Genomic DNA, 56672 nt, shown 5'->3' with positions numbered 1-56672 from the left:
AAGGACAAGGCGTACGCGTACGGCGTCCGGATGGTCGACAAGCTGCGCAAGCTCATCCCGCGGCAGAACTTCGAGATCCCGATCCAGGCCGCGGTCGGCAGCCGCGTCATCGCCCGTGAGACGGTGCGCGCGATCCGCAAGGACGTGCTCGCCAAGTGCTACGGCGGCGACATCTCCCGTAAGCGCAAGCTGCTGGAGAAGCAGAAGGAAGGCAAGAAGCGGATGAAGATGGTCGGCAGCGTGGAGGTCCCGCAGGAGGCCTTCATCGCGGTGCTGTCCACGGACTCCGACGGCGGCGGCAGCGAGAGCAAGGGCAAGAAGTAGTTCTTCGCGTCACACTCCGCGCCCAGGGCGCCCCACCGGAAACGGAGGGGCGCCCTCCGTACATCCGGCCCGGTTCGCGGGCGCAACCCCCACCTGCGACGCGTCCGAAGCATGTACCTGGCACCTACTCGATTGGTTACGGTTGCAACGAGCGGCCCTGAGCCCCTTACGCGCCGGGCGATGGGCCTCTACTCTGATCGCGACGCAGAGGTTACTGGTGAGTTAACAGAGCAGGCGCGGGCCCGGAGGATGTCGTGACAGAGACACAGACGCTGATCGAGACCCGACCGCCATCCGTGGCGACACTCTTCCTCGAACGGGTGGAGTCGACTCCCGACGCGGAGGCATACCGCTACCCCGTGATCGACGCGGCCGGGGGCCCGGACAGCTGGCGTTCGCTGACCTGGGGCCAGGCCTCGGGACGGGTGTTCGCCATCGCGGCCGGTCTGATGGACCTCGGGATCAGTTCCGAGGAGCGGGTGGCCATCGCCTCCGCGACACGGGTCGAGTGGATCCTCGCCGACCTGGGAGTGCTGTGCGCGGGTGCGGCCACCACGACGATCTACCCCAGCACCAACGCCGACGAGACGGCCTTCATCCTCGCGGACTCCGGCAGCCGGGTGCTGATCGCGGAGGACGCCGTACAGGTCGGCAAGGCCCGCGAGCGGCGCGCCGAGCTTCCGGAGCTGGCCCATGTGGTCGTGATCGACGCCACCGGTGTCGAGGACGCCGACGGCTCCGGTGACGGCTGGGTGCTCTCGCTCGACGAGCTGGAGCGGCGCGGCGCGGCGTTCCTGGAGAAGCACCCCGAGGCGGTCAAGGACGCCGTCGGCGCGATCACCCGCGACCAGCTCGCGACGCTGATCTACACCTCCGGCACCACCGGCCGCCCCAAGGGCGTGCGGCTGCCGCACGACTGCTGGGCCTACATGGCCCGCGCGATCCAGTCGGTCGGCCTGCTCGACGAGAACGACGTCCAGTACCTGTGGCTGCCGCTGGCGCACGTCTTCGGCAAGGTGCTCACCGCCGGCCACATCACCATCGGCCACGTCACCGCCGTGGACGGCCGGGTCGACAAGATCATCACCAATCTGCCGCTGATCCAGCCGACCTACATGGCGGCAGTGCCCAGGATCTTCGAGAAGGTCTACAACGGTGTGGCGGCCAAGGCCCGCGCGGGCGGCGGCGCCAAGTACAAGATCTTCAAGTGGGCGTCGGAAGTGGCCCGCGAGTACGCCAAGGTCACCCAGAACAACCTGCGCCTCACCGGCAAGGCCAGCGCCCCCTTCGGGCTCTCCGCGAAGCACGCCGTGGCCGACAAGCTCGTCTACGCCAAGATCCGCGAGGCGTTCGGCGGCAAGCTGCGCGCCTGCGTCTCCGGCTCCGCCGCGCTGTCGCCCGAGATCGGCTACTTCTTCTCCGGCGTCGGCATCCACATCCTGGAGGGCTACGGGCTCACCGAGTCCAGCGCCGCCAGCTTCGTCAACCCCGGCGAGTCGTACCGCACCGGCACCGTCGGCAAGCCGCTGCCCGGCCTCGAGGTCCGGATCGCGGAGGACGGCGAGATCATGCTGCGCGGCCCCGGCATCATGCAGGGCTACCACGGGCTGCCGGAGAAGACCGCCGAGGTCCTGGAGCCCGACGGCTGGTTCCACACCGGTGACATCGGGGAGCTGTCCGCCGACGGCTTCCTGACGATCACCGACCGCAAGAAGGACATCATCAAGAACTCGAACGGCAAGTACATCGCGCCCGCCGCGGTGGAAGGCCAGTTCAAGGCGGTCTGTCCGTTCGTCAGCAACGTCCTGGTGATCGGCGCGGACCGCAACTTCTGCACCGCGCTGCTCGCCCTGGACGAGCCGACGATCCTCGGCTGGGCCACCGAGAACGGGCTCGAAGGCCGGAGCTACGCCGAGGTCGTCGCCTCCCCGCAGGCCCGCGAGCTGATCGAGGGCTATGTGGCGCGGGTCAACGAGGACCTGCAGCGCTGGCAGCAGATCAAGCAGTTCCGGCTGCTGCCCCGCGACCTCGACGTCGAGCACGGCGACCTGACCCCGAGCCTCAAGCTCAAGCGGCCGGTCGTCGAGCGCGAGTTCCAGTCGCTGATCGACGACATGTACGCGGGATCGCGCGAGGCGTAGCAGGAGCGATGGCGCTCGTCCCCGAGTGAGTGGGACGAGCGCCGCCGCCGGGGGCGGACAATGGGGTCATGCCTTCCGTACTGCCTGATGGTGAGCCGATGCCCGAGGACGGGGCGCTGCCCGCGAGCGCGCTCGCAGGGGCGGGCGCCCGGCCGCTGGGGTTCTATCTGCACGTCCCGTACTGCGCCACCCGCTGCGGCTACTGCGATTTCAACACCTACACCGCGAGCGAGCTGCGCGGCTCCGGCGGGGTGCTCGCCTCGCGCGAGAACTACGCGGACTACCTGATCGACGAGGTCCGGCTCGCCCGCAAGGTGCTCGGCGACGACCCGCGCCAGGTCGAGACCGTCTTCGTCGGCGGCGGCACCCCGACGCTGCTGCCGGCCGCCGACCTGGTCCGGATGCTGGCCGCGATCCGCGCCGAGTTCGGCTTCGCGCCGGGCGCGGAGATCTCCACGGAGGCCAACCCCGAGTCCGTCGACCCGGCCTATCTGGCGGAGCTGCGGGCGGGCGGCTTCAACCGGATCTCGTTCGGTATGCAGAGCGCCAAGCAGCACGTCCTGAAGATCCTGGACCGCAAACACACCCCGGGCCGGCCGGAGGCCTGCGTCGCGGAGGCGCGCGCCGCCGGCTTCGAGCACGTCAACCTGGACCTGATCTACGGCACACCGGGCGAGTCGGACGACGACTGGCGGGCCTCGCTGGACGCGGCGATCGGCGCCGGACCCGACCACGTCTCCGCCTACGCCCTGATCGTCGAGGAGGGCACCCAGCTGGCGCGGCGGATCCGCCGCGGCGAGGTGCCGATGACCGACGACGACGTGCACGCCGACCGGTACCTGACCGCCGTCGCGCGGCTCGCCGCGGCCGGATTCCACGGGTACGAGGTGTCGCACTGGGCGACCACCGAAGCGGGCCGCTGCCGGCACAACGAGCTGTACTGGACCGGCGCCGACTGGTGGGGCGCGGGCCCCGGCGCGCACAGCCACGTCGGTGGCGTGCGGTGGTGGAACGTCAAGCATCCGGGCGCGTACGCGCAGGCGCTGGCCGAGGGGCGCAGCCCTGGCGCGGGACGGGAAGTGCTCGCGGACGAGGACCGGCGCGTCGAGCGGATCCTGCTGGAGTTGCGGCTTGCGGCGGGGTGCCCGCTGGGGTTGCTGGCGCCGGCGGGGGCGGCGGCCGCCGCGAAGGCGGTAACGGACGGTCTCCTGGAGGCCGGTCCTTACGCCGACGGGCGGGCCGTTCTGACGCTGCGGGGGCGGCTGCTCGCCGACGCGGTGGTGCGGGACCTGGTCGACTGAGCGGGTGGGGGTGGGCGTGGGGGCCCTGCGGGGCTGTTCCCCGACCCCGCCCCTTCCCGAAACCGGGGGCAAGCCCCCGGGCCCCCTTGTCCTCAAACGCCGGACGGGCTGGACGGGGCCGTGGCGCACGGGCTGGATGGGGTGCCGCGTGGGCAGGCCGGCTCAGGGGGCGGTGACGAAGTCGATCAGTTCTTCCACGCGGCCCAGTAGTGCCGGTTCCACGTCCTTGTACGTGTGGACCGACGCCAGGATCCGCTGCCAGGCCTCGCCCGTGGTCTCACGCCAGCCCAGTGCCTCGCAGACGCCGGTCTTCCAGTCCTGGCCGCGTGGTACCGAGGGCCAGGCGGGGATGCCGACGGAGGACGGCTTCACGGCCTCCCAGACATCGATGTAGGGGTGGCCGACGACGAGTACGTCGTCGATGCCGGAGACCTGGCTCGCGAGCCGGGACTCCTTGGAGCCGGGCACCAGGTGGTCGACGAGGACGCCGAGGCGTGCGTCCGGGCCGGGGGAGAACGCGGCGACGATCGCCGGCAGGTCGTCGATGCCCTCCAGGTACTCGACGACGATGCCCTCGACGCGCAGGTCGTGGCCCCAGACCCGCTCGACCAGCTCCGCGTCGTGCCGGCCCTCCACGTAGATCCGCCCGGCCCGTGCCACCCGCGCGCGGGCGCCCTGCACCGCGATCGAGCCCGACGCGGACAGCAGCGGGCCGCGCTGCGCCCCGGGGCCGCCGGTGCGGGGGCGGACGAGGGTGACGGGTTTGCCGTCGAGCAGGAAGCCGCGCGGCTCCATCGGGAAGACCCGGTGCTTGCCGAAGCGGTCCTCCAGCGTCAAGGTCAGGCCCTCCGCCGTCTTCTCGCAGCGGATCACCGCCCCGCAGAATCCCGTCGAGACCTCCTCCACCACCAGATCCGGCTCCGCCGCCACCTCGGGCGCGGGCACGCTCTTCTTCCAGGGAGGGGTGAGGTCGGGACCGTACTCTCTGCTGCGCATGGGGGCCATTCTGCTCAGGTGCTGGCGCGGACGTGGGCTTGCTGGGGGTACGGGGGTTATCACCCGGGAGATCGCAGCCAGGGAGGGGTGAGGTCGGGACCGTATTCTCTGCTGCGCATGGGCGGATCGTATCGAGGACAGCGTCCTGGGCGGGGACTACGACGCGGTGAACCGGGCCGTCAGGGCGTCGCGTTGGGCGCGGACGAAGCGGGCGTCCACGGCGGCGCCGTGGCCGGGGACGTACACGGCGGTCCCGCCGCCCACCGCCAGCAGCCGGTCGAGGGTGGCGGGCCAGGCGGCCGGGACGGCGTCGGGGCCCGCCTGTGGTTCGCCGGACTCCTCGACGAGGTCGCCGCAGAACACGACGGCGGGCGTTCCGGGCACGTACACGGCCAGGTCGTGGGTGGTGTGGCCGGTGCCGGGGTGGAAGAGCCGGGCGGTGCGGCCGCCGCCGAGGTCGAGTTCGTAGCCGTCGTCGACGAGCCGGTCGGGGCGCACCAGGACGTCCGCCGCCTCGGCTGCCGCCGAGGGGTCGACGCCGTGCGTGACCGCGTCCTCGCGGAGCGCGTCGCGCCCGCGTTCCAGCCGGCCGTCGAGTGCCCGGTGCCCGTACACCCGCACTCCGGAGAAGGCGGCGGTGCCGAAGACATGGTCGAAGTGGCCGTGGGTAAGAGCGATGTGCGTCACAGGGCGGCCGGTCAGTTCCCGCACCTGCAGCCGTAGTCGAGCGCCTTCGGCGAGGGTGGAGCCGGTGTCGATGAGCAGCACGCCCTCGTCACCGACGACCAGGCCGATCGTGACGTCGAGGAAGGGAAGACGGCGGCGGGCGACGCCGGGAGCCAGGTGCTCCCAGCCGTCGGCGCCGGACTCTGCGGTATCCACCCTGTGACGCTATCGCCGGGGGACCCTCCCCGCGCGCTACCGTTGCGACCCTTGCCGGGGCCTTGCTACTCCGCCGTACACTGACTGCGGGTGATGCTGGCACTCGTATCGGATGAGTGCCAGGCCACGGCAGTGCTGGTGCGGGATCTACGGCTGGAGGTGTGCGCGATGCTCAGCGAACGCAGACTCGAAGTACTGCGCGCCATCGTCCAGGACTATGTGGGCACGGAGGAGCCGGTCGGCTCCAAGGCGCTCACCGAGCGCCATGGCCTGGGCGTCTCGCCGGCCACGGTGCGCAATGACATGGCGGCGCTGGAGGACGAGGGCTACATCCACCAGCCCCACACCAGCGCGGGCCGGATCCCGACGGACAAGGGCTACCGGTTGTTCGTCGACAAGCTGGCCGGGGTGAAGCCGCTCACGTCCGCCGAGCGGCGCGCGATCCAGAACTTCCTGGACGGCGCGGTGGACCTCGACGACGTGGTGGGCCGCACCGTACGGCTGCTCGCGCAGCTCACCCGGCAGGTCGCCGTCGTCCAGTACCCGTCGCTCACCCGCTCCTCGGTGCGGCACGTCGAGCTCCTGGCGCTGGCCCCGGCCCGGATCATGCTGGTCCTCATCACCGACACCGGACGCGTCGAGCAGCGGCTCATCGACTGCCCGGCGCCGATGAGCGACACGCTGCTCGCCGATGTGCGGGCCCGGCTGAACGCCCGGGTGGTGGGCCGCCGGTTCGCGGACGTCCCGCCGCTGGTGGCGGATCTGCCGGACGGCTTCGAGTACGACGACCGGCCGTCGGTGTCGATCCTGCTGGCGACGCTGCTGGAGACGCTCGTCGAGGAGACCGAGGAGCGCATCATGCTCGGCGGCGCGGCGAACCTGACGCGCTTCAACCACGACTTCCCGCTGACGATCCGGCCGGTGATGGAAGCCCTTGAGGAGCAGATGGTGCTCCTCAAGCTCCTCGGTGAGGCCAACGACTCGGGCATGACCGTGCGGATCGGGCATGAGAATTTTCACGAGGGCTTGAATTCCACATCCGTTGTGGCGGTCGGCTACGGTTCGGGCGACGAGGCAGTCGCCAAACTCGGTGTGGTCGGACCGACCCGCATGGACTACCCCGGAACGATGGGAGCGGTACGCGCAGTGGCACGTTACGTCGGACAGATCCTGGCGGAGTCGTAGGTGGCCACGGACTATTACGCGGTCCTTGGCGTGCGCCGTGACGCCGGACAGGACGAGATCAAGAAGGCCTTCCGCCGCCTCGCGCGCGAGTTGCATCCGGATGTGAATCCGGATCCGAAGACCCAGGAGCGCTTCAAGGAGATCAACGCCGCGTACGAGGTGCTCTCGGACCCGGCGAAGAAGCAGGTCTACGACCTGGGCGGCGACCCTCTGTCGTCCTCCGGCGGCGGTGGCGCGGGCGGCTTCGGAGCCGGTTTCGGCAACTTCAGCGACATCATGGACGCCTTCTTCGGGCAGTCCCAGCAGCGCGGTCCGCGGTCGCGGACCCGGCGCGGCCAGGACGCCATGATCCGGCTGGAGATCGAGCTGGACGAGGCGGCCTTCGGCACCACCAAGGACCTCCAGGTCGACACGGCGGTGACGTGCGGCACCTGCTCCGGCGAGGGCGCTGCGCCCGGCACGGCGGCGCAGACCTGCGACATGTGCCGCGGCCGCGGTGAGGTCTCGCAGGTCACCCGGTCCTTCCTGGGCCAGGTCATGACCTCGCGGCCGTGCCCGCAGTGCCAGGGCTTCGGCACCGTGGTGCCGACCCCGTGCCCGGAGTGCGCGGGCGACGGCCGGGTCAGGTCCCGCCGTACGCTCACCGTCAAGATCCCGGCGGGCGTCGACAACGGCACCCGCATCCAGCTGGCGGGCGAGGGCGAGGTCGGCCCCGGCGGCGGCCCCGCCGGCGACCTGTACGTGGAGATCCGGGAGCTTCCGCACCCGACCTTCCAGCGGCGCGGCGACGATCTGCACTGCACGGTCACCATCCCGATGACGGCGGCGTCCCTGGGCACGAAGTGCCCGCTGGAGACGCTCGACGGCATGGAGGAGATCGACGTCCGGCCCGGTACCCAGTCCGGCCAGTCGATCCCGCTGCACCAGCGCGGGGTGACCCATCTGCGGGGCGGCGGCCGGGGTGACCTGATCGTGCACGTCGAGGTCATCACGCCCAACAAGCTCGACGCCGCGCAGGAGGACCTGCTGCGGCAACTGGCCAAGTTGCGTGGCGAGGAGCGGCCGACCGGTCACTTCCAGCCCGGCCAGCAGGGGCTGTTCTCCCGGTTGAAGGACGCTTTCAACGGCCGCTGAGACCGCCGCCGGCGTCCAGCGGGGCGCCGGCTCCTCCAGCGGGGCGCCGGCTCCGACCGTCCCCCAGCCTCCGGCCGGGGGTGCCCCCATGGGGCGGGCCTGACCTGTTCGGGCCCGCCCGGCGTGAAACGATGGGCGTATGTCCGCGTTGACCGATCTCTCGTCGTTCTCGGCGTTCCCGATCATCCAGGCGCCGATGGCCGGCGGCGGGTCCACCCCGCGGCTCGCCGCGGCCGTGAGTGATGCCGGCGGCCTGGGATTCCTCGCCGCCGGGTACAAGACGCCGGAAGCGATGTACGAGGAGATCCGGCAGCTGCGCGACCTGACGTCGAACCCCTTCGGCGTGAATCTCTTCACGCCGCAGCCCGACACCGCCGACCGGTCCGCCGTCGAGGTCTACGCCGAGCAGCTCGCGGGCGAGGCCGCCTGGTACTCCACGCCGCTCGGCGACCCCGAATCGGGGCAGGACGACGCCTACGACGCCAAGGTCGCGATACTGCTGGACAATCCGGTCCCCGTCGTCAGCTTCACGTTCGGCTGCCCGGACCGGCCGGTCTTCGACGCGTTCGCGAAGGCCGGGACGTACACCGTGGTCACCGTCACCACACCCGGTGAGGCGCTCGCCGCCCAGTGGGCGGGTGCCGACGCGGTGTGCGTCCAGGGGACGGAGGCGGGCGGCCACCAGGGCACCCACCGGGACGATCCGGAGCTGGACCACGCGGGGTTCGGGCTGCTGTCGCTCGTCCCACAGGTCCGCGACGCCGTCCAGCTGCCCGTCATCGCGACGGGCGGGCTGATGCGCGGCAACCAGATCGCGGCCGTTCTGGCGGTGGGCGCGGACGCCGCGCAGCTGGGCACCGCCTTCCTCGTCTGTCCCGAGTCCGGGGCCAACGCGCTGCACAAGCGCGCCGTCACCGACCCGGTCTACGCGCGCACCGAGGTCACCCGGGCGTTCTCCGGGCGGCCGGCGCGCGGGCTGGTCAACCGCTTCATGCGGGAGCACGGGCCGTACGCGCCCGCGGGCTATCCGCAGATCCACCATCTGACCGCGGGCATCCGCAAGGCCGCAGCGGCGGCCGGAGATCCACAGGCGATGGCGCTGTGGGCGGGGCAGGGACACCGGCTGGCCCGTGACCTGCCGGCGGGCGAACTCGTCGCCGTGCTCATGGAAGAACTCAACGCAGCACGGAAGGCTTTCGGATGACCGCGCCGGTATTCATCGTCGAACCCGGGCAGTTGCGGGACGGGTCGCAGGGCGGCCGGATCGTGCTGTCCGGTGCCGAGGGGCGGCACGCGGTGTCCGTGCGGCGGCTCGCGGTCGGCGAGGAGATCGTCCTGACGGACGGCGAGGGTGTCGGAGCGTACGGCGTGGTCGCCTCCGTCGAGGGCAAGGACCGGCTGGAGGTCGCCGTCTCCGAGCTGCGCACCGAACCGGCGCCGGCGCCGCGGATCACCGTCGTCCAGGCGCTGCCGAAGGGCGACCGCGGTGAGCTGGCCGTCGAGACGATGACGGAGACCGGTGTCGACGCGATCGTGCCGTGGGCGGCGTCCCGGTGCATCACGCAGTGGCGCGGCGACCGGGGTGCCAAGGCGCTCGCGAAGTGGCGTTCCACGGCACGCGAGGCCGCGAAGCAGTCGCGTCGGCTGCGGTTCCCCGAGGTCACCGAATTGATGACGACCCGGCAGCTGGCGGGTCTGCTCGGCGGGGCGGCCTTCGCCGCCGTCCTGCACGAGGAGGGCTCCGCGCCGCTGGCCGACGCCGCGCTGCCGTCCGAGGGCGACATCGTGCTCGTCGTCGGCCCGGAGGGCGGGGTCTCGCCCGACGAGCTCGCCGCCTTCGCCGCCGCCGGGGCCAAGCCGTACCGGCTGGGCGCGACCGTGCTGCGGACCTCCACCGCCGGGGTCGCCGCGACCGCGCTGCTCCTCGGGCGCACCGGCCGCTGGTCCTGACCGGTCCGGTCGACGGGATCGAAGGACGCTCGAAGAACGCCGAAGACTGCCGGATGTGTGGCGAAATCCCGGTCCCGTAAGGGGCGTTCTACGTCGTGTGGGCGATGTGCGCCGCGCAGGACGGCGGGACCCTGCCGGTATGAAGCGTTTACAGCAGTGGGGAGTGGCCGGAGGCCTCGCACTGGCCGCGTTCGGCGGAGTGGTGGCGTGCGATCCGGCGAGTGGGATGACCGCCTCGGCGGTGTCGATCACCACGGACCAGCTGGGCACCCGAGCCCTGAAGGACCACGGGATCAATGTGCAGTGGATGTCGTGCCACGCCTCCGTGGACGGCGCCACGACCGCCTCCGGCACGGCGAGCCCCCGGGCGTCCGGCGCACCGGTCAAGGGCGTCGCGTCCGTGGACTGCCAGGGCGAGACCACCGACAAGCAGAAGATCACCGTCACCGGCCGGGTGACCGAGCAACTCGACGGCCGCTGTGTGCGCGGCAGGCTTACCGCGCAGGTCGGCAAGCGTACGGTCTTCGACGTGAACGGACTGGGCGACTGCTCGGCGACGTCCGGCCCGTCCGGCAAAACCTCCGCCGCATCCGCCAGAAGCTGAAGACAAAGCGCTCGTTCGCGTCCTCGATCATGGTTAATGTGGCGGAGTGACACAGCCTTCGTACCTCCGGTATCCGCATGTAAACGGTGAGTTGGTCGCTTTTGTCGCCGAGGACGACGTCTGGGTGGCGCCGCTCGACGGCGGGCGTGCCTGGCGCGTCAGCGCCGACAACATGCCGGTCGACCATCCGCGCATCTCGCCGGACGGAACGACGGTCGCCTGGACCTCCACCCGCGACGGAGCGCCCGAGGTGCACGTGGCACCCGTCGACGGCGGCCCGTCACGGCGGCTGACGCACTGGGGCAGCGCGAAGACCTCGGTGCGCGGCTGGACGCCGGACGGCGAGGTCGTCGCGATCAGCACGCAGGGCCAGCCCTCGCTGCGCCGCACCTGGGCTCGGGCGCTGCCGCTGGACGGCGGCCCCGCGCGCACGCTGCCGTACGGACCGGTCGGCGATCTGGCCTACGGGCCCGGGGGCGCGGTGCTGCTGCAGTCGGCGACGATGGGCCGCGAGGCCGCGGCCTGGAAGCGCTACCGGGGCGGCACGGCGGGCAAGCTGTGGATCGACCTGACGGGCGGCGGCGACTTCGAGCGGCTGCACGCGGACCTCGACGGCAACCTCGAATCCCCGCTCTGGGTCGGCGAGCGAAGCGAGATGCGGGTACCCCCGGCCGAAGGTCGGGGGCGCGTTGCGTTCCTCTCCGACCACGAAGGCACCGGCGCGCTCTACTCCAGCCTCCCGGACGGCTCGGACCTGCGCCGGCACACCCCCCTCGACGGCTTCTACGCCCGGCAGGCCGCGACCGACGGCACCCGCGTCGTCTACAGCTCCGCCGGTGAACTCCACCTGCTCGACGACCTCGAGTCGGCCACGCCGCGCCCGCTCGCGGTCCGCCTCGGCGGCCAGCGCACCGACCTGCAGCCGCACCCGGTCCGCGCTTCGCACCACCTCGGGGACGCCCGCCCCGACCACACCGGACGCGGCAGCGCCGTCGAGGTCCGCGGCACCACCCACTGGGTCACCCACCGGGGCGGCCCGGCGCGCGCGCTCGCCGCGGAGCCGGGGGTTCGGACGCGGCTGCCGCGCACCTTCGGCGGCGAGGGCGACCAGCAGGTCGTCTGGGTCACCGACGCGGAGGGCGAGGACGCCCTCGAACTCTCCCCTGCGGCCGGTCTGGCGCCCGGCGTCGCGCCCCGCCGGCTGGCGGCCGGCCGCCTCGGCCGCGTCCTGGAGCTCGAGGTGTCGCCGGACGGGCACCGGATCGCCGTCGCCTCGCACGACGGCCGGGTGCTGCTCGTCGAGACGCAGACCGGCGAGGTGCGCGAGGTCGCGGCCAGCGACGCGGGCGATGTGACCGGTCTGGCGTTCTCGCCGGACTCGGCCTGGCTCGCCTGGTCGCACCCGGGCCCCGACCCGCTGCGCCAGCTCAGGATCGCCGCGACGTCGGACCTGTCCGTCGCCGACGCGACCCCGCTGCGCTTCAACGACTACGCGCCCGCGTTCACCCCGGACGGAAAGCACCTCGCGTTCCTGTCCGAGCGGGCCTTCGACCCGGTCTACGACGCCCATGTCTTCGACCTGTCCTTCCCCAACGCCTGCCGCCCGCACCTGATCACGCTGGCCGCCACCACCCCGTCGCCCTTCGGCCCGCAGCGGCACGGCCGCCCGGTCGAGGAGCCGGACGACGAGGCCAAGGACGACAAGTCCGAGGGCGACGGCGACAGCGCGGGCAAGGACGGCCGGGGGACCGACGGCGAGGACCGCCCCCGGGTCCCGGCCACCCGCGTCGACTTCGAGGGCATCGCCGACCGCATCGTCGCGTTCCCCGTCGAAGCCGGCCGCTACACCTCGCTGACCGCCGCCAAGAACGGCCTGCTGTGGCTGCGCCACCCGCTGGTCGGCACCCTCGGCACCGCCCTGGCCACGCCCGAGGCGCAGCCGCCCGGCAGCGTCCTGGAGCGCTACGACCTCAAGCAGCTGCGCGTCGAGGAACTCGCCGACGACGCCGAGGACTTCGCGGTCACCGGTGACGGCACCAAGGTGCTGCTGGCCGCGAACGGCCGGCTGCGCGTCGTACCCGCCGACAGCAAGTCGTCGGACGACGACGACTCGGACGCGAACATCACCGTCGACCTGTCGCGGATCCGGGTGACCGTACGGCCGCAGGACGAGTGGCGGCAGATGTACGCCGAGGCGCACCGGCTGATGCGCGACAACTTCTGGCGTGCCGACATGAGCGGCGTCGACTGGAACGCGGTCGGCGAGCGCTACAAGCCCGTCCTGGAGCGTGCCGCCACCCATGACGACCTCATGGACCTGATGTGGGAGGTGCAGGGGGAACTCGGCACCTCGCACGCCTACGTCACCCCGCCCGGCGGCCACCGGGACGCACTGACCCGGCAGGGCCTGCTCGGCGCGGACATCGCCCGCGCGGAGGACGGCCGCTGGCAGTTCGTCCGGGTGCTGCCCGGCGAGTCCTCGGACCCGCAGGCCCGCTCCCCGCTCGCCGCACCCGGGGTCGCGGTGCGCGCCGGCGACAGCCTGCTGGCGGTCGACGGACACGCCGTCGACCCGGTCGCCGGCCCCGGCCCGCTGCTGACCGGCACGGCGGGCAAGCCCGTCGAGCTGACCGTCGCCCCGGCGGACGGCGGCCCGGTCCGGTACGTCGTGGTCGTACCGCTCGCCGACGAGGAGCCGCTGCGGTACCACGACTGGGTCGCGGGCCGCCGGGCCCACGTCCACGAGCGCTCCGGGGGCCGGCTCGGCTATCTGCACGTCCCGGACATGGTCGGCTTCGGCTGGGCGCAGCTGCACCGCGATCTGCGGGTCGAGGTCGCCCGCGAGGGCCTGGTCGTGGACGTCCGCGAGAACCGCGGCGGGCACACGTCGCAGCTCGTCATCGAGAAGCTCGCGCGCCGCATCGTCGGCTGGGACCTTCCGCGCGGCCTGCGCCCGCAGAGCTACCCGCTGGACGCGCCGCGCGGGCCGGTCGTCGCCGTCGCCAACGAGTTCTCCGGCTCGGACGGGGACATCGTCAACGCCGCCATCAAGGCCCTGAACATCGGCCCGGTCGTCGGCACCCGCACCTGGGGCGGCGTGGTCGGCATCGACAGCCGGTACGACCTGGTGGACGGCACGGCCGTCACCCAGCCCAAGTACGCCTTCTGGCTCGAGGGCTACGGCTGGGACGTCGAGAACCACGGCGTCGACCCGGACGTCGAGGTGCTGCAGCGCCCGCAGGACTGGGCCGCGGGCACCGACCCGCAGCTCGACACCGCCGTCGACCTGGCCCTGGCGTCCCTCGCGGAGCACCCGGCCAAGACACCGCCGCCCATGCCGTAGGGCCCGTCCTGACCGTGCCGGGCGGGGCCCGGCCGATACGATGCGCCTTTCGACGACCAACGTTGCAACGAGCGAAGAGGGAGAAGCACCCGTGGCGGGAGAACCTCAGGCGGACTGCCTGTTCTGCAAGATCGCGGCCGGGGACATCCCGGCGACGATCGTCCGCGAGACCGACACGACGGTGGCGTTCCGCGACATCAATCCGCAGGCCCCCACGCATGTGCTGGTGATCCCCAAGGTGCACTACGCGGACGCCGCCGCGCTCGCGGCCGGCGACCCGCAGGCCGCCGTCGACGTGCTGCGCGAGGCGGGCGAGGTGGCGGCGGCGGAGAAGACCGTCGACCGCGGCTACCGGATCGTCTTCAACACCGGTGCGGGCGCCGGCCAGACCGTGTTCCACGCGCACGCGCATGTCCTCGGTGGGCGCGGCCTTGAGTGGCCCCCCGGATAACCGCCTTGTCCATCCGTGAATTCGTGGTGCTCGGCACCGCCAGCCAGGTCCCCACCCGGCTCCGCAACCACAACGGCTATCTGCTGCGCTGGGACAGCGAGGGCATCCTCTTCGACCCGGGGGAGGGCACCCAGCGCCAGATGCTGCTGGCGGGCGTCGCCGCGCACGACCTGACCCGGATCTGCGTCACGCACTTCCACGGTGACCACTCGCTCGGCCTGGCCGGGGTGATCCAGCGGATCAACCTGGACCGCGTCCCGCACCCGATCGCGGCCCACTACCCCGCGAGCGGGCAGCACTTCTTCGAGCGGCTGCGCTACTCGACGGCCTACCGCGAGACGGCCGTCATCACCGAGGAGCCGGTCGCCGCGGACGGCGTGCTGGCCACCACGGAGGCCTTCACCCTGTCCGCGGCCAAGCTCTCGCACCCCGTGGAGAGTTACGGCTACCGCCTCGTCGAACCCGACGGCCGCCGTCTGATCCCCGCGCGCCTCGCCGCACACGGCATCACCGGCCCGGACGTGGGCCGGCTGCAGCGCGACGGGGTGCTCGACGGGGTGACCCTCGACGAGGTGAGCGAGGTCCGTACCGGACAGCGTTTCGCGTTCATCATGGACACCCGCCTCTGCGACGGCGTTCACGCCCTCGCCGAGGGCTGCGATCTCCTCGTCATCGAGTCCACGTTCCTCAACGAGGACGAACACCTCGCCCGTGACCACGGCCACCTCACCGCGGGCCAGGCCGCCCAGGTGGCCGCAGAAGCCGGCGTCCGCCACCTCGTCCTCACCCACTTCTCCCAGCGCTACACCGACCCCGCCCTCTTCGGCCGCCAGGCCCGCGAGGCCGGTTTCGAGGGTGAACTGACCGTGGCGGAGGACCTGATGCGCGTCCCGGTGCCGAAGCGCCGCTGAATGCCGCTCCCTTGATGCTTCGTTGCTGCCCCTTTGGCGCTGCGTTGATACCCTGCTTCGATCTTGCCCAAGACTTGTACAAGTCTTTTCCAGCTCGAGGTCAGCGGAGGACAGCCATGGGGGAACCGGATCTTGCTGCGGACACGCTACGGATACGGCAGTGCTCGGCCGCGCTCAAGCGCGTCCACGACGAGTTCGACAAGCACGCGAACCCGGCGGACGGCTACGGCCGGGCGGAGATCGGCTCCGACCTCCTCACGGATGTCTTCCATGACTTCGGCAGCAACTGGAAGGTCCACCGGACGAAGCTGACGGAGGAACTGGAGAAGCTCGCCAAGATCACCGAACAGGCGGCGGACACATACGACCAGGTGGACTCCGAACTCGCCAAGGCGCTGCGCGGGGAGGACAAGAAATGACCCGCCCCTCGTACGGCTGGGAAGTCCTCGGCGAGCACGGTGACCCGGTCCCGGGGGACCCGGACACGGTGGCCCGGCTGGGCCGGGAGCTGCGGAAGACGGCGGAGTCGATCGAGCGCGAGGCCCGCGAGATCAAGGCGCTCGCCTCCGTCGAGGCCTGGAAGGGCAAGGCCGCGGACGAGTTCCGCGACCAGGCGTCGAAGGCGTCGGACAAGCTCCGCAAGGCGTTCCACCGCTACGACGAGGCGGCCAAGGCCCTCGGGGAGGACGCCGGCGACGGCGTGACCGGCGGCCCGTACGCGCGCGAGCTGCACCGTGCGCAGAAGATCGCCGACAAGGCCCTGCGCGACGCCCAGGACGCCGACACCGAGCACTCCGGTGCGCAGCGGGCGATCTCCCAACAGCCCGCCGACACCCCCAAGGACGACCCGACGGCCGTCAAGCTCAAGGCCAAGCAGGACGCCGCCGCGGGCGCGATCGGCGAGGCCAAGAAGGACCTGCAGCGGGCGAAGGACATCCGCGACCACGCCGCGAAGGCGGCAGCCGACGCGATCCGCCACGCCATCGACCACGACGGCCTGAAGGACAGCCGCTGGGACAAGTTCAAGGGCTGGGTCCACGAGCACGCCGACATCATCGGGAAGATCGCCGACATCGCGGGCTGGGTCGCCACGATCTGCGGCACGCTCTCGCTCCTCGTCGGCTGGATCCCCATCATCGGCCAGGCCCTCGCGGGCATCCTCGGCACGATCGCCCTGGTCGCCACGCTCGTCTCGCTCGTCGCGCACGTCCTGCTGGCGCTGTCCGGCGACGGCAACTGGTTCGATGTCGCCCTCGACGTCGTGGGCCTCGCCACCTTCGGCATCGGCCGCGGCGCGATCGCGGGCGCGCGCGGCGCGTCGGCGGGGACGCGGGCGCTGGCGCGCTCGGCCCGCTACAAATCGATCATGGAGAGCGCGGTCGCGAACGGTCTGAAGAAGGGCACCAAGGCGTACCAGAAACAGGTGGCCAAGGCCTGGAAGATCGCCAACCGCGAGTCCGGCGGAGCCGCCCGCGGCAAGGACGCCGCGAACGCCATGAAGAACGCGCCGAAGGGCTGGTTCCCCGGCTGGGGCCGCGTCGGTGACGCGGTCAATCCCGTCAAGATCGCCAAGGAGAGCTGGCAGAGCGTCAAGGACCTCAAGGCCTTCCGCGACGTTCCCCAGCTGTTCCACGGCAACACCTGGACCGGCGTACGCGCCGCAGTGGGCGACACGGGACTCGCCACGGACGCGGCCAACCTGGCCCGCGCCAACGTCGGCAACATCGCCAACGGCGCGGTCCACGCGGGGGCGGACGTCTTCAAGACCCAGACCAGGATATGGATCGGTGCGACCGGCATCGCCTCGGGCATCGACGCGGCGGACAAGGCCGGCGCCGGTGACGCGCTGGGACTGAAGGACTCCACAGTCAGGGAGATCGGTGACTGATCCGCAGCTGGTACCTGTCGGGAACGGGACCGCGGGCATCGCGGAGCCGGCGCTGCGGCCGTCGGCCCGGCGGCATCCGGGCCTGGACATTGTCCGCAATGCCCGGATCCACCGGGACGGACGCGAACTGGTGGTCCGTACCCGGGACGGGCGTGAGCGCCGCTACGCGACCGGCCCGGGCGGCATCGAACGCGCCGTCCATGTGGACGCGGTCGGGCCGTGGATCGACGGCAGCATGACGGTGCCGCCGCGTCCCGGCACCTGGGGTTTCGTGGAGCTTCAGGACGGCGACGGCAGGCGCGTGCTGCGCATCGATGTGGAGCCGTGGCTTCCGGAGTCCCCGGTGCTGAGCGGAGTCCGCCCGGACCGTGACTTCCGGATCCTGGAACTGACCGGACTCGCCCCGCTGTTGAAGGACGCCGGTATTCCGGTGCGCACGGTGCGCGACCGCGAGGACGAGCTGGTTGCCCGGTCCGGGGCCGGGAACGCCACGTATGCGAACCCTGGCCGTCTGCTTCCCCGGTGGAACACCCTCGGCCGGGGGGCGGTGATGGCCGTCTGGTTCCTGGCCTTTGCCGTCGCGATCTTCCCGGTCGGGAATCCGCCGCGGGAACTGTGGGTCGTGACGGCGGCCGCTGCCCTGGTGATGCCGGTGCTGAACCTCGCCGCACGGCTGCAGGCCCGGCTGCGTGAGCGCCGCGCCGATGTCCCTCCCGTCGAGTCGCGGATCGCCCCCGACCCGCTGCCCGGCTCGGGTGCGAGCGTACGGTTCTGCGCAACGGCGGCGGTCCGGGTGCAGGAACGCGACATCGTCCTGGTGGACAGCCTCGGGCGCGAGCGTTGGCTGGCGCGCTCGGGTCCGCACAGGGTGGCCGCACTGGTCCGGGTGCTGGAGAGCGCGAACGGGACACCGCTGGGCGTCGAGTTCCAGGGACCCGGCGGAGAAATCCGTGCCGTTCTGCCCTGGGAACCGTGGTTCGGCGGGCCGGAAGGCGAGGCGCGCTGGACACAGCTGCGGAGCTCCACCGGACGCGGCGTCAATGACCGTGTACAGGGCAAGAAGGAGCGGTGGCCCGCAAGCCCGGTGGGCCAGGCGGATGTCGGTCTGATGACGACCCTGCCAGCGGCCACCGCTCGTCAGGCCTCGCGGTTCCCGGCCACCGTGCTCGGCGGCGGGGGCACCTGGCCGGTGCTCGGTATGGCGCTGCTCTCGCTGCTGGGGTGCGCCCGGATGATCGGCGGGCACCCCTCTGCCGGTGCGGCGGGCACGGCGCTCGGTTCGCTCGCCCTCTGCGGGATCCTCGTCCCCCTCGCCGCCCACAGCCTGCGCAGCCGCCTGCGACTCGACCGCCCGGCCCAGGGCCAGGCGCCGGACAACACTTCTCGACAGGAGCCACGTTCATGACACCGGCCGATTCGCCGAGTGACTACCAACTCCTGCTCCCGGACGGCTGGTTCCGGATCGACCTCGATCCGGAGCGGCGGGAGGGCGCGGTCGACGCGCTCGTGGAGCGGCAGTTCCGAGGGATCGACGATGCGCCGATCATCAAGCAGCAGGTGCGCGACGAGCTGCGCGGCCGGGCGCTGGAGGCGTACCGGAACGGCGGGATCGAGCTGTACATGAGCCTGCAGTCGGCCGGTGCGCTGACGGTTCCGGCGTCGCTGCTGGTCACGCTGGTGCCGCAGGAGAGCCTGGGGTCGGGGGTGCCGGTGGACGACCTGGCCGGGTTTCTGGCGGAGCGGGGTGGTCCTGACGGGTACCAGGTGACGGTCGAGGACCTGCCGGCCGGTTCGTCGGTGCGGACCAGGGCCCGGACGGTTCCGGCGGCGGACGATCCGTCCGGCGGCGCGCTGCCGGTCACGTCCGTGGACTATCACGTGCCGGTGCCGGGCTCGGAGGCGTATCTGCTGCTGTCGTTCTCCACGCCCCTCGACCCGATCGCCGACGCGATGGCGGATCTCTTCGACGCCGTGGCGCTGTCCCTGAAGTGGAGCGCATGAGCCAGTGAACGACGACACGTGGAACGTCGGTATCGAATGTCCCGAGGACTGGATCCCGCTGCCCCTGGAGCCGGGCATCGACCTCGGCGCGTGGGCGCTGGAGCAGGCCGGGAAGCTCGCGGCGGCGCCGGCGGAGGTCGACGCCGACGCGCTCATGTACGACCTGCGGGAGCGGGCCGCCGACAGCCGGGGGCGGGAGCCGGTGTTCGCGTTCGGGCTGTATCCGGAGGGGTTCGAGGAGGCGCTCGCGGTGCTGGAGGTGGATGTCGTCCACCCCGACGACAAGGTGCCGTCGATCACGCTGGACTGGATCACCGAGGTCTTCGCGACCGGTGACTTCCAGGAGCCGGAGGTGGAGCGGGCCGTGCTTCCGGCAGGGCCGGCCGTCCGCATCCGCCAGGGGCTGGCCGGCCGGGGGACCGGGCAGAGCGGTGAGCGCTCCCTGATGGAGACGGTCACCTACGGCGTGCGGCCGCCCGGGATCGAGAGCGCGGTCATGGTCCTCGTCTCCTGGACGGCGCCCGGCCTCGCCGACCTGATGACGGCGGCGGCCGACCAGATCGTCCACACCCTCAAGATCACGGCGACGTAAGGGTGTGACGCGAGGGCCGGGTCAGAAGGAGTACGGCCCGAAGCGGCCCCATGCGATCACCACGGCGAGGACCAGCAGAACGACCGACGGGAGGACCTCCTTCGCCGCGTCCTTCTTGCGGAGGTGGTAGTTCGCGGCGCCCGCCATCGTCACCGCGAGGCCGGCGGCGGCGATCGGGGTGAGGATCGGCGCTATGTCCGTCGCGGCCGGGAGGATCAGGCCGATCGCCCCGAGGACCTCGGCCGCGCCGATGAGCTTGACCATCCCGGCCGAGTAGTCGTTCACGAACTTCATCGTGCCGGCGAGCTTCTCCTTGGGCTGAGTGACCTTCATCAGTCCGGACGCGAGGAAGGCGGCGGCGAGAACGCCCTGCAGGACCCAGAGAACGGTGTTCATGGCGGGGACTCTTTCCGGGATGTGGGGACGAACCTGAGGCAACCCTCATGTTCCCTCAGGTTGAATACCGTACCACCGAACCTGAGGTATGCCTCCGGTTCGGTAGACTGGCGGACATGTCCGACTCCGACCGCTCTCGCTGCCCGAAGCGTGTCCTGCGGCGCGACGCGCAGCGCAACCGCGACGCACTGATCGCGGTCGCCCGCACCGCCTTCGCGCAGGACGGCATCGACGCGCCGCTGGAGTCGATCGCCAAGCGCGCCGGGGTCGCCATCGGCACCCTCTACCGGCACTTCCCGACCCGGCTCGACGTCATCGAGGCGATCTTCGCCGAGAAGCTCGCCGAGTGGCTGGCGGCGGCCGAGCGCGGGGCCGCCGCCGAGGATCCCTGGGAAGGGTTCGCCGGGTATCTGGAGGACATGTGCGCGCTGCAGGCCGGCGACCGGGGGTTCAACGACCTGGCGTCCATGCGGCTGCCGTCGTCACCCGAGGTGGAACGGCTGCGGCTGCGCACCTTCGAGCTCAGCCGCGACATCCTGCACCGGGCCCAGCGGGCCGGCGCCGTACGCCCCGATCTCACGCCCGAGGACCTGGCCTTCCTCATCTGGTCGCAGGCGCGGATCACCCAGGCCACCCGGGAGGTCGCGCCGCGCGCCTGGCGGCGTCATCTCGCGCTGCTGCTCGACGGCTTCCGCGCCGAGCGCGCCCACCCGCTGCCCGAGCCCGCCCTGACGCCCACGCAGGTCGGCCTCGCCATGGCCGCTCTGGGTGGCAGCAGCTCCTGCCCCGGCTGACGCTCGCAACCGGCCGACGCCCCGCCACCGGCTGACGCCCCGCAACCGGCCGACGCCCCGCCACCGGCCGAAAGCGCTGCCCCGGACAGCGGCGCGCGCGGCCGGCACCGCGCTGACCTGTACCGTTGTACGACCCCTCGCTGCCGTACCGACTGTGAAGTGATTCCCCCGTGCCCATTCCCAAGGCTGAACTGCACCTCCACATCGAAGGCACCCTGGAGCCGGAACTGGCCTTCGCGCTCGCCGCGCGCGGCGGGATCTCGCTGCCGTACGCCGACGCCGACGAGCTCCGCCGCGCCTACTCCTTCACGGACCTGCAGTCCTTCCTGGACCTGTACTACGCGCTGATGGCCGTCCTGCGCACCGAGGAGGACTTCGCCGACCTGGCCGACGCCTATCTCGCGCGCGCCGCGGAACAGGGCGTACGGCACGCCGAGATCTTCTTCGACCCGCAGGCGCACACCGCGCGCGGCGTCGACATCGGCACCGTCGTCGAGGGGCTGTCCCGCGCGCTGGACGCCGGGCGGGAACGGCACGGCATCAGCACCCAGTTGATCATGTGTTTCCTGCGCGACGAGTCCGCGCAGTCCGCGCTGGACACCTTCGAGTCGGCCAAGCCGTACCTGTCCCGGATCTCCGCCGTCGGGCTGGACTCCGCCGAGGTCGGCAACCCGCCGTCGAAGTTCCGCGAGGTCTACGAGCGGGCCGCCGCCGAAGGGCTGCGCCGCGTCGCCCACGCGGGCGAGGAGGGCCCGCCGGCGTACATCTGGGAGGCCCTGGACGTGCTCGGCGTCGAGCGCGTCGACCACGGCCTGCGCTCCCTGGAGGACCCGGAGCTGGTCGCCCGGCTCGTCCGCGACCGCATCCCGCTCACGCTGTGCCCGCTCTCCAACGTCCGGCTGCGCTGCATCGACCGCATCGAGGACCACCCGCTGCGCGCGATGCTCGACGCGGGTCTGCTGGCGACCGTCAACTCCGACGACCCCGCGTACTTCGGCGGGTACGCCGAGGACAACTACGAGGCGGTCCGTGCCGCGCTCGGCCTGGACGACGAGACGGTGCGCGGGCTGGCCCGCAACTCCTTCGAGGCGGCTTTCCTCGACGGGGACGAGGCCCTGCGGGCGCGCTACCTCGCCGAGGTCGAGGCGTACGTCTTCGACTGATGACGTCGGCCCGGCCGGCGGCCCCTCGGAGCCGCGGCCGGGCCGGACGGTGCGCCTAGGGCACGGCGCTTGCAGCAGGGCGCCTACGGCAGGAAGTACATGGGGTTGGGGAGCTTGAAGGTCTTGTCCCCGTAGCCGCCCTCGAGGTCGCTGTACTGGTCGCCGAAGTTGGCGACGATGTTGTAGCCGAGCGACTCGATGTGCTTGCGGGTGCCCGCCTTGTACTCGACCGTCGTGCAGGTCGCACCGCACGGCAGGTAGGCCGGCGGGCTCGTCTTGTTCTTCAGGAAGAAGTGCGCGGCGTCGGCGGCCGGCTTGTAGCCCGCGACGGCGAGGTTGGCGGTGGACGGGTCACGCTGCGCCTCGGGGCGGCCGGTCAGGAAGAAGACCGTGATGCCGTGGTCCGAGGCCCAGTTGACCAGGTCCGGCATGCCGAAGACCGGCGCCATGTTCTTGGTGCGGATGTATGTGTCGTTGGTGGCGGGCGTGTAGTTGAAGCCCACCTCCAGCTCGTAGTTGTACGTGAGCAGCGTCGTGTCGTCGACGTCGAGGACGATCGCGGGCTTGGCGCCGTGCCCGTTCCCGTAGCTGTTCCCGTTTCCATGACCCTCGTGCCGCAGGGTGTCCTTGAGGTAGTCCTTCGCCTTGCTCTCGATGCCCGCGACCTGCTGCGCGTAGCTGCTCTGCGGCGACGCGTTGTGCTCACCGGCGGCGTCCACGGTGTCGCCGTAGTACGCCTTGATCTCGGTGACGACGTTGGTGAGGTTGGGGATCTGCTTGTCGCTGCGCGGCACCGAGTTGCCGGCGGAGGCGCCGCCGATTCCGTAGAGGGTGGCGCCGACCGCAAGGGTCGCGGCGGTGAGCGCCAGGGCTCGGGTCCGGGGCATGGCGGTGCTCCTTCACGTCATGTGCACGTCGGGTGATTCCGCGAACCTAGACCCATGATCATGGCTGGTCAAGGATGGTCTACGCGCGGGGATCCGGCGGATGCGGCACGGTGCCTGCGTGGTGCGGCCGTCCGGGCGTACGGTGAATCCATGACTCAGCACGTACGCGGAGTAATCGCGCCTGGTAAGAACGAACCCGTTCGCGTCGAGACGATCCTGGTGCCGGATCCGGGGCCCGGCGAGGCCGTGGTCCAGGTACAGGCCTGCGGGGTGTGTCATACCGATCTGCACTACAAGCAGGGCGGGATCAACGACGAGTTCCCGTTCCTGCTCGGCCATGAGGCCTCCGGCATCGTGGAGTCGGTCGGCGAGGGGGTGACGGAGGTCGCGCCCGGCGACTTCGTCGTCCTCAACTGGCGTGCGGTGTGCGGCCAGTGCCGCGCCTGTCTGCGCGGCCGTCCCCAGTACTGCTTCAACACGCACAACGCGAGCCGGAAGATGACGCTGGAGGACGGAACAGTGTTGTCCCCAGCTCTCGGCATCGGCGCGTTCGCCGAGAAGACCCTGGTCGCGGCGGGGCAGTGTACGAAGGTGGACCCGGCGGTCTCCCCGGCGGTGGCCGGGCTGCTCGGCTGCGGTGTGATGGCCGGGATCGGCGCCGCGATCAACACCGGCGGGGTCGGACGGGGTGACTCCGTCGCCGTCATCGGCTGCGGCGGCGTCGGGGACGCGGCCATCGCCGGGTCGCGGCTCGCGGGCGCCGGACGGATCATCGCCGTCGACATCGACGACCGGAAGCTGGAGACGGCGCGGCGGATGGGCGCCACCCACACCGTCAACTCCCGCTCCACCGACCCGGTCGAGGCGATCCGGGAGCTGACCGGCGGCAATGGCGCGGATGTCGTCATCGAGGCGGTCGGCCACCCTGAGACGTACCAGCAGGCGTTCTACGCCCGTGACCTGGCGGGCACCGTCGTGCTGGTGGGTGTGCCCACGCCCGAAATGAAGCTGGAGCTGCCGCTGCTGGACGTCTTCGGGCGCGGCGGCGCACTCAAGTCGTCCTGGTACGGGGACTGCCTGCCGTCGCGGGACTTCCCGATGCTGATCGACCTCCATCTGCAGGGCCGCCTCGACCTGGGCGCCTTCGTGACCGAGACGATCGGGCTCGGCGACATCGAGAAGGCGTTCGCGCGGATGCACGAGGGCGACGTGCTGCGCTCGGTCGTGGTGTTCTGACGTCGTGCAGCGAGCCATGGGTGTCCGCCCACTTCCGGGCCCCGGGGTCGCCCTTGAGGTCGGCCGTCACCCCGGTGGTCCCGGTGACCTTGAAGGGAAAGCCGCCGGCCTGCCAGATCATGCTGTTGCGGTGCCGGCGTCCCCGGGGTCGGTGTAGGTGATGTAGTTGTCGGGGTCGGCCGCGTGGATCCTCTTCGACCTCGACCTCGGCGTCGGCGTCGACGTGGTCCACCCCTCGGCCGACCCCTCCGGGTACCGCTTGGTGGTCGTCCCCCGGGCTCTATCTGCTCTCGGCGGAGCACGCCGAGCGGCTGACCCGCTTCGTCGCGGACGCTACCAGGACATGACCCGCGGCCAGCTGTTCGCGGTGCTGCAGCAGCAGGCGTTCTTCATCACCACCGAGGGGCAGCACTTCACGGCGCCGCTGTGGGTGAGCGAGTTCGGCACCGGCACCGAGGAGAACGACCCCAAGGCGCGCGCCTGGTTCGCCAACTTCACCGACTTCCTCGCCACCAACGACACCGACTTCTCGTACTGGCCGGTGGTCGGCTGGAGCGGGAACGGCCAGGGCGACGCCTACGCGCTCGTGCGCTACGACGCGGCCGGGCACCGCTCGGGAATCCTCGACGGCCCCGACTGGCGGTCCGCCGCCTGGAACCACCTGATCACCGCTCCCTCCCGGACCGGGCAGGTGGCGGTACCGGCCCGCTGGAACATGCTCGACCTGGACAACGCCGACGCCGTCCGGTCCCTGCGGATGCGCGGCGGGCCCGACTGGGACTCCGGAGCCCGCAAGGCCACGTGCCCCGACGGGCAGCGGCTGATCGGCCTGGCGCACACCGGGAACCGCGGTCTGTGCACCGACACCGGCGCCGGTGACCTGCGGTCGGCAGGCCCCGAGTACACGGTCGTCCGCGACGAGAGCTACGTCCGCAGTGGCGACTGGGCGGGCGGCTACACCAAGCTCGAATGCCCGGCGGGACAGTTCCTCGACGGCTACAGCGTCCGCGGTGCCGCCGTCTCGGCGGCCCTGTGCGTCCCGGCGCGTGCCGCGCTGGGCACCGCCGGCCGCACCGTGTGGTTCGACCGGGGCGACAACCGCCCGGCCGGCGGTCCCGGCGGCGAGTTCGCGTCCGGGAACTACAAGGGGCAGTGCGCCACCGACGAGTACGCGGCCGGTATCGCCTACACCGGCCGCGTCGGCTCTCGCCGGACCCCGGATGCCCTGCTCTGCCGCAAGCTGGCCTGACCCGCCTGACCCGCCTGACCCGCCTGACAGACGAGACGGCCTGACAGGCGAGACGGCCTGACGCACCGGCCGGCCCCACCCACGGGCCGGCCGGAGCACGTCCCACCGAGTATCGCCGGGCTACCGCGGCAGCCCGGCGTCCAGGATGCGGCCCGCGACCGCGACGGAGTCGACCAGCGGATGCAGCGCCAGCGCCCGCAGGGCCGCCGCCCGGGAGCCCGAGGCGGCGGCCTCGATCGCCGACCGTTCGACGGCCTTGAGGGTGAGCATCAGCCCGGCCTGGTGCTCGGTGGGCGCCGCGACCGGCAGTGGCCGGGCACCGAAGGCGCCCACCTCGCAGGGCACTTCGATGATCGCCTCCGCGTCGAGCGCGGGGACGGTCGTCCCGTTCGGCACGTTGAGGATCAACGTGGTCCGCTCGTCGCGCGCGATGGCCCGCATCAGGGCCAGCGCGACCCGGTCGTAGCCGCCGCCGTCCAGGTCGTGGGGATCGCGCTGCCAGCCGCCGGTGGCGGCGCGGTTCTCCGCCATGTACGTCTCCTCGCGCTCCAGCCGCGTCCGGTCCCAGAGGGTGTACGCGTCGGCCGGCCGGTCCGCGGCAGCGGCTGCCGAGGCGAAGAACGCGCCCTGCTGCCGGTCCAGGAACTCCCCGCGGGTCGCCTCGGCCGACCGCACCGCCGCCAGTGCCTCCCGCTCGAAGTAGTAGTAGTGCAGATACTCGTTGGGCAGCGCCCCCAGCGCGGCCAGCCACGGTGCCCCGAAGAGCTTGCCCTCCTCGAACGAGTCCAGCGCCCCGGGATCGGCGAGCAGACCCGGCAGCAGGTCGGGGCCGCCGTCCGACATCCGGCGCAGCCACCCCAAGTGGTTGAGGCCCACGTAGTCGTAGCGGAACGTGGGGGAGTCCGGGTCGGCGCCCGCGGCGCGCGCGGCGCGGCGTACGAGCCCGACCGGGGAGTCGCAGATGCCGATCACCCGCCCGCCCAGCACCCGTGCCATGGCCTCGGTCACCATCCCGGCCGGGTTGGTGAAGTTGATGACCCAGGCGTCGGGCGCCAGCGCCTTCACCCGTTCCGCGATGGCGACCGCGACCGGCAGCGTCCGCAGCCCGTACAGCACCCCGCCCGCGCCGACGGTCTCCTGCCCGAGCACGCCCTCCGCGAGCGGCACCCGCTCGTCGCACACCCGGCCGGCCGTGCCGCCGACCCGGATGGCGGAGAAGACGAAATCGGCGCCGCGCAGCGCGTCGTCCAGGTCCTGGGCGATCCGGACCGCCGGAGCGCCCGGCACCCCGGCCGCCTGGGCGGCCAGCACGGACGCCATGACCCGCAGCCGCACCGGATCCGTGTCGTGCAGCACCAGCTCACGGCAGGCGCCGGGGGCACCCGCGTCCGCGAGCAGCGCCCGGTACACCAGGGGCACGCGGAAACCGCCGCCACCGAGAATCACGAGTCTCATGCGTCTGTGACCTCCACTGTCCGTCTCATCGTGCAGAGTGTTGTTCATGGACGACCAGCCCGTATTCGATCCGCTGGCCGGGGTCCGCTCTCCCGGAGACCCGGCATCCGATGTGTACCTGACCGGGACCGTCTTCCTGGACATCATCTTCACCGGCCTGGACAGCGCGCCGGTGCGGGGCACGGAGTCGTGGGCGCGCGGCATGGGCTCCAGCCCCGGCGGCATCGCCAACATGGCCACCGCCCTGGCCCGGCTCGGCCTGCGCACCAAGCTGGCCGCGGCCTTCGGCGACGACATGTACGGCGACTACTGCTGGGACAGCCTGGCGGTGGGGGAGGGCATCGATCTCACGTTGTCCCGCCGGATCCCCGGCTGGCACTCGCCGGTCACGGTCTCCATGGCCTACGAGGGCGAGCGCACGATGGTCTCGCACGGCCACGAGGCGCCGCCGCCCGAGGAACCCGCCCCCGAGTGCCCGCCCGCGGCCCGCGCCTGCGTGGCCTCCCTGGAGCCCGGCGGCCCCGGCCAGGAGTGGATCGGGCACGCGGCCCGGCACGGCAGCCGGATCTTCGCCGATGTGGGCTGGGACGACTCCGGCCGCTGGGACCCGGCCGACCTCGCGGCCCTGGAGCACTGCGCGGCCTTCCTGCCGAACGCCACCGAGGCCATGCACTACACCCGCACCGAGTGCCCGCGCGCCGCCGCCCGCAAGCTCGCCGAGCTGGTGCCGCTGGCCGTCGTCACGCTCGGCTCCGAGGGCGCGTACGCGGTGGACTCCGCGACCGGCGAGACCGCCGAGGTCCCGGCCCTGCTGATCGAGGCGCTGGACCCGACGGGCGCGGGCGATGTCTTCGTCGCCGCTTTCGTCACCGGCTCCCTCGCCGGCTGGCCGCTCACCGACCGGCTCGCCTTCGCCTGCCTGTCGGCGTCCCTGTCCGTCCAGGAATTCGGCGGCTCGCTGTCGGCCCCCGGCTGGATCGAGATCGCCGCCTGGTGGCAGCACGCCAAATCCTTCGACGAGCAGGACCAGGACGTGATGCGCCGGTACGCGTTCCTCGACGCGCTGCTGCCGTCCGGCACCCGGCCCGGCCCGTTGCCCCGGGCGGTACCGACCATCGGCTTCCGGCGCCCGGCGGGACCGGCGGGGAAGGGCAGGCGCTGAGCCCGGGACGGGCCCGGGGCAGAGCCCGCCCGCGTTAAACCCCACCCGTCACAGAACTGGTCACGGAACCAGTCACGGAACCGGTCGCGAAACCCCGGCGTAAAACCCCTCGGGCCAGAAGGGTCACCGACGTACCCTTGGTGTTCCAAGGCCCTCACCGGGCATGTCGTCATCAGAAGGTGGGTTTCCCAGGCTCCGAGCCGGCCCATGACTCAGACACCGACACAGCACCAGCCGCAGGCACGCGCCCACTTCGTCGTTCCGGCCAAGCACCCCATGGTGACGGTCCTGGGATCGGGAGACGCCCTCCTCCGTGTGATCGAAACGGCCTTCCCGGCCGTCGACATCCACGTCCGGGGCAACGAGATCAGCGCGACCGGGAAGCCCAAGGACGTCGCCCTCATCCAGCGGCTGTTCGACGAGATGTTGCTGGTGCTCCGCACCGGCCAGCCGATGACGGAAGACGGAGTGGAGAGGTCCATCGCGATGCTGCGTGCCAACGGCAACGCGGCCGACCCGGCGGGGGAGACCCCGGCACAGGTGCTCACGCAGAGCATCCTGTCCAACCGCGGCCGCACCATCCGCCCCATGACGCTCAACCAGAAGCGTTACGTCGACGCCATCGACAAGAACACCATCGTCTTCGGCATCGGCCCCGCGGGCACCGGCAAGACCTACCTGGCCATGGCCAAGGCCATCCAGGCCCTGCAGGCCAAGCAGGTCAGCCGGATCATCCTCACCCGCCCGGCCGTCGAGGCCGGTGAGCGTCTCGGCTTCCTGCCCGGCACGCTCTTCGAGAAGATCGACCCGTATCTGCGCCCGCTCGTCGACGCGCTGCACGACATGATCGACCCCGACACCATCCCGCGCCTGATGGCCGCCGGGACGATCGAGGTCGCCCCCCTGGCGTACATGCGCGGCCGCACCCTGAACGACGCGTTCATCATTCTCGACGAGGCGCAGAACACCAGCGCCGAGCAGATGAAGATGTTCCTGACCCGGCTCGGCTTCGAATCGAAGATGGTCATCACGGGCGACGTCACCCAGGTCGACCTGCCGAACGGCACGAAGAGCGGTCTGCGACAGGTGCAGGACATTCTGGAGGGCGTAGAGGACGTCCACTTCTCGCGCCTGACGAGCACCGACGTCGTGCGTCATAAGCTGGTGGGGCGCATCGTCGATGCGTACGAGCGTTTCGACGACGGGAACGCCGGGCGAAGTGCCGCAAACGGCGGCAAAGCCCGTACCCCCTAACCGAGAGTAGTCGCACCGCACCATGGCGATCGACGTCAACAACGAGTCAGGCTGGGAGATGGACGAGCAGGCGGTCCTCGACATCGCCCGCTACGCCCTCCAGCGCATGCGGATCCACCCGCTCGCCGAACTGTCGGTGATCGTCGTGGACGCGGCCGCCATGGAGCAGCTGCACATCCAGTGGATGGACCTCCCCGGTCCGACCGACGTCATGTCCTTCCCGATGGACGAACTGCGCCCCGGGAAGGACGACGAGGAGCCCCCGCAGGGCCTCCTCGGCGACATCGTGCTCTGCCCCGAAGTCGCGAAGAAGCAGGGCGAGGAAGCGGAGACGCAGCACTCCATGGACGAGGAGCTCCAGCTCCTCACCGTCCACGGGGTGCTGCACCTGCTCGGATACGACCACGAGGAAGCCGACCAGAAGGCCGAGATGTTCGGCCTCCAGAAGGCCATCCTCGACGGCTGGCGCACCGAGCGCGGCATCGAGGGCCCCTCCCCGGCCCCGACCACCACCCACTGACGGCGATGGTCCTCTCCGCCGTACTGCTCGTTGTCGTCGCCTGGCTCGCCGCCTGCGCCGAGGCCGGTATCGCCCGCACCTCGCGTTTCCGCGCCGAGGAGTCCGTCCGCACCGGCCGGCGCGGCGCCGACAAGCTCATGGCCGTCGCCTCCGACCCCACCCGCTACCTCAACGTGGCGCTGCTCGTCCGGGTCGGCTGCGAGATGGCGGCGGCCGTCCTGGTGACGGTCGTCTGCGACCGGCATTTCGACCGGACGTGGCAGGTCCTCGGCGTCGCCATCGGCATCATGGTGCTGGTCAGCTACGTCGCGGTCGGCGTCTCCCCGCGCACCATCGGCCGCCAGCACCCGCTCAACACGGCCACGGCGGCCTCCTACGTCCTGCTGCCGCTGGCCCGCATCATGGGCCCCATCCCCGGCCTGCTGATCCTCCTCGGCAACGCCCTCACCCCCGGCAAGGGCTTCAAGCGCGGCCCGTTCGCGAGTGAGGCCGAACTGCGCGCGATGGTCGACCTCGCCGAGTCCGAGTCCCTCATCGAGGACGACGAGCGCCGCATGGTGCACTCCGTCTTCGAACTCGGCGACACCATCGTCCGCGAGGTCATGGTGCCCCGCACCGACCTGGTGATGATCGAGCGCTTCAAGACCATCCGCCAGGCCATGACGCTCGCGCTGCGCAGCGGTTTCTCCCGCATCCCGGTCACCGGCGAGAGCGAGGACGACATCGTCGGCGTCGTCTACCTCAAGGACCTCGCCCGCCGGGTGCACATCAACCGCGACGCCGAGAACGACCTCGTCTCGTCCGTCATGCGGCCCGCCACCTTCGTCCCCGACACCAAGAACGCGGGCGACCTGCTGCGCGAGATGCAGCAGGAGCGCAACCACGTCGCCGTCGTCATCGACGAATACGGCGGCACGGCCGGCATCGTCACCATCGAGGACATCCTCGAGGAGATCGTCGGTGAGATCACCGACGAGTACGATCGCGAGGTCCCGCCCGTCGAGGACCTCGGCGGCGGCTCCTACCGCGTCACCGCCCGCCTCGACATCGGCGACCTCGGCGACCTCTACGGCGTCGAACTCGACGACGACGACGTCGAGACCGTCGGCGGCCTCCTTGCCAAGTCCCTCGGCCGCGTCCCGATCCCCGGCGCCTCCGCCTTCGTCGAACTCCCGCAGGACGGCGCCTACACCCCGGCCCAGCCGACCGCTCTGCGTCTCACCGCAGAAACCCAGGCAGGCCGCCGCAACCGCATCGGCACGGTGTTGGTGGAGCCGATCGGGGCTACGGCGGGGTCGAACGGCGGGCCGGCGGCTGCGGTGAACGGGAGCGAATAGCTCTGCCGTTCGTCAGGCCGAGGTGATCGCGACGATGGTCCCGTCCTTGAGGACCCGCACGCGGGCGCGGCGGCTGACGGCGTAGAGGGCTTCGCGGACGGCGTGCTGGCTGGTGTGGAGCCCGTAGTCCGGAGGTAGGTGGCGTGGGTCCCGGATCTCTGTGGTGACGAAAGCCAGCAGGCGGGCAACGGTCTCCGCATCGTCGGCCACGACGGAGATCATCCGCAACAGGGACCGCGTCCCGATGTCCCCGTCGACGGTCGGCTGAGCGTTGACGTGCCGGATCGTCTCCAGCGCGTCCGCTACGCACGACCGGGGAACCTTGAGCACCGCGTAGATCTTGTCGGACAGCAGGCTGAATCGATTGCCCCGGCGCAGGCAGTTGTCGAATGCGGCCTCCGGATCGATCTCCCACAGCCATTGCATGGAGGACGAATCAATTCCGGCCCGGATGGCGGCCCGGGTGAGCCGGCGCGAGAACGCGACGTCGTTGTACGGTGCGAGTACCTGCATCAGACGGCCCCTCACGGACGCGATCCCAATGCTCCTACGGATATCGCGGGACCTGAGAGGGATGAACGGCCTGAGGCGATGCTTCACGATCGCCTCCTGGACCAGGTGGAGATGGCCCGGTGCTCCCCAGGCCGCCAACGTGACCGCGGCGGAGACTGCCACGTTCCGGCTCGGGTGCGCGGTGAGGAACTCCAGTTCATCGACGCTGCCCGGAAGGTGGTCCAGACAGTGCATGGCAAGCCAGCGGATCTGCCAGGGCCTGCTGTCGTCGACGGCGAGGGCCAGGAAGTCCTCCCGCCAGGCCCTGCCGTGCCCCCGCGTGCTGAACTCCGCCAGGCTCACCATGATGAGGACGGCTTCCCACCCGGTGGCGTCGCCGGCTCGGACGAGGTCCAGGAGGGATCGGAAGCCCGGTTCTCCGGCAACGTTCAGATACGTCCCGGCCAGGCTCGAACCACCGCCGAGGTCCCAGCCGCCGTTGCGGTCCGCGAACCGCAGCAGGAGATCCGGCACCGAAGGATCATCGAGCTGCGCCAGCGCGTCACCCACGGCTCGTACGAGGGTGCCGAACCACTCTGATCCTGCCTCCTGCTCCAGAAGGAGAAGAAGAGTGTCGGCAGGGCCACCGGTAGCGCCCAGCGCCTCGGCGATCGCCGCCAGGTGATGCGTTCTGGCGATCGTGTCCATGTCCGACGAAGGACGGGAGTTCTGCAGTTTCGAGAGCTCCTGAAGAAGCGCGGGAACCGCCTGCCCGACCCGCAGTTTCCCCAGGGCTCTGATGAAGTGCTCTCTCACCTCACCGGGCAGTTCGGAACGAAGGGTGAAGAGCCCCAGCAGCCGCTCACCGGCCCCGCGCCCACCGAGGGCACCCAGCGCGTCGACGAGGGCGATCCGCACGTCCTCGGAGTGCTGATCGTCGGCGATGTAGTCGATGATCTCCGGCAGTTGGCGTCCGGAACCGAGCAACCCCACCAGTACCTGCGCCGCCCGCTCCCGGTCCTGCTCGTACGGCGTCTCCTCCAGCAACCGCCAGAGCGACCGCACGATCTGCTGCCGGAGCCGGGTGTCGGCGATGCGCGGGCTTCCGGTGAGACACCGCGCGGCCATCAGCAGATCCGTGTGGAACAGATCGTCGTCCGGCAGGCTGAGCACGTCGTCCTCGCGCCCGGAGCCGTCCGCCGGCAGCTGCAGCAGCCCGAGCAGCAGGGGAGTGGCATCCGGCAGCGATCCCGCGAGCAGCAGGACGACCTCCTCCCACCACGGGTCGTAGCGCCTCGCCGTGGCCACCTCGATCCCTTCGGGACCCCGCTCCCACAGGGCGGTGGCGGTGAAGTGCTCCTGGAGCGTCAGATGCAGAAACCCGTACCAGCCGTGCGCCTGGGCCTTGAGCAGGCCGTACTGGGCGGCGATCTCGTCGAGGATGGCGCGGTTGTCGCCCGGCGGGAGATCGATCGTCGGCAGATACTGCGCGATGAGCGCCAGCAGATCGTCCTCGGCGAAATAGCGCTGGCCCAGCTGGTGGTAGTGCCAGGCGATCTGCTTGAGGAGATCCTGCTTGTTGTCGGTCGTGAAGCGGCTGTACCGGGAGATCTGCCGGTGGGAGTCCCACTCGCGGAGCATCACCTCCACGCACCGGCGGTACAACGCCGCCCGTCGCTCCGGAAGTTCGAGATCCCGCTCGTACACGATGGCGATCAGGCTGAGCAGCAGCGGGTTCGCGGCGAGGGTCTGCAGCCGGGAGTTGCCGGACAGCGCCTGCACCAGACCGTCGGAGCGAACGTCCTTCGGACCGAACCAGTTCGCGATGAACGTCTTGATCTGCGCCCACTCGAAGTCCAGCGCCTCCATCACCTGGAACTGCACCAGCCCGCTGCGCCAGCCGTGCCGCCGACAGGTGACGACCATGGGCGCCTTCGGGAACCGGGCCGCCAGCCGGTTCACCTCGTTGGCCACGCGGTTGTACGCCGCCGTCGCCTCCTCGGTGGAACCCCCGCCCAGCACCTCGTCGAGCCCGTCGAGCAGGAGCGCGGCTGTCCCGTCGGTGAGCTTCGCCTCCATGTGGGCCCGGGAGCCCGCGAACCCGTACCGATCGGCCCAGAATTCGGCCAGGTAGTCGAGCAGGCTGGTGTGGCCGCTGCCGATGAAGTGGTTCAGCTCCACGTAGGCGGGCAGGTCGGGCAGCCCCGGTATCCCGCGCCGGGTCGCGATCCCGAACGCCAGATGCCGCACCATGGTGGTCTTGCCGGCACCGGGATCCCCCACGACAACGATGCGCTGATGCCGCTGCAGCGCCTCCATCGGCGCGAGGGTGGCGGGGGAGGCCCGATCGGGCCTCGGAGGCTTCTTGGGCGCCTCGATCCCTTCCTGGTCGACGACGGCAGACGCCAGATCTTCCAGCTCGATCGCGGTCAGGAGCTCATCGTCGTACAGATACCGCAGCGGCTCCTGCTCCTGCACCCGCACCTGGACGTACAGCTTCTTCAGGTCCAACGGCCGTGACAGGTCGAGAATGCGCAGCATCGACAGCTCGTGCGCCAGCTTCTCGCAGTACTCGGCCGCCCCGAGCTCCACCTCCCGATGGAGCGTCGCCTCCAGCAGCGCGGCCCGCTCCCGCTCCCGCTCGGCCTCCGCCTCGGCGCGCCGCCGCTCCCGCTCGGCCGTCTCCACCTCGTGGTCCCACGTCCGGCGCTTCACCTCCAGATCGACATCGAGCTGGTGCTGCACCTTCTGCGCTTCCAGCTCGGCCGCCCACGTGGCCTTGTCCCGCTCCAACGCCCGCGTGCGGCGTATCTGATAGAGCAGCCCGGCCCCCGCGATGAGCGCCGCCGTGATGGCGCCGAACATCGTGTAGAGCGTGGTGTTGTTCGCAGCAGCCGACTGGAGTAACACGTAACCCCCGAGGCTCAGGTCAGCTGGGCTGAGCGGCGGCGAAGACGACGAAGGCGGCCCAGGAGGCGGCGGGGACGGCGAGGGCCGGTCCATGCGGGTCCTTGGAGTCGCGGATGTGAACGGTGGTGGGGTGGATGGCTACCTCCACGCACTCGCCGCCGCTGCTACCGGAGTGGGTGGACTTGCGCCAGTCGTAGGCGACTTCTACGCAGTCGCCGCCGTTGGAACCGCTGTAGCTGGACTTGAACCACATCAGGTCGCTCATAGCTGTGACGCCAACTCCTTTATCAGGGCCACGGATTCCTCAAGTCCCAGGGCCTGAGTTCGGATCATCGCATACCGCTGGGAGAACCGGGCCACCTCATCGGCGGGTGCAAGGATCTGACTGTTGCCCTGCACTTCGAGGTAGACCAATTGCTTGTGTCCCGGGGTTTCGATCAGAGTCATGGGGCCGTCCAGCCCGGCGTGATTTCCACGAGCCAGCGGCATCACCTGGATGGTGACGTTACGCATGCTTGCGCAACTAAGCAGGTGCTCGCACTGGGCATACATCATGTTGCGCTCGCCCACCTGGCGCCGCAGCACGGACTCCTCGATGACGAAGCTGAGCAACGCGGTGGGCTTGCGGACGAACAGCCCCTTGCGCGCCCCGCGTGCGTCTACCAGCCGGTTGATCTCCTCTTCATCCAGCGGCGGGAACTCGCTGCTGATCACAGCCCGGGCGTACTCCTCGATCTGCAGCAATCCGTGGAGCACGTGGGTGCTGTACGAGGAGATGCTCATAGCCTCCGCTTCCAACTTGGCGAAGTCCTTGAAGTAGGCCGGATACCGGTCATGAGCCAGGTGCTCAGTAGCGATCGCCAGAAGTCCACCCGCCTCCAGCGCCTCATCAGCCGCCGCGATGAACTCAGGCGACGGGATGCGCTCGCACGTCTCGACGGCGCTGACGTACGAGTCGGAGACATGAACCAGCTCGCCCAGCTGGGCCTGCGTGAGGCCGCGCGACTTGCGGAACGTACGCAATAGCTCGGCGAAGTACCGTGCGGTCCCCGAGGATCCAGCGCTCTGACCCATTCTCGCCACCCCACACCCGTCAGCTCGATTCCACACGTCTCCACGGGAGTTCGACCCGAACCCCCACCCAGCCTCTGTCGAGGTTCCGGTCCTGTTCAGGCTAGCTGTGCGTGCCGACAGTGGACGTATGAATACAGAAAGTAACCGAGTGAACGTCCGGCACCCCTGGCTGCCGGTCTCCGGGCACCGGCTTCGCAAGGCCGGCGTCTTCTTCGACGCCGTCCGCGTCGCGGAAGAGGTCGGCGAGGAACTGGCGACGCGGCTCGAAGCTCTCACGAACGGTGAACCGGGGCCGGTGATCGAGGAGTCGGCGGGGTGCCGGTGGATGTACTTCCTGGTTGCGCCCGGGAGTTCCGCGGGGCGCAGCTGGCCACCGGGGACCACCCGTCTGGGATCAGGCGGCCGCGACGCCTACGTCGGCATCCCCGCCCTCGCCGGTCTCACCTGGCCCCTGAGCTGGCGCTGCGCGCCTCGGCCCGACCGCCGGCTCGTCGACCCCGACCTCCTGCACGGAACGCTCTGTGCCCAACTCGGCTGGGAGCCGCGCCCGTTGGAGCGTGGTTGAGGTTCAGGCGGTGCGAAGTGCCCTTCTGCGGCGCTGCGCACCTTGACCGGGCGGAGGGGGAGGCCCCGGCGCTGCGCGCCTGCCAGTGAGCCGCCCCGCTGCGCGGCCCGGTGTTGTGCAGTGAATCCGGTCCGCTGCGCTCCCCGGGTGCGGAGTGGGGCCGGTCCGCTGCGCTCCCCGGATGGGGGCGAATCCTGACGCCTTGAGCCCCATGCGGCCGCAAGGGATCACCCCGTGCGCCTGGATGTCGCCTGAGCAGTCCTCCGGCCACACACGGTGATCCACATCGGGCCCGAAGGCGCCCCCTGAACCCCATGGGTCATCTCTCGTCACACTCGCCCCATATTTCGGCGGGGAGAGTGGGCCGGAGCCCGGCCACGGCCAGAACCCGCCACCGTCAGGGCACCTCCGGCCCCGACCACCCACCACTCGGCCAGGGGAGCGAAGCGGACCGGTTCGCTTCGCATCACCGGGCCGCGCAGCGGGTCGGCTCACTGGCAGGCGCGCAGCGCCGGGGCCTCCCCCTCCGCCCGGTCAAGGCGCGAAGCGACGCAGAAGAGCACTCCGCATCGCTCGAACCCCAGCCACCCACCCCCCCGCACCCGCACACGTACACGAACACACGAGAGGGGGCCCGCCCATCGGGCGAGCCCCCAACCCCTCCCCCCGGAGGGCTACTTGTTGAGTTCCAGCTGGTCGATGATCCAGCTGCCCAGTTCCTCCGTCATGAGGGTGTGTTCCTCGTTCTGGGAGGCGCACAGGAACGCGTCGAGCTCGCTTTCCTGGGACGGGATCGCGCTGATGTCGGCGTAGAGGTCCTCGTGGGTGTCGATGTCGCGGATGGCGACGGCGCTGACGGCCGGGACGAAGGCGATCGAGCGGTAGTGGGCGGTGGCGGGCTGGTCGGCGCCGTTGAGTTCGTCGGCGGCGATGCCGAAGGATTCGAGGGTTCCGCCGGGAGCTCCGTCCATTTCGGGCAGCCCTGAGGTGTGGACCTCCTTGGCGGTCTGGAGGAACAGCTTGAGGTAGGCCACGAGTTGGTTCTCGGTGTCGTCCTGGAGGTACAGGGCGGTGTTCTTGAAGAGACCGCCGGTGATCTCCAGCGCCAGCTCACCGGCCGGGACGTCGTTGGGGGTGCCGGTACCGGAGCCGTTGGCGACGCCGATCTTGCGGATCCCGTTCGGGTTGAGGGGGCCGGTCGGCCACCATCCGTACTCCGCCAGCTTCGCGAGGAAGTCCGTACGGTTCTGGTGCTGGATGGGCTCCGCGGCGATGCTCGCCTTGTGCCGCCACATGAGTTCGGTGGCGGCCTCGCTGTTGATCATGTTCTGCATGCCGTCGCTGATCGGCGCCAGGAAGTGCGCCAGCCCCTGGAGGCTCAGCGGGATCCAGGCGCCCCGGTGCGGGCTGTCGTAGGAGATGTAGGTGCCGACCTCGTGGTTGCTGCCCTCGTGCTCCATCTTGGCGAGGGCGAACCGGGTGACGAGCCCGCCCATGCTGAACCCGCCGACCGTCATGAGGTCGCTCTTGTTCGCGCGCTGGTCCTTCGCGCGGTTGATACAGGAGATCGCGACCTCCGCGTTCTTCAGGATCGACGCGGACCGCTCGGCGTAGCCGAGGATGATCAAGTCATAGCCGCGGGCGCCCAGTTCGCGGACGAACGGGTACTCGCCGTGGTCCAGCCCTTCCCAGAACAGGAAGAGATTGCTCGGTCCCATCGAGAAGCCGTCGCTCAGGATGACGGGCTTCACCAGTTCCGTGTGGCCCTCGGCGTAGAACACCCAGGCGGTGCCGCCCTCGAACTCCCAGGTCTCGTCGACCACGGGCCCGACGTGCGGGTCGCCTGTCACGCGGGCGGTGGTGGCTCCCAGCGAGCCGAACGGTTGAACAGCAGGTCCGGTCATAGGTCGGTCCCCTCCTATGTGCCCCATGGGCCCGTGGGCCCCTCGTGCTGCCGGTGGCCGCCGGCGGTGTCCTCGGCGGCCACCGGGAACGTATCGCCGGGAGCGGAAGAAGTAATCCGAACATGACCGAACATCAGCAATAAGGCTAAAAGACGCTTATAGCGTGATCAGGTGGCCCATTAGGCCGTCTTGCGCACCGGGTTGGACCGCCGCCTCGGACACCGTCCTCGCGGGCGCTTTATGCTCGCCGGTATGAGCGATGCGACCCCGCTGGGGCCCGAGGACCTGAAGATCATCACCCTGGCGCGGTCCGCCCGGGCCCGCAACGGCGTGCCCGAGGGCGCGGCCGTACGCGACGAGACCGGCCGTACGTACGTCGCCGGCACCGTCGCGCTGGACTCGCTGAAGCTCAGCGCCCTGCAGACCGCCGTCGCCATGGCGGTCGCCAGCGGCGCGCAGTCCCTGGAGGCGGCGGCCGTCGTCACCGCCGCCGAGACCCCGGCCGGCGCCGACCGGGCCGCCGTCCGCGACCTCGGCGGACCGGAGACCCCGGTGCACCTGGCGGGCCCCGACGGGACGCTGCGCGTCACGGTCTCCGCGGGCTGACCGAAAGCCCCGGACGCACAGCGCTCAGAGCGCGTCGGGTCCGCGCTCGCCCGTGCGGACCCGTACCGCCGTCTCGACCGGCACCGACCAGACCTTGCCGTCGCCGATCTTGCCGGTGCGGGCGGCGTTCACGACCGCTTCGATGACGGCCTCGGCGTCGGCGTCCTCCACCAGGACCTCGATCCGGACCTTCGGCACCAGGTCGACGCGGTACTCGGCCCCCCGGTAGACCTCCGTGTGGCCGCGCTGGCGCCCGTAGCCGCTGGCCTCGGTGACGGTGAGGCCGTGGACGCCGAGCTCCAGGAGCGCCGTCTTCACCTCGTCCAGCTTGAACGGCTTGATGACGCCGGTGACCAGCTTCATTCGGCGGAGCTCCTGTTCTTGGCGTGGGCAAGGGCCTGGGCGAGAGCCGAGGCGTGCACGTGCGGGGCGCCCTGCGAGACGACGCCGTGATCGTATGCCGACTCCGCGTGCACGGTCAGGTCGAGGCCGGTGAGTTCGTCCTCCGCCGAGACCCGGAAGCCCATCAGCCGGTCGATGACCTTCCCGATCCCGTACGTGACGGTGAACGCGTACGCCCCGACGGCCGCCACCGCGACGGCCTGCCTGCCGAGCTGGCCGAGGCCGCCGTCGTAGAACAGGCCCTCGGGGCCGCCGGTCATGGTGGCGGTGGCGAGGAAGCCGATGAGCAGGGTTCCGACGATGCCGCCGATGAGGTGCACCCCGACCACGTCGAGGGAGTCGTCGTAGCCGAGCCGGAACTTCCAGCTGACGGCGAACGAGCAGAGCACCCCGGCGGCCAGGCCCACGACCAGCGCCCCCATCAGGTCCACCGACCCGCAGGCCGGGGTGATCGCGACCAGGCCGGCCACCGCACCGGACGCGGCACCCAGCGTCGTGGCGTGGCCGTCGCGGCGCTTCTCCACGCTCAGCCAGCCGAGCAGGCCTGCGCAGCCCGCGACCTGGGTGTTGAGGAACGCGGCCGCGGCCAGGCCGTTCGCGCCGAGTGCCGAGCCCGCGTTGAAGCCGAACCAGCCGAACCAGAGCAGCCCGGCGCCGAGCACCACCAGCGGAAGGTTGTGCGGCCGCATGGCCTCCTTGCGGAAGCCGAGCCGCGGGCCGTGGACCAGCGCCAGCGCCAGTCCCGAAGCGCCGGAGCAGACCTCGACGACGGTGCCGCCCGCGAAGTCCAGTGCGCCCAGTTTCGCCACGATCCAGCCACCGGTGCCGAAGACCCAGTGGGCCACCGGGACGTATACGAGAAGCGTCCAGACGAGCACGAACGCCACCCAGGCGCCGAACTTCGCGCGGTCGGCGATGGCGCCGCTGATCAGTGCGGCCGTGACGACGGCGAAGGTCAGCTGGAACGTGGCGAACAGCAGCGTCGGGACATGGCCCGTGACGCTCGTCGGGCCGATGTCGTGCATGCCCAGATGGTCCAGGCCGCCGATCAGCCCGAGGCCGCCGGCGTCCGGGCCGAAGGCGAGCGAATAGCCCGCGACCAGCCAGACCACCGTCACCAGCGCGATCGACACGAAGCTCATCATGAGCATGTTGAGGACGCTCTTCGTGCGGACCATTCCGCCGTAGAAGAGGGCCAGGCCCGGTGTCATCAGCAGGACGAGCGCGGTGGCGGCGAGCAGCCAGGCGGTGTCTCCGGAGTCGATTCCGGCCGACAGATACGGCACGAGGACTTCCCTTCCCGGGGCGGCGGGGGGTGGTGCACGGCGGTGGATGGACCCGAGCCTCACGGTCGGCGGTTTCCGGATGTGGGCAGACGTGTTTCCGCCGTGTTTCGTGTTGCGGAGGAGTTTCCGGCAGCTCACATCCGGCCGCCGCCCGGGTTCACGGGTGCCGGTGTGACCCGGGCCCGCCGCGATCGGGGAGAATGGGCCGCATGAGCGCCAGTCCCCAGTCCTCCGAGGCCGTCCACCGGTCCGGCTTCGCATGCTTCGTCGGCCGCCCCAACGCGGGCAAGTCGACCCTCACGAACGCTCTCGTCGGCATCAAGGTCGCCATCACCTCAAGCCGGCCGCAGACCACCCGGCACACGGTGCGCGGCATCGTGCACCGCCCTGACGCGCAGTTGATCCTCGTCGACACCCCTGGACTGCACAAGCCGCGCACGCTGCTGGGCGAGCGGCTCAACGACGTGGTCCGCTCGACCTGGGCCGAGGTCGACGTGATCGGTTTCTGTGTGCCGGCCGACCAGAAGCTCGGCCCCGGTGACAAGTACATCGCCAAGGAACTCGCCGGGGTCCGCAAGACCCCCAAGATCGCGATCGTCACCAAGACGGACCTGGTCGACGACAAGGTGCTCCGTGAGCAGCTGCTCGCGATCGCGGAGCTCGGCCGCGAGCTGGGCATCGAGTGGGCGGAGATCATCCCCGTCTCGGCCGTCGCGGATGTCCAGGTCGGCCTGCTCGCCGACCTGATCATCCCGCTGCTCCCGGAGGGCCCGCAGCTCTACGCGGACGGCGACCTCACCGACGAGCCCGAGCAGATCATGGTCGCGGAACTGATCCGCGAGGCCGCGCTCGAAGGCGTACGGGACGAGCTGCCGCACTCCATCGCGGTCGTCGTCGAGGAGATGATCCCGCGCGAGGACCGGCCGAAGGACAAGCCGCTGCTCGACATCCACGCCAACATCTACATCGAGCGGTCCAGCCAGAAGGGCATCATCATCGGCCCCAAGGGCGCCCGCCTCAAGGACGTCGGCACCAAGTCGCGCAAGCACATCGAGGCGCTGCTCGGCACGCCGGTCTTCCTCGATCTGCATGTGAAGATCGCCAAGGACTGGCAGCGCGACCCGAAGCAGCTGCGCAAGCTCGGGTTCTGACGGTCGTGGCCCCGAACGCCGGCCGGCGTTCGGGGCCACCCGTCACGCACCTTCCTTGAGCACCGTCTGGATCAGATCGCGCTGCGCGTCCGTCAGGTGCGGGTCCGCGCAGTGGACGGTGCGGCCGTCGACGGTGATCTCGTAGTGGAAACCGTCCGGCACCCCGCGGTCCGGCGCGGAACCGCCCTGCTCGACGGCCTCGAGGGCCACACCGTGCAGATGAGCGGCATCGGGCCGGCCGGTGGTGTCCAGCACGGCCCGACGCTCGATTCCGGCGAAGCCGCCGGAACGGATGACTTCAATGCGCACGGTGCTCCTCAGCCCTCGTGACCCCACGTGCCGTCCGGCCGTCAGGTCTAGCGCGGGAGGTCCGCGCCATTGCCCGTCGACGTCGGGACGCCGACCTGCGACCACGCCTTCAGTACGGCCTGGTGCGCCTCGCCTTCCCCGAACCGCGCCTGAGCGGCGGAGACGGTCAGCCGGGCGAACTCGGCGAACGTCGCCTTCGTGGAGATCTCCCCGCCGGTCAGCACGTCGTACCAGATCTGCCCGGCCTTCTCCCAGGCATACCCGCCGAGGGACTCGGCCACCAGGTAGAAGGCGTGGTTGGGGATGCCGGAGTTGATGTGCACGCCGCCGTTGTCACGGCCGGTCGTCACATACTGGTCCATGCTGCCGGGCTGCGGGTCCTTGCCGAGCTGGGGGTCGTCGTAGGCCGTGCCCGGCGCCCTCATCGAGCGCAGCGCGTCACCGTGGATGTTCGGGCCGAGCAGTCCGGCGCCGATGAGCCAGTCGGCCGTATCGGCCGTCTGCTGCAGTGAGTACTGCTTGATGAGCGAGCCGAACACGTCGGACATCGACTCGTTGAGCGCGCCCGACTGGCCGAAGTAGGTCAGGTTCGCCGTGTACTGGGTCACGCCGTGGGTCAGCTCGTGGCCGATCACGTCGATCGGCAGGGTGAAGTCGAGGAAGATCTCGCCGTCGCCGTCCCCGAACACCATCTGCTCACCGTTCCAGAAGGCGTTGTTGTACCCCTGGCTGTAGTGCACGGTCGCGTTGAGCGGCAGGCCCTGGTCGTCGATCGAGTGCCGTCCGTACGCCTTGAGGTACAGCTCGAAGGTGGCGCCGAGACCCGCGTGCGCGCGGTTGACGGTCTGGTCCTTGCTGTCCTTGTCGGCCTCGCCGCGGCACTTCCGGCCCGGGAGCGCCGTCTGGTGCTTGGCGTCGAAGATCGTGCGTTTCGGCTGGTCGGAGACGATCGCGCCGGCGATGGAAGGAGCGCCGATGACGGTGGTCAGCCGGCGGTGAGTGCGCTCGTAGGCATCCCGTTCCAGGGTGCGGCGGCCGAGATCGGAGAGTGCGCGGTCCTCGGACGTGGCCATCTTGTCGAGGACGTGCGGAGGAATGATCGTGCAGAAAGTAGGTGTCGCGTCCATGGCGGCAATGTGGCACGTGGCGACGGGACTGTCACTGCTTGCAACGATGATTACTGAAAAGGGACGGAAGATCATGTTTTTACTGGACAGAACCACTCGTCTTGCATACTGAGAGGGAGCGCGCTTCGGGTGCGATTTCCGAGCGGGCTCGGCTATGGTCGTCCACATCATGCGTTTCGGGCTGCTTCTCCTTAGCTGCCGCGGCGAGGGCCTGTAGTCGTAGGCCGACCCCCTCCCCGCGGAGTTCTGGCGTGCGCATCGCCGTCGGCCGTACTGGAGCCGGACCCATGAGGAGCCCACCGCAGATGTCCCAGAACCCCGCGAATTCCGTAGGCCGCCCCACGCCCATCACGGCGGCGAGCGTGCGCCAGCGCCCCACCTCGATGCCGATCCACAAGTACGCGCCCTACGACGCCGTCGACATCGCCGACCGCACCTGGCCGAACGCGCGGATCACCAAGGCGCCGCGCTGGCTCTCCACGGACCTGCGGGACGGCAACCAGGCCCTGATCGACCCGATGTCCCCGGCGCGCAAGCGGGCGATGTTCGATCTGCTGGTGAAGATGGGCTACAAGGAGATCGAGGTCGGTTTCCCGTCGTCCGGCGAGACCGACTTCGCGTTCGTGCGCTCCATCATCGAAGAGGGCGCGATCCCCGAGGACGTGACGATCTCCGTCCTGACGCAGGCCCGCGAGGAGCTGATCGAGCGGACCGTCGAGTCGCTGGTCGGCGCCCGCCAGGCCACCGTGCACCTGTACAACGCGACCGCGCCGGTCTTCCGCCGGGTGGTCTTCCGCGGCACCAAGGAGCAGGTCAAGGCCATCGCCGTGGACGGCACGCGGCTGGTCATGGAGTACGCGGAGAAGATCCTGGGCTCCGACACGGTCTTCGGCTACCAGTACAGCCCGGAGATCTTCACCGACACCGAGCTGGACTTCGCCCTGGAGGTCTGCGAGGGCGTCATGGACGTCTGGCAGCCGGAGGCCGGCCGCGAGATCATCCTGAACCTGCCGGCGACCGTCGAGCGCTCCGCCGCCAGCACGCACGCCGACCGCTTCGAGTGGATGTCGCGCAACCTGTCGCGCCGCGAGAACGTGTGCCTGTCGGTGCACCCGCACAACGACCGGGGCACCGCGGTGGCCGCCGCCGAGCTGGCGATCATGGCGGGTGCGGACCGGATCGAGGGCTGCCTGTTCGGGCAGGGCGAGCGCACCGGCAACGTCGACCTGGTCACCCTGGGCATGAACCTGTTCAGCCAGGGCGTGGACCCGGAGATCGACTTCTCGCAGATCGACGAGATCCGCCGCACCACCGAGTACTGCAACCAGATGGAGATCCACCCGCGCCACCCGTACGCGGGCGACCTGGTCTACACGTCCTTCTCCGGCTCCCACCAGGACGCCATCAAGAAGGGCTTCGAGGCGATGGAGGCCGACGCGGCCGCCGCCGGCAAGACCGTCGACGAGATCCCGTGGGCGGTCCCGTACCTGCCGATCGACCCGAAGGACGTCGGCCGCTCCTACGAGGCCGTCATCCGGGTCAACTCGCAGTCCGGCAAGGGCGGTATCGCGTACGTCCTGAAGAACGACCACAAGCTGGACCTGCCGCGCCGGATGCAGATCGAGTTCTCCAAGATCATTCAGACCAGGACCGACGACGTGGGCGGCGAGATCACGCCCGCCGAGATCTGGGCGTCCTTCCGCGACGAGTACCTGCCGACGACGGAGAACGCCTGGGGCCGCATCGAACTGCGCTCCGCCCAGGCCGAGACCACGACCGACGGCGGCGACGCGCTGACCGTGGAAGCCGTCGTGGACGGTGTCGCGACGGTGCTCAACGGTCGCGGCAACGGTCCGATCTCCGCGTTCTTCGACGCACTGTCCTCGGTGGGCATCGACGCGCGGCTGCTGGACTACACCGAGCACACGCTGAGCGAGGGCGCGAGCGCCCGGGCGGCGTCGTACATCGAGTGCGCGATCGACGGCAAGGTGCTGTGGGGCATCGGCATCGACCCCAACACCACGCGCGCCTCCCTGAAGGCGGTCGTCTCGGCCGTCAACCGGGCGGCCCGCTGAGTGACGCCTTCGGGTGAGTACATCCGTTCCTGAGCCCGTCCGGCCGGCTCGCGGACGAACTCCTACGGCAACGGCCGCGGCGGCCTTCACAGGCCCGCCGCGGCCGTTGGCGCGTCCGGGGACCTGGGCGGAACGGACCCCGGAACGTGCCCGGTACGCCCGGAAACCCCTGTCCTGTGCCCACCGGCCGCAGGGGTGCCGGCCAACAGCGAGATCACGTCAATCCTCTTCCCGGGCCGACCCGCTGTGACCTGCTACGACTCCGTGCGGAGGCGGCCGATCCGGAAATCCCCCCTTACGCGGTACTGACTGCGCGTCATTGGTGTGGCTAACATCACGGCAGCAGTAACGGCACCGTTGCCGAGGCGTTACGCACATGTGCGTGCCGGATCGGTGCGTACCGGGACGAAACGCCGGAGGGTGCAACGTGGTTCAGCTGCGAGGGCTGTGCTTCTGGGGTGTGCGCACCGCATGGCACACCGAGGACGACGGCGAGTTCTTCTGCCCCGACTGCGGTGGCGACCGTGCTTATCACCGGCGCAGCGGCACGCGGCGCCTCACCGTGCTCAACGTTCCCCTGCTGACGCGGGGACCGGCCGGTGTGGTCATCGAATGCAGCGGCTGCCACGGGCACTTCGGTGCCGAGACGCTCGACCACCCCACGACGGCCCGGTTCTCCGCGATGCTGCGCGACGCGGTCCACACCGTCGCACTCGCCGTGCTGACGGCGGGCGGGGCCACGGGCCGGCCGGCCCGGGAGGAAGCCGTGCGCGCGGTGCGCGCCGCCGGCTTCGCCGACTGCACGGAGGACCAGCTCCTCGGACTGCTGGCGGCGATCGTCGCCGACGCGGGCCGGTTCCCCGGCGCCGCCGACGCCCTCGGCCCCGACTCCTTCGCCGACGCCCTCGACGGCTGCGGCAGTTGGCTCTCCATCGAGCTCCACGAGGCCCTGGAGCCGCTCTCCGCGCACCTCGCGCCCCAGGGGCGCGAACGGATCCTGCTGCAGGGCGCGCGGATCGCCCTCGCCGACGGTCCCTACCTTCCCGCCGAGCGGGAGGCGCTGGTCGCGGTCGGCCGCTGTCTGTCGCTGCCCGCGGGGGACACCGACCGGCTCCTCGCCGAGGCCGCGGGCGCACCGTCCTGACACAGCCTCCGGATGCCGGGCGGCGCGCCCCCCCGGGCGCGGCCGTCCGGGTGACAGTGAATCGTTTCCGCAGGTCGGTGAGGTGCAACGCCGGCGCATCGACGGAAGGGCTCAGGCGTTCAGTACGCCTTCTCACAGGAGCCTGTCCCCATGCGCATTCGTCATTCGGTCGCCGCGTCCCTCGGCGCCCTCGCCCTCGTCCTGACCCTGTCCGCCCCGGCGGACGCGGCCGACGGGACCTTCGTCTACACGTACTCCGGCCTGGACGGCAGCCCACAGTCGGCCACCCTGGACAACCCGCCGAACCGGGAGTGCATCACCCTCCCCGAGGTCGCCGACCCGTCGTCGAGCTCGCCCGCGCACTCTCCGCTGAACCGCACCGACGCCACCGCCGTCGTCTTCACCGACCCCGGCTGCGAGGGTGACTCCTACCGGCTGCGGCCCTTCACCGGCCACGGCTCCGAGCGGCTGAAGCTGCGCTCCGTCCTGTTCGTCTGACCGTCCTGCTGCGCCCCGGTACGAGCCGCTCGGAGCCCGTACCGGGGCACAGCGGTCGCTGCACGGGCCAGGGTGCCCGGAGGCCCCTTCCCGTACGGGACAATGGGCCGTATGAGTCTGTTCCGCGACGACGGCATCGTGCTGCGCACCCAGAAGCTGGGTGAGGCGGACCGGATCATCACGCTGCTCACCCGCAGACACGGGCGGGTGCGGGCGGTGGCCCGTGGGGTCCGCCGCACGAAATCGAAGTTCGGGGCGCGGCTGGAACCGTTCAGCCATGTCGACGTGCAGTTGTTCGCGCGGGGCGGGGAACTCGTCGGACGCGGGCTGCCGTTGTGCACACAGGGTGAGACGATCGCTCCGTACGGTAGCGCCATCGCGGCCGACTACGACCGCTACACCGCCGGCACGGCGATGCTGGAGACGGCGGAACGGTTCACCGACCACGAGGGCGAACCGGCCGTCCAGCAGTACCTGCTCCTCGTCGGCGCCCTGCGCACCCTGGCGGCGGGCGAGCACCAGCCACGGCTGATCCTCGACGCGTTCCTGCTGCGCTCACTGGCCGTGAACGGCTATGCGCCCAGCTTCGACAACTGTGCCAAATGCGGTATGGACGGGCCGAATCGGTTCTTTTCGGTAGGGGCGGGAGGAGTCGTCTGCGCCGAGTGCCGTGTGCCGGGAAGCGTCGTACCCTCACGGGAGTCCCTGGAACTGCTCGGCGCGCTGCTGGGCGGGGACTGGGAGACGGCGGACGCCTGCGAGCCGCACTTCTGCCGGGAGGGCAGCGGGCTGGTCGCGGCGTATCTGCAGTGGCACCTGGAGCGTGGGCTGCGGTCGCTGAAGTTCGTCGAGAAGTAGCGCGCGGCAGCGCGCGGTGGACCGAGCAGTACGCAGTACCGAGATGTAGGAGAGGCAACGCGCATGGCACGTCGCGGGATTCTGGGCCGTTCCCGACCGGAGTACCGGACTCCGGACCCACACCCGTCCGGTGCGGTGCCCCCGAAGATCCCGGGGGAGCTGGTGCCGCAGCACGTCGCCATCGTCATGGACGGCAACGGCCGCTGGGCGAAGGAGCGCGGCCTGCCGCGCACCGAGGGCCACAAGGTCGGCGAGTCCGTCGTCCTCGACGTCCTCAAGGGCAGCATCGAGCTGGGCGTCAAGAACCTCTCCCTGTACGCCTTCTCGACCGAGAACTGGAAGCGCTCGCCCGACGAGGTGCGCTTCCTGATGAACTTCAACCGGGACGTCATCCGCCGCCGCCGCGACGAGATGGACGAGCTCGGCATCCGCATCCGCTGGGTGGGCCGGATGCCCAAGCTGTGGAAGTCCGTCGTCCAGGAGCTCCAGGTCGCCCAGGAGCAGACGAAGGACAACGACGCCATGACGCTGTACTTCTGCGTCAACTACGGCGGCCGAGCGGAGATCGCGGACGCGGCCGCCGCCATGGCGGCGGACGTGAAGGCCGGCAAGCTCGACCCCTCCAAGGTCAACGAGAAGACCTTCGCGAAGTACCTGTACTACCCGGACATGCCGGACGTGGACCTCTTCATCCGCCCCTCCGGCGAGCAGCGCACCTCCAACTTCCTGCTCTGGCAGACCGCCTACGCCGAGATGGTCTTCCAGGACGTCCTGTGGCCCGACTTCGACCGCCGCGACCTCTGGCGCGCCTGCCACGAATTCGCCTCCCGCGACCGCCGCTTCGGCGGCGCCCTCCCGAACGACCTCGTCCCGGACGCCGATAAGCGCGGCTGAGCAGGGCGTGCGTCGCGGCTGAGCACAAAAGCCGATGGTCCGCCGCCTACCCGCGGCGGACCATCGGCTTTGCTATGACGTGCGGGACCGCGCAGCGGTCAGGCGTCCTTCGGGGGAGCCGCGGTGGCGCATTCGGCGCAGGTGCCGAAGATCTCCACCGTGTGGGCGACGTTGACGAAGCCGTGGTCGGTGGCGATGGCCTCGGCCCACTTCTCGACGGCCGGGCCCTCGACCTCGACGGCCTTGCCGCACATGCGGCAGACGAGGTGGTGGTGGTGGCCGTCGGAGCAGCGGCGGTAGACGGACTCGCCGTCGTCCGTGCGCAGCACGTCGACCTCGCCGGCGTCGGCGAGGGACTGCAGCGTGCGGTAGACGGTGGTGAGGCCGACGGAGTCGCCGCGGTGCTTGAGAAGGTCGTGGAGGTCCTGGGCGCTGCGGAATTCCTCGACCTCGTCGAGCGCGGCGGCGACGGCAGCGCGCTGCCGGGTCGATCGGCCCTGCACGGGGGGCTTGGTGGTCGTCACCGACGCCTCCTTCTCGGTCGTCACCGTCACCGTCCAGATGTCCGGTCGGTCGTCATTGTGTCAGGCCACAGGGCCTAAACCCGAACGTCGTCCTGGGGGACGCGCGCGGCGGGTACCTCCAGGGTGCACCGTTCCGCGGCGGCAGCGGAACCTCGGGCCCGTTTTCTTGCGAGCGGACCGGCGAGCAGGGCCAGGGCGATGAAGATGGCGATGGCCAGCAGAACGATCGTCGGTCCCGACGGAACGTCCACGTAGAACGACGTGACGGCTCCGGAGAGCGACACCGTCACACCGATGAGGACGGCCAGGGCGAACGTCATCGCGAAGCTGCGGGAGAGCTGCTGGGCCGCGGCGACCGGGACGACCATGAGGGCGCTGACGAGCAGCAGGCCGACGACGCGCATCGCGACGGTGACGGTGACGGCGGCGGTGACCGCCACGAGCAGGTTCAGCAGCCGGACCGGCAGCCCCGTGACGCGGGCGAACTCCTCGTCCTGGCAGATCGCGAAGAGCTGCCGGCGCAGCCCGACTGTGACGAGCACCACGAACGCGGCGAGCACGCAGATGGTCGTGACGTCCTGCGGTGAGACGGTGTTGAGCGAGCCGAAGAGGTACGTGACGAGGTTCGCGTTGGAGCCCGTGTCGGACATGCTCATCAGCATCACGCCGCCGGCCATGCCGCCGTAGAACAGCATCGCTAGAGCGATGTCGCCGTGCGTCTTGCCGTACCAGCGGATCAGCTCGATGGCGACGGAGCCGACGACGGCCACGGCGGTGGCCATCCAGATGGGGCTGGCGTTGAGCAGGAAACCCAGGCCGACGCCGGTCATCGCGACATGGCCGATGCCGTCGCCCATCAGCGCCTGGCGGCGCTGGACGAGGTAGATGCCGATGGCGGGGGCGGTGATGCCGACCAGGACGGCCGCGATCAGGGCCCGCTGCATGAAGGCGTAGTCGAGGATGTCCATCAGCTCAGCAGCCCCGTCCTGATCGGTTCGGCGTCGTGTGCGGCGTGCGGGTGCACATGGTCGTGGCCGGGCAGCGCGTGCTGGCCGACGGCGCGCGGCGGCGGTCCGTCGTGGACGACGCAGCCGTCCCGCAGTACCACCGCGCGGTCGATCAGCGGCTCCAGCGGCCCGAGCTCGTGCAGGACGAGCAGCACGGTGGCGCCGCCCGCGACCTGCTCGCGCAGGGTGCCGGCCAGGATCTCCTGGCTGGCGACGTCCACGCCCGCCATCGGCTCGTCCATGATCAGCAGTTCGGGCTCCACGGCCAGCGCGCGGGCGATGAGCACCCGCTGGTGCTGCCCGCCGGACAGCGCGTTGACGGAGTCCCTGGCGCGGTCGGCCATACCGACCAGCTCCAGCGCCCGGTCGACCGCCGCGCGGTCGGCCCGGCCGAGCGGCCGCAGCCGGGTACGGGCCAGCCGGCCGGCGGAGACGACCTCGCGGACGGTCGCCGGCACGCCGCTCGCGGCGGTGGTGCGCTGCGGGACGTAGCCGATCCTGGCCCAGTCGCGGAAGCGCTTGAGCGGGGTGCCGAACAGCTCGAGACGGCCCTCGCTGAGCGGCACCTGGCCGACGACGGCGCGGACCGCCGTCGATTTGCCCGAGCCGTTCGCGCCGAGCAGCGCGACGACCTCGCCGCGGCCGACCGCCAGGTCCACCCCGCGCAGTACGGGCCGGGATCCGAGCGAGGCCGTCGCCCCGCGCAGGGATATGACCGGGACCGGCTCCCTGTCCGCCTCCGTCATGCCTGCCTCCTTCACCAGGTGCTCCGTCATCTGCTCGGTCATCGCGTCCTTCACTTGCTGCCGAGTGCCGTCTGCAGAGCCTTGAGGTTGCTCTGCTGGACCTCGAAGTAGTCGGTGCCCTTGGACTTGTCGGTGATGCCCTCGAGGGGGTCCAGTACATCGGTCTTCAGCTTCAGGTCGCCGGCCAGGGTCTTGGCGGTGGCGTTGCTGGCGAGCGTCTCGAAGAAGACCGTCGAGACGTGGTGCTTCGCGGAGAGCTGCTGCAGAGCCTTGATGCGGGCGCCGCTGGGCTCGGCCTCGGGGTCGATGCCGCCGATGGCCTCCTCGACCAGGCCGTAGCGCTCGGCGAGGTAGCCGAAGGCCGCGTGGGTGGTGATGAAGGTGTCGGAGGCGCGGTTCTTGAGACCGTCCTTGAACTGGTTGTTCAGCGCGTCCAACTTCTTGACCAGCACGTCCGTGTTCTTCTGGTACGTGGCGGCGTTGTCCGGGTCGGCCTTGGCGAGCGTGGCGTTGACGCCCTTGGCGACCTCGGCGTACTTCACCGGGTCGAGCCAGATGTGCGGGTCAGCGCCGGCCTCGCCCTCGCCCTCGCCCTCGCCCTCGCCGGAGTGGTTGTCGCCGGTGGTGTGCGCATGGCCGTCGACCTCGGTGCCGTGCTCCTCGAGCGTGGTCAGCGAGGCGGCGTCGGCGGTGTTCTTCACACCGGACTGCTTGACGGCCTCGTCGACGGCGGGCTGCAGGCCCTTGAGATAGACGATCACGTCGGCCTTGCCGAGGGCGGCGGTCTGCCGCGGGGTGAGCTCCAGATCGTGCGGCTCGACGCCCGGCTTGGTGAGCGCCGTCACGGCGACGTGGTCGCCGCCGATCTCCTTCGCCAGGAATTCCATGGGGTAGAAGGACGCCGTGACCTTCAGTTTCCCGCTGCTCCCCACGCCGTCCGCGGCGTCCGAAGCCGAGCAGGCACTCAGTGTGAGCAGGCCCAGGGCGGCGGTTCCGGCGACGGCGGCGGGTATCAGACGGTGGCGTTTGTTCATGACACTCATTTTCATCTGAAGTGGAAACGATTGTCAATTGCCCTCGATCCCTGGAGTTCCGCCGGAACCGATTTGATATGGGGACAGGGCCCGCCGGTAACCTGGGGCAACTGACCGCTTCGTCGTACTGAAGAGAGCACCGTGGCCGCCGACAAGATCGACACCATCGTCAGCCTGAGCAAGCGCCGAGGCTTCGTATTCCCGTGCAGTGAGATCTACGGCGGCTCGCGGGCCGCCTGGGACTACGGGCCGCTCGGCGTCGAGCTCAAGGAGAACATCAAGCGCCAGTGGTGGCGCTCCATGGTCACCTCGCGCGACGACGTTGTCGGACTCGACTCGTCGGTCATCCTGGCGCGCGAGGTCTGGGAGGCGTCCGGCCACGTCGCGACGTTCTCGGACCCGCTGACCGAGTGCACCTCCTGTCACAAGCGCTACCGCGCGGACCACCTGGAGGAGGCGTACGAGTCCAAGCACGGCCGTCCGCCGGCCAACGGTCTCGCCGACATCAACTGCCCGAACTGCGGCAACAAGGGCGCCTTCACGGAGCCCAAGCAGTTCTCCGGCATGCTGCAGACGCACCTCGGCCCGACCCAGGACGCGGGCTCCGTCGCGTACCTGCGGCCGGAGACCGCCCAGGGCATCTTCACCAACTTCGCCCAGGTGCAGACGACCTCGCGCAAGAAGCCGCCGTTCGGTATCGCCCAGACCGGCAAGAGCTTCCGCAACGAGATCACGCCCGGCAACTTCATCTTCAGGACCCGTGAGTTCGAGCAGATGGAGATGGAGTTCTTCGTCAAGCCGGGCGAGGACGAGCAGTGGCACGAGTACTGGATGGAGCAGCGCTGGAACTGGTACACCGGCCTGGGCCTCAACCCGGACAACATGCGCTGGTTCGAGCACGCCAAGGAGAAGCTGTCCCACTACTCGAAGCGCACCACTGACATCGAGTACCGCTTCAACTTCGGCGGCAACGAGTTCTCCGAGCTGGAGGGTGTGGCCAACCGCACCGACTTCGACCTCAAGGCGCACTCCGAGGCCTCCGGCCAGGACCTCTCGTACTTCGACCAGGAGGCCGGCGAGCGCTGGTTCCCGTACGTCATCGAGCCGGCGGCGGGCGTGAACCGCGCCATGCTCGCCTTCATGCTCGACGCGTACAACGAGGACGAGGCGCCCAACGCCAAGGGCGTCATGGAGAAGCGCACGGTCATGCGCCTCGACCCGCGCCTGGCGCCGGTCAAGGTCGCCGTCCTGCCGCTGTCCCGCAACCCGCAGCTCTCGCCGAAGGCCAAGGGCCTGGCGACCGACCTGCGGAAGAACTGGAACATCGAGTTCGACGACGCGGGTGCCATCGGCCGCCGCTACCGTCGTCAGGACGAGATCGGTACGCCGTTCTGCGTCACCGTCGACTTCGACACCCTCGACGACAACGCGGTGACGGTGCGCGAGCGCGACACCATGAAGCAGGAGCGCGTGTCGCTGGACCAGATCCAGTCGTACCTGGGTGGCCGACTGCTCGGCTGCTAGGGCGGGTTGCACAAGGTTCGCCGCAAACGCCGGCGGGGCTGGAAATTCCAGCCCCGCCGGCGTTTGCGTTTGCGTGTGCGGACGCATGAACTGAGCCCCAGCGTCAGCTGGGGGAGTTCGTGCGTGCGGACGCCCGTACGGCCAGTGCCGCGCACAGCGCGGCCAGCGGCAGTTCGAGGCAGGCCGCCATCAGGAGCGCGGATGCGATATCTGCTCCAGGGGCGGCCGTCGTGACGTCGAACCAGGCGTCGACGACCAGCAGCATCGCGGTGGCGGCCGCCGCGAGACCGCGGCGGTGGTCGCGGCGGCGCAGGAGCAGGCCGGTGCCGATGAGGCCGACGGCCTCCAGGGCGTCCAGGCCCACCCAGGCGGTCGACCAGTGGGACGCCTGCGCGGTGTCCGGCAGCGAGGTCGCGAGGATGAACAGCCAGGGGACCAGGGCCAGTCCGAGCGCGATCAGGACGTAGCCGAGCGGTCTGGGGCGGCGCGGCTCCGGCTCCGGGACGGCGTACAACTCGATGATCTCGGCGCCGGTGCCGCCGTGCACGGTGGCGGTCGGACGGATCCGGGTGGCCGGCATCTCCAGGACGGACATGGTGGTGAACTCCTTCCGGACCCGGCGGTCGGGTACGGGAACCAGCCTCGTCGCCGGACCCGCGCAGGTCAGTAACGCCCGGGACCGACCTGTGGTGGTGCTGGCCATACCCCGAGAGCGGACCCCTACGGGATGCACACCGCCCCACCTGGGGCTCTACGGTGAGCTCATGGCATCAACAGGGCCGCTGCGGCGTGCACTCCAGCAGGCCGCCGCATACGCCCCGTGGTCGGCCTGGGCATGGCGGAACACGGCGTTCGTCACGGCGGGCGTGCCGCTGGCCGGGGTGAGCGCGCTGCTGATCTTCGACCTCGTGACGGACTGGCGGTCGGTGATCCTGCTGCCCGCGCTGCCCCTGGTGTGCGGCCCGCTGACGATGCTGCAGCGCAGCCGGTTCTGGTCGCTGCTGGGGCTGACCGTCCCCCGGGTGCCGCGGGCGAGCCCCTGGTACACCCCGCGCGGCGCCTGGCGGTGGCTGCGCTCGGAGGCGACCTGGCGGCAGTTGGGCTACCACCTGCTGGCCGCCCCGCTGGCGGCGGCCGGAGCGGTGCTCGTCGTCTGCTCCTGGGTCGCGGGGATCTTCGGCGCGCTGGTCTTCTCCTGGGTGTGGGCGCTGCCGGCCGAGGACCGGCTGCCCGGCTGGACCGAGCGGTACACGCTCGTCACCGCCGCCGGGGTCGTCCTGCTGCTCGTGGCGCCCTTCCTGGCCGCCGCCGTCACCCGGCTCGACACCTCGGCCGCCGCCGCGCTGCTGGGGCCCAACCGGGCCGGGGAACTGCGGCGCCGCGTCGAGGACCTCGCCGAGAGCCGGGCGGGAGTGGTGGACGCCGCGGACGCCGAACGCCGCCGGATCGAACGCGATCTGCACGACGGCGCGCAGCAGCGGCTGGTCTCCCTCGCGATGAACCTCGGCCTGGCCCGCGCCACCCTCAAGGACCTGCCGCCCGAGGCGCGCCGGGTGATCGACGAGGCGCACCGCGAGGCGAAGGAAGCCATCGAGGAACTCAGCAACCTGGTGCGCGGGCTGCATCCGGCCGTCCTGGACGACCGGGGCCTGGACGCGGCACTGTCGGGTGTCGCCGCGCGGGCGCCGCTGCCCGTCCATCTGAAGGTGGACATGGAGCGGCGGGCGTCGCCCACCGTGGAGGCCGTCGCGTACTTCGTGGTCTCCGAGGCGCTCGCGAACGTCGCCAAGCACGCCCGCGCGGAGCGGGTGGACGTCGAGGTGCGGTGCCGCGGGGACGTGCTGCGGGTGACCGTCACCGACGACGGGATCGGCGGCGCGGACGTGGCGGGCGGTACCGGCCTGGCCGGGCTCGCGCAGCGCGTCGGCTCCGTCGACGGATCCATCGGAATCAGCAGCCCCGCCGGGGGCCCGACCATCATCACTGTGGAGTTGCCGTGCGGGCTGTAATCGCCGAGGACTCGATCCTGTTGCGCATCGGACTGGTCAAGGTCCTGGAGACCGCGGGCTTCGAGGTCGCCGCCGAAGTGGGCGACGCCGAGGCCCTGCTGACGGCCGTCGACGAGCACCGGCCGCAACTGGCACTGGTGGACGTCAGGATGCCGCCCGGCTTCACCGACGAGGGCGTACGGGCCGCCCTGATGATCCGCCGGCAGTGGCCGGACACCGCGGTCCTGCTGCTCTCCCAGTTCGTCGAGGAGCGGTACGCGGCCGACCTGCTGTCGTCCCACGGCGGCGGTATCGGCTACCTGCTCAAGCAACGGGTCGCGGACGTCGAGGAGTTCATCGACGCGCTGCGCCGCGTCGCGAACGGCGGCACCGCGCTCGACCCGCAGGTCGTCGCGCAGCTTCTGCTGCGCCGCAACTCCGACCCGCTGGAGCGGCTGACGCCGCGCGAGCGCGAAGTGCTCTCGCTGATGGCGGAGGGGCGCTCCAACGCGGGCATCGCCGAGCAACTGGTGGTCAGCGAGAGCGCGGTCGCCAAGCACATCAACAACATCTTCGCGAAACTCGATCTGCCGGTGGCGGACGGGGATCACCGGCGGGTGCTTGCTGTGCTGCGGTTCCTGGAGGGGGCGTGACGGTCCCGGAGGGGAGCCCTTCGAATCCCCGGAAGCCCCGCAAGCATCGTGCGGCTTGGTTGGTGGTCGCGGTGATCAGCGCGCTGTTCATCGTGTCGCCGATGGCCGTGGAGACCTGGGCGTACTTCGGCGGGCACCGGCCCGGACCGACGGAGTCGCTCGAGGTCCCGCCCGGGGGAGGGCGGGTCCAGCGGTTGCAGGTGGACGCGGGCAACGCGTCGGTGACGGTGCGGCCCGGTCCTGCCGGTCAGGTGCGGGTCCGCCAGACGCTGATCTGGTCGACGACGAAGCCGCAGGTCAGGAAGGTGTGGGACGGCAGCGTGCTGAAGGTGCAGGCGGAGTGCCCCGGCTGGTGGTCGCTGACCGGCCTGGACTGCTCGGTGAAGCTGGAGTTCGACGTCCCGCCGGAGATCGAGATCCAGGTCGTGGGCACCTCGGGATCCACGGACGTGCGCGGCACCACCGGCCGCCTGGACCTGACGAGCACCTCAGGGTCCACGACCCTGACCGACGTCGGCGGCACCATCTGGGCCCGCACCGGATCGGGCGCGCTCGAGGGCACCGGGCTCTCCTCCCGGACGGCGGACGTGGGGGCGAACTCCGGTTCGCTGGACCTGGCGTTCACCTCGGCCCCGGACAAGGTGACGGCGAAGGTGGGCTCGGGCGCCGTGACGATCGGCGTCCCGCCGGGTTCCCACTACCAGGTGGTCGGGCGCAGCGGGAGCGGGTCGCGGGAGTATGCGGC

The 56672-nt window shown here is 70.7% G+C and carries 54 protein-coding genes (2 of these 54 running past the window's edge); 36 read left to right on the top strand and 18 right to left on the bottom strand.

The features are described 5' to 3' along the window. The 3 genes from lepA to hemW all read left to right on the top strand — a co-directional run. Positions 1-324: the end of a translation elongation factor 4 gene (lepA, locus tag O3W51_RS08715; RefSeq protein ID WP_138353160.1), read on the top strand. Its footprint begins 1563 nt before the window's first position; only the last 324 of its 1887 coding nucleotides appear in the window; its start codon lies off the left edge, out of view; it ends in the stop codon at positions 322-324. Positions 325-578: 254 nt separating this feature from the next. Beyond that, positions 579-2465, top strand: coding sequence for an AMP-dependent synthetase/ligase (locus O3W51_RS08710; RefSeq protein ID WP_138353161.1), 1887 nt, complete (start codon positions 579-581; stop codon positions 2463-2465). A 68-nt stretch (positions 2466-2533) separates the two neighbouring features. Beyond that, entirely contained in the window at positions 2534-3766 is a 1233-nt protein-coding gene (hemW, locus tag O3W51_RS08705; protein ID WP_269285032.1) for a radical SAM family heme chaperone HemW, read from the top strand. A 162-nt stretch (positions 3767-3928) separates the two neighbouring features. Here the strand turns inward: hemW and O3W51_RS08700 are convergent, their stop codons facing one another. Beyond that, positions 3929-4762 carry a DUF3097 domain-containing protein gene (locus tag O3W51_RS08700; RefSeq protein WP_138353163.1) on the bottom strand — a complete coding sequence of 278 codons (834 nt, stop codon included), beginning with the start codon at positions 4760-4762 and terminating at the stop codon, positions 3929-3931. 156 nt (positions 4763-4918) lie between these two features. Beyond that, positions 4919-5644, bottom strand: a complete 726-nt coding sequence (locus tag O3W51_RS08695; RefSeq protein ID WP_138353164.1) for an MBL fold metallo-hydrolase — start codon at positions 5642-5644, stop codon at positions 4919-4921. Between the two features lie 168 nt (positions 5645-5812). Between O3W51_RS08695 and hrcA the strand changes: the two genes are divergently transcribed. The 13 genes from hrcA to O3W51_RS08630 all read left to right on the top strand — a co-directional run bounded on the left by hrcA (position 5813) and on the right by O3W51_RS08630 (position 19703). Continuing rightward, complete coding sequence (gene hrcA / locus O3W51_RS08690) at positions 5813-6829, top strand: heat-inducible transcriptional repressor HrcA (protein ID WP_138353257.1); 1017 nt, start codon at positions 5813-5815, stop codon at positions 6827-6829. Further along, entirely contained in the window at positions 6830-7963 is a 1134-nt protein-coding gene (gene dnaJ, locus O3W51_RS08685; RefSeq protein WP_138353165.1) for a molecular chaperone DnaJ, read from the top strand. A 139-nt stretch (positions 7964-8102) separates the two neighbouring features. Continuing rightward, on the top strand, positions 8103-9167 hold the full coding sequence (locus O3W51_RS08680) for a nitronate monooxygenase (protein WP_269285029.1): 1065 nt from the start codon (positions 8103-8105) through the stop codon (positions 9165-9167). Then, complete coding sequence (locus tag O3W51_RS08675) at positions 9164-9913, top strand: 16S rRNA (uracil(1498)-N(3))-methyltransferase (RefSeq protein ID WP_138353167.1); 750 nt, start codon at positions 9164-9166, stop codon at positions 9911-9913. Before O3W51_RS08680 ends, O3W51_RS08675 begins: the two co-directional genes overlap by 4 nt. Before the next feature lie 139 nt (positions 9914-10052). After that, entirely contained in the window at positions 10053-10517 is a 465-nt protein-coding gene (locus tag O3W51_RS08670) for a hypothetical protein (protein ID WP_138353168.1), read from the top strand. Positions 10518-10563: 46 nt separating this feature from the next. Continuing rightward, complete coding sequence (locus tag O3W51_RS08665) at positions 10564-13860, top strand: S41 family peptidase (RefSeq protein WP_198357384.1); 3297 nt, start codon at positions 10564-10566, stop codon at positions 13858-13860. A gap of 91 nt (positions 13861-13951) precedes the next feature. Further along, positions 13952-14311: a histidine triad nucleotide-binding protein gene (locus O3W51_RS08660; RefSeq protein ID WP_138353170.1), complete on the top strand. Its 360-nt coding sequence runs from the start codon at positions 13952-13954 to the stop codon at positions 14309-14311. A 5-nt stretch (positions 14312-14316) separates the two neighbouring features. Continuing rightward, positions 14317-15222 (top strand): ribonuclease Z, encoded by a 906-nt coding sequence (locus tag O3W51_RS08655; RefSeq protein WP_138353171.1) that lies wholly within the window; start codon positions 14317-14319, stop codon positions 15220-15222. Positions 15223-15338: 116 nt separating this feature from the next. Beyond that, complete coding sequence (locus tag O3W51_RS08650; protein ID WP_138353172.1) at positions 15339-15641, top strand: hypothetical protein; 303 nt, start codon at positions 15339-15341, stop codon at positions 15639-15641. After that, the gene (locus tag O3W51_RS08645; RefSeq protein ID WP_187144875.1) at positions 15638-17110 is read left to right on the top strand and encodes a putative T7SS-secreted protein; all 1473 of its coding nucleotides are present in this window, start codon (positions 15638-15640) and stop codon (positions 17108-17110) included. Before O3W51_RS08650 ends, O3W51_RS08645 begins: the two co-directional genes overlap by 4 nt. After that, positions 17103-18515 (top strand): hypothetical protein, encoded by a 1413-nt coding sequence (locus O3W51_RS08640; RefSeq protein WP_198357386.1) that lies wholly within the window; start codon positions 17103-17105, stop codon positions 18513-18515. The genes O3W51_RS08645 and O3W51_RS08640 overlap by 8 nt, the downstream gene beginning before the upstream one ends. After that, positions 18512-19111 (top strand): hypothetical protein, encoded by a 600-nt coding sequence (locus tag O3W51_RS08635; RefSeq protein WP_138353174.1) that lies wholly within the window; start codon positions 18512-18514, stop codon positions 19109-19111. The genes O3W51_RS08640 and O3W51_RS08635 overlap by 4 nt, the downstream gene beginning before the upstream one ends. Positions 19112-19115: 4 nt before the next feature. Continuing rightward, positions 19116-19703: a hypothetical protein gene (locus O3W51_RS08630; protein ID WP_198357387.1), complete on the top strand. Its 588-nt coding sequence runs from the start codon at positions 19116-19118 to the stop codon at positions 19701-19703. A gap of 21 nt (positions 19704-19724) precedes the next feature. Here the strand turns inward: O3W51_RS08630 and O3W51_RS08625 are convergent, their stop codons facing one another. After that, complete coding sequence (locus O3W51_RS08625) at positions 19725-20099, bottom strand: DoxX family protein (RefSeq protein ID WP_138353176.1); 375 nt, start codon at positions 20097-20099, stop codon at positions 19725-19727. Positions 20100-20215: 116 nt separating this feature from the next. Here O3W51_RS08625 and O3W51_RS08620 point away from each other — a divergent pair, with 116 nt between their 5' ends. Continuing rightward, positions 20216-20893: a TetR/AcrR family transcriptional regulator gene (locus tag O3W51_RS08620; RefSeq protein WP_164293992.1), complete on the top strand. Its 678-nt coding sequence runs from the start codon at positions 20216-20218 to the stop codon at positions 20891-20893. Positions 20894-21063: 170 nt separating this feature from the next. After that, positions 21064-22056 carry an adenosine deaminase gene (locus O3W51_RS08615; protein WP_138353178.1) on the top strand — a complete coding sequence of 331 codons (993 nt, stop codon included), beginning with the start codon at positions 21064-21066 and terminating at the stop codon, positions 22054-22056. Positions 22057-22139: 83 nt separating this feature from the next. Here the strand turns inward: O3W51_RS08615 and O3W51_RS08610 are convergent, their stop codons facing one another. Beyond that, a complete protein-coding gene (locus O3W51_RS08610; RefSeq protein ID WP_138353179.1) occupies positions 22140-22943 on the bottom strand; it encodes an HAD family acid phosphatase in 804 nt (267 codons plus the stop codon). Positions 22944-23093: 150 nt separating this feature from the next. Between O3W51_RS08610 and O3W51_RS08605 the strand changes: the two genes are divergently transcribed. Both O3W51_RS08605 and O3W51_RS08600 read left to right on the top strand, forming a co-directional pair. Next, on the top strand, positions 23094-24179 hold the full coding sequence (locus O3W51_RS08605) for an S-(hydroxymethyl)mycothiol dehydrogenase (RefSeq protein WP_138353180.1): 1086 nt from the start codon (positions 23094-23096) through the stop codon (positions 24177-24179). 166 nt (positions 24180-24345) lie between these two features. Further along, complete coding sequence (locus tag O3W51_RS08600) at positions 24346-25428, top strand: hypothetical protein (RefSeq protein WP_138353181.1); 1083 nt, start codon at positions 24346-24348, stop codon at positions 25426-25428. Between the two features lie 120 nt (positions 25429-25548). On the opposite strand, the gene O3W51_RS08595 is transcribed toward O3W51_RS08600, so the two are convergent. Beyond that, entirely contained in the window at positions 25549-26883 is a 1335-nt protein-coding gene (locus O3W51_RS08595) for a family 4 glycosyl hydrolase (RefSeq protein ID WP_138353182.1), read from the bottom strand. A 46-nt stretch (positions 26884-26929) separates the two neighbouring features. Here O3W51_RS08595 and O3W51_RS08590 point away from each other — a divergent pair, with 46 nt between their 5' ends. The 4 genes from O3W51_RS08590 (at position 26930) to O3W51_RS08575 (ending at position 31156) form a co-directional block, all read left to right on the top strand. Then, positions 26930-28045 carry a carbohydrate kinase family protein gene (locus tag O3W51_RS08590; protein WP_198357389.1) on the top strand — a complete coding sequence of 372 codons (1116 nt, stop codon included), beginning with the start codon at positions 26930-26932 and terminating at the stop codon, positions 28043-28045. A 207-nt stretch (positions 28046-28252) separates the two neighbouring features. Continuing rightward, positions 28253-29299: a PhoH family protein gene (locus O3W51_RS08585; RefSeq protein WP_138353184.1), complete on the top strand. Its 1047-nt coding sequence runs from the start codon at positions 28253-28255 to the stop codon at positions 29297-29299. 22 nt (positions 29300-29321) lie between these two features. Beyond that, on the top strand, positions 29322-29819 hold the full coding sequence (ybeY, locus tag O3W51_RS08580; RefSeq protein WP_138353185.1) for an rRNA maturation RNase YbeY: 498 nt from the start codon (positions 29322-29324) through the stop codon (positions 29817-29819). A 5-nt stretch (positions 29820-29824) separates the two neighbouring features. Next, the gene (locus tag O3W51_RS08575) at positions 29825-31156 is read left to right on the top strand and encodes a hemolysin family protein (protein ID WP_138353186.1); all 1332 of its coding nucleotides are present in this window, start codon (positions 29825-29827) and stop codon (positions 31154-31156) included. Positions 31157-31168: 12 nt separating this feature from the next. Here the strand turns inward: O3W51_RS08575 and O3W51_RS08570 are convergent, their stop codons facing one another. From O3W51_RS08570 to O3W51_RS08560, 3 genes are read right to left on the bottom strand one after another with little or no spacing between them, the layout of a single operon-like run. Next, the gene (locus O3W51_RS08570; RefSeq protein WP_269285015.1) at positions 31169-34558 is read right to left on the bottom strand and encodes an NACHT domain-containing protein; all 3390 of its coding nucleotides are present in this window, start codon (positions 34556-34558) and stop codon (positions 31169-31171) included. Positions 34559-34577: 19 nt separating this feature from the next. After that, positions 34578-34823 carry a DUF397 domain-containing protein gene (locus tag O3W51_RS08565; RefSeq protein ID WP_269285013.1) on the bottom strand — a complete coding sequence of 82 codons (246 nt, stop codon included), beginning with the start codon at positions 34821-34823 and terminating at the stop codon, positions 34578-34580. Further along, the gene (locus tag O3W51_RS08560; RefSeq protein WP_138353189.1) at positions 34820-35632 is read right to left on the bottom strand and encodes a helix-turn-helix domain-containing protein; all 813 of its coding nucleotides are present in this window, start codon (positions 35630-35632) and stop codon (positions 34820-34822) included. The genes O3W51_RS08565 and O3W51_RS08560 overlap by 4 nt, the downstream gene beginning before the upstream one ends. A 127-nt stretch (positions 35633-35759) precedes the next feature. On the opposite strand from O3W51_RS08560, the gene O3W51_RS08555 reads away from it, so the two are divergent. Further along, positions 35760-36197, top strand: coding sequence for a hypothetical protein (locus O3W51_RS08555; protein WP_269285010.1), 438 nt, complete (start codon positions 35760-35762; stop codon positions 36195-36197). 674 nt (positions 36198-36871) lie between these two features. On the opposite strand, the gene O3W51_RS08550 is transcribed toward O3W51_RS08555, so the two are convergent. After that, a complete protein-coding gene (locus O3W51_RS08550; RefSeq protein ID WP_138353191.1) occupies positions 36872-38101 on the bottom strand; it encodes an esterase/lipase family protein in 1230 nt (409 codons plus the stop codon). A 252-nt stretch (positions 38102-38353) separates the two neighbouring features. On the opposite strand from O3W51_RS08550, the gene O3W51_RS08545 reads away from it, so the two are divergent. After that, positions 38354-38707, top strand: a complete 354-nt coding sequence (locus O3W51_RS08545) for a cytidine deaminase (protein WP_138353192.1) — start codon at positions 38354-38356, stop codon at positions 38705-38707. 24 nt (positions 38708-38731) lie between these two features. On the opposite strand, the gene O3W51_RS08540 is transcribed toward O3W51_RS08545, so the two are convergent. Continuing rightward, positions 38732-39070 (bottom strand): P-II family nitrogen regulator, encoded by a 339-nt coding sequence (locus O3W51_RS08540; protein WP_138353193.1) that lies wholly within the window; start codon positions 39068-39070, stop codon positions 38732-38734. Continuing rightward, on the bottom strand, positions 39067-40395 hold the full coding sequence (locus O3W51_RS08535; RefSeq protein ID WP_269285008.1) for an ammonium transporter: 1329 nt from the start codon (positions 40393-40395) through the stop codon (positions 39067-39069). The genes O3W51_RS08540 and O3W51_RS08535 overlap by 4 nt, the downstream gene beginning before the upstream one ends. Before the next feature lie 200 nt (positions 40396-40595). Between O3W51_RS08535 and era the strand changes: the two genes are divergently transcribed. Next, positions 40596-41546 carry a GTPase Era gene (gene era / locus O3W51_RS08530; protein WP_138353195.1) on the top strand — a complete coding sequence of 317 codons (951 nt, stop codon included), beginning with the start codon at positions 40596-40598 and terminating at the stop codon, positions 41544-41546. Positions 41547-41588: 42 nt separating this feature from the next. Here era and O3W51_RS08525 read toward each other — a convergent pair whose 3' ends face one another. Further along, positions 41589-41855 carry a protealysin inhibitor emfourin gene (locus tag O3W51_RS08525; protein ID WP_138353196.1) on the bottom strand — a complete coding sequence of 89 codons (267 nt, stop codon included), beginning with the start codon at positions 41853-41855 and terminating at the stop codon, positions 41589-41591. Positions 41856-41902: 47 nt separating this feature from the next. After that, positions 41903-42982 carry a M4 family metallopeptidase gene (locus tag O3W51_RS08520; RefSeq protein ID WP_198357395.1) on the bottom strand — a complete coding sequence of 360 codons (1080 nt, stop codon included), beginning with the start codon at positions 42980-42982 and terminating at the stop codon, positions 41903-41905. 305 nt (positions 42983-43287) lie between these two features. Between O3W51_RS08520 and leuA the strand changes: the two genes are divergently transcribed. From leuA to O3W51_RS08495, 5 genes are all read left to right on the top strand, one after another. Further along, positions 43288-45057 carry a 2-isopropylmalate synthase gene (gene leuA / locus O3W51_RS08515; RefSeq protein ID WP_381585325.1) on the top strand — a complete coding sequence of 590 codons (1770 nt, stop codon included), beginning with the start codon at positions 43288-43290 and terminating at the stop codon, positions 45055-45057. A gap of 376 nt (positions 45058-45433) precedes the next feature. Further along, complete coding sequence (locus O3W51_RS08510) at positions 45434-46201, top strand: TerB family tellurite resistance protein (protein ID WP_138353199.1); 768 nt, start codon at positions 45434-45436, stop codon at positions 46199-46201. Positions 46202-46351: 150 nt separating this feature from the next. After that, entirely contained in the window at positions 46352-46699 is a 348-nt protein-coding gene (locus O3W51_RS08505) for a hypothetical protein (protein WP_138353200.1), read from the top strand. A 111-nt stretch (positions 46700-46810) separates the two neighbouring features. Continuing rightward, the gene (recO, locus tag O3W51_RS08500) at positions 46811-47557 is read left to right on the top strand and encodes a DNA repair protein RecO (RefSeq protein WP_138353201.1); all 747 of its coding nucleotides are present in this window, start codon (positions 46811-46813) and stop codon (positions 47555-47557) included. A gap of 63 nt (positions 47558-47620) precedes the next feature. After that, complete coding sequence (locus tag O3W51_RS08495) at positions 47621-48451, top strand: isoprenyl transferase (RefSeq protein ID WP_138353202.1); 831 nt, start codon at positions 47621-47623, stop codon at positions 48449-48451. Positions 48452-48549: 98 nt separating this feature from the next. Here O3W51_RS08495 and O3W51_RS08490 read toward each other — a convergent pair whose 3' ends face one another. From O3W51_RS08490 to O3W51_RS08475, 4 genes are all read right to left on the bottom strand, one after another. Next, positions 48550-48975, bottom strand: a complete 426-nt coding sequence (locus O3W51_RS08490; RefSeq protein ID WP_138353203.1) for a Fur family transcriptional regulator — start codon at positions 48973-48975, stop codon at positions 48550-48552. Positions 48976-49049: 74 nt separating this feature from the next. Next, on the bottom strand, positions 49050-49943 hold the full coding sequence (locus tag O3W51_RS08485; protein WP_138353204.1) for a metal ABC transporter permease: 894 nt from the start codon (positions 49941-49943) through the stop codon (positions 49050-49052). Next, the gene (locus tag O3W51_RS08480; protein ID WP_138353258.1) at positions 49943-50728 is read right to left on the bottom strand and encodes a metal ABC transporter ATP-binding protein; all 786 of its coding nucleotides are present in this window, start codon (positions 50726-50728) and stop codon (positions 49943-49945) included. Before O3W51_RS08480 ends, O3W51_RS08485 begins: the two co-directional genes overlap by 1 nt. A gap of 50 nt (positions 50729-50778) precedes the next feature. Continuing rightward, complete coding sequence (locus O3W51_RS08475; RefSeq protein ID WP_269284998.1) at positions 50779-51762, bottom strand: metal ABC transporter substrate-binding protein; 984 nt, start codon at positions 51760-51762, stop codon at positions 50779-50781. A 141-nt stretch (positions 51763-51903) separates the two neighbouring features. Here O3W51_RS08475 and O3W51_RS08470 point away from each other — a divergent pair, with 141 nt between their 5' ends. Next, positions 51904-53286: a glycine--tRNA ligase gene (locus O3W51_RS08470; RefSeq protein ID WP_138353206.1), complete on the top strand. Its 1383-nt coding sequence runs from the start codon at positions 51904-51906 to the stop codon at positions 53284-53286. A 103-nt stretch (positions 53287-53389) separates the two neighbouring features. Here O3W51_RS08470 and O3W51_RS08465 read toward each other — a convergent pair whose 3' ends face one another. Continuing rightward, a complete protein-coding gene (locus O3W51_RS08465; protein ID WP_138353207.1) occupies positions 53390-53881 on the bottom strand; it encodes a hypothetical protein in 492 nt (163 codons plus the stop codon). Between the two features lie 169 nt (positions 53882-54050). On the opposite strand from O3W51_RS08465, the gene O3W51_RS08460 reads away from it, so the two are divergent. From O3W51_RS08460 to O3W51_RS08450, 3 genes are all read left to right on the top strand, one after another. Further along, entirely contained in the window at positions 54051-55295 is a 1245-nt protein-coding gene (locus O3W51_RS08460; protein WP_138353208.1) for a sensor histidine kinase, read from the top strand. Next, positions 55283-55927 (top strand): LuxR C-terminal-related transcriptional regulator, encoded by a 645-nt coding sequence (locus tag O3W51_RS08455; RefSeq protein WP_138353209.1) that lies wholly within the window; start codon positions 55283-55285, stop codon positions 55925-55927. The genes O3W51_RS08460 and O3W51_RS08455 overlap by 13 nt, the downstream gene beginning before the upstream one ends. A 71-nt stretch (positions 55928-55998) precedes the next feature. After that, positions 55999-56672 carry the 5' portion of a DUF4097 family beta strand repeat-containing protein gene (locus O3W51_RS08450; RefSeq protein ID WP_138353210.1) on the top strand. Its footprint extends 109 nt past the window's final position, so only the first 674 of its 783 coding nucleotides appear in the window; it begins with the start codon at positions 55999-56001; its stop codon lies beyond the right edge, outside the window.

Source organism: Streptomyces sp. H39-C1 (assembly GCF_027158125.1).
Lineage (GTDB): Bacteria > Actinomycetota > Actinomycetes > Streptomycetales > Streptomycetaceae > Actinacidiphila > Actinacidiphila fildesensis.
The sequence above is the reverse complement of the archived record's forward strand: the minus strand, read 5'-3'. Positions and strand labels throughout refer to the sequence as shown.

Bases quoted from the DNA above. Each gene is read 5' to 3' on its own strand.
- hemW (WP_269285032.1), top strand. From the start codon at position 2,534: ATGCCTTCCGTACTGCCTGATGGTGAGCCGATGCCCGAGGACGGGGCG.
- O3W51_RS08585 (WP_138353184.1), top strand. From the start codon at position 28,253: ATGACTCAGACACCGACACAGCACCAGCCGCAGGCACGCGCCCACTTC.
- O3W51_RS08560 (WP_138353189.1), bottom strand. From the start codon at position 35,632: ATGGGTCAGAGCGCTGGATCCTCGGGGACCGCACGGTACTTCGCCGAG.
- O3W51_RS08680 (WP_269285029.1), top strand. From the start codon at position 8,103: ATGTCCGCGTTGACCGATCTCTCGTCGTTCTCGGCGTTCCCGATCATC.
- O3W51_RS08540 (WP_138353193.1), bottom strand. From the start codon at position 39,070: ATGAAGCTGGTCACCGGCGTCATCAAGCCGTTCAAGCTGGACGAGGTG.
- O3W51_RS08565 (WP_269285013.1), bottom strand. From the start codon at position 34,823: ATGAGCGACCTGATGTGGTTCAAGTCCAGCTACAGCGGTTCCAACGGC.
- O3W51_RS08545 (WP_138353192.1), top strand. From the start codon at position 38,354: ATGAGCGATGCGACCCCGCTGGGGCCCGAGGACCTGAAGATCATCACC.
- O3W51_RS08595 (WP_138353182.1), bottom strand. From the start codon at position 26,883: ATGAGACTCGTGATTCTCGGTGGCGGCGGTTTCCGCGTGCCCCTGGTG.
- O3W51_RS08700 (WP_138353163.1), bottom strand. From the start codon at position 4,762: ATGCGCAGCAGAGAGTACGGTCCCGACCTCACCCCTCCCTGGAAGAAG.
- O3W51_RS08460 (WP_138353208.1), top strand. From the start codon at position 54,051: ATGGCATCAACAGGGCCGCTGCGGCGTGCACTCCAGCAGGCCGCCGCA.
- O3W51_RS08650 (WP_138353172.1), top strand. From the start codon at position 15,339: ATGGGGGAACCGGATCTTGCTGCGGACACGCTACGGATACGGCAGTGC.
- O3W51_RS08645 (WP_187144875.1), top strand. From the start codon at position 15,638: ATGACCCGCCCCTCGTACGGCTGGGAAGTCCTCGGCGAGCACGGTGAC.
- leuA (WP_381585325.1), top strand. From the start codon at position 43,288: ATGTCCCAGAACCCCGCGAATTCCGTAGGCCGCCCCACGCCCATCACG.
- O3W51_RS08520 (WP_198357395.1), bottom strand. From the start codon at position 42,982: ATGGACGCGACACCTACTTTCTGCACGATCATTCCTCCGCACGTCCTC.
- O3W51_RS08475 (WP_269284998.1), bottom strand. From the start codon at position 51,762: ATGAACAAACGCCACCGTCTGATACCCGCCGCCGTCGCCGGAACCGCC.
- O3W51_RS08465 (WP_138353207.1), bottom strand. From the start codon at position 53,881: ATGTCCGTCCTGGAGATGCCGGCCACCCGGATCCGTCCGACCGCCACC.
- O3W51_RS08610 (WP_138353179.1), bottom strand. From the start codon at position 22,943: ATGCCCCGGACCCGAGCCCTGGCGCTCACCGCCGCGACCCTTGCGGTC.
- O3W51_RS08605 (WP_138353180.1), top strand. From the start codon at position 23,094: ATGACTCAGCACGTACGCGGAGTAATCGCGCCTGGTAAGAACGAACCC.
- O3W51_RS08625 (WP_138353176.1), bottom strand. From the start codon at position 20,099: ATGAACACCGTTCTCTGGGTCCTGCAGGGCGTTCTCGCCGCCGCCTTC.
- O3W51_RS08550 (WP_138353191.1), bottom strand. From the start codon at position 38,101: ATGACCGGACCTGCTGTTCAACCGTTCGGCTCGCTGGGAGCCACCACC.
- O3W51_RS08590 (WP_198357389.1), top strand. From the start codon at position 26,930: ATGGACGACCAGCCCGTATTCGATCCGCTGGCCGGGGTCCGCTCTCCC.
- O3W51_RS08510 (WP_138353199.1), top strand. From the start codon at position 45,434: ATGTGCGTGCCGGATCGGTGCGTACCGGGACGAAACGCCGGAGGGTGC.
- O3W51_RS08620 (WP_164293992.1), top strand. From the start codon at position 20,216: ATGTCCGACTCCGACCGCTCTCGCTGCCCGAAGCGTGTCCTGCGGCGC.
- O3W51_RS08485 (WP_138353204.1), bottom strand. From the start codon at position 49,943: ATGGACATCCTCGACTACGCCTTCATGCAGCGGGCCCTGATCGCGGCC.
- O3W51_RS08575 (WP_138353186.1), top strand. From the start codon at position 29,825: ATGGTCCTCTCCGCCGTACTGCTCGTTGTCGTCGCCTGGCTCGCCGCC.
- recO (WP_138353201.1), top strand. From the start codon at position 46,811: ATGAGTCTGTTCCGCGACGACGGCATCGTGCTGCGCACCCAGAAGCTG.
- O3W51_RS08505 (WP_138353200.1), top strand. From the start codon at position 46,352: ATGCGCATTCGTCATTCGGTCGCCGCGTCCCTCGGCGCCCTCGCCCTC.
- hrcA (WP_138353257.1), top strand. From the start codon at position 5,813: ATGCTCAGCGAACGCAGACTCGAAGTACTGCGCGCCATCGTCCAGGAC.
- O3W51_RS08495 (WP_138353202.1), top strand. From the start codon at position 47,621: ATGGCACGTCGCGGGATTCTGGGCCGTTCCCGACCGGAGTACCGGACT.
- O3W51_RS08480 (WP_138353258.1), bottom strand. From the start codon at position 50,728: ATGACGGAGGCGGACAGGGAGCCGGTCCCGGTCATATCCCTGCGCGGG.
- O3W51_RS08670 (WP_138353168.1), top strand. From the start codon at position 10,053: ATGAAGCGTTTACAGCAGTGGGGAGTGGCCGGAGGCCTCGCACTGGCC.
- ybeY (WP_138353185.1), top strand. From the start codon at position 29,322: ATGGCGATCGACGTCAACAACGAGTCAGGCTGGGAGATGGACGAGCAG.
- O3W51_RS08635 (WP_138353174.1), top strand. From the start codon at position 18,512: ATGACACCGGCCGATTCGCCGAGTGACTACCAACTCCTGCTCCCGGAC.
- O3W51_RS08555 (WP_269285010.1), top strand. From the start codon at position 35,760: ATGAATACAGAAAGTAACCGAGTGAACGTCCGGCACCCCTGGCTGCCG.
- era (WP_138353195.1), top strand. From the start codon at position 40,596: ATGGGCCGCATGAGCGCCAGTCCCCAGTCCTCCGAGGCCGTCCACCGG.
- O3W51_RS08675 (WP_138353167.1), top strand. From the start codon at position 9,164: ATGACCGCGCCGGTATTCATCGTCGAACCCGGGCAGTTGCGGGACGGG.